The following is a 54,493-nucleotide window of genomic DNA, read 5'->3' as shown; positions in this document are numbered from 1 at the left end:
CATGTCGAGGAACTGGCCCCGATGGGCTTCGGCCATGCCGACCTGATCCTTGCCGTTCCCGCCTGCTGGAGCGATTGCGACGATCTGGACGATCTGGCCACCATCGCCCGCGACTTCCGGGCCGAGCATGGCTTCCGCCTGCGGATTGCCACCAAATATCACCGGCTGGTGCGGGCATGGCTGTCGGATCACGAGGTCGCCGATTACCAGTTGGTCGACAGTCAGGGCGCGACCGAAGGCACGGTGGCGAACCTGACCGCCGAGGCGATTGCCGACATCACCTCCTCGGGTGAGACGCTGCGCGCCAACCACCTCAAGATCATCGGGGCGGATCCGATCCTGAAGTCTCAGGCGACGCTGCTGCGTTCGATCGCTGCCGGGGATGAGGCGGCTGTGCGGGATTTCGCCACCCGACTGGGTCTGTAGAAACCGTCAGGGGGCGGGGGCGTTGGTCTTGGCACGTCCAAGGAGGAAACCATGCGCCTGCCCATCCTGCTGATCGCCCTTTCCGCCACTCCCGCGCTGGCCGCATCCGATGCGGCATGGGATGAATTCCGCGCCGAGGTCGAAAAAACCTGCACGGCTCTTGCGCCGACGGAAGGCGAAACCGCGATCGAGGTGAATCCCTTTGGCTCGGAAAACTATGGCGCGGCGCTGCTGATCACGACGCTGCCCGATGGCGGCGCGGATCGCTATGTCTGCATCTATGACAAGAAGGCCAAGGCGGCCGAACTGACCGCCCCCTTCACCCCTCCGCAGGACGTGCAGATGCCCGCTGCCGATGCATCGGGCAATGTCGCGCCGGTCGAGACCACCACGACCACGGCGCATCCGGTCAAGCCATAGGCTTGGGCCGGTTGCGCGGTTGCTGGGGTATTTGAGAAACGAAGAAAGCCGGGCTCAGCTATCCAACCCGACGAGGGCGCGCGCGAAATCGCGGGCGTCAAAAGCGTCGAGATCGTCGATCTGTTCGCCAACCCCGATGGCGTGGATGGGCAGGCCGAAGCGGTCTGCCAATGCCACTAGCACGCCACCCCGCGCCGTGCCGTCCAGCTTGGTCATGACAAGCCCTGAGACATCGGCCAGCTTCTGGAAGGTCTCGACCTGGCTCAGCGCGTTCTGGCCGGTGGTGGCGTCCAGCACCAGCAGGGTGTTGTGCGGGGCCGAAGGGTCCTTCTTGCGGATGACGCGGACGATCTTGGCCAGTTCCTCCATCAGGTCCTGACGGTTCTGCAGACGCCCGGCGGTGTCGATCATCAGCAGATCCGCGCCTTCGGCTTCCGCGCGGGTCATGGCGTCAAAGGCAAGGCTGGCCGGGTCCGAGCCCTCGGGGGCGGTCATCACCGGCACGCCTGCGCGCTTGCCCCAGATCTGCAGCTGCTCGACGGCGGCGGCGCGGAAGGTGTCGCCAGCGGCGATGACGACATTCTTGCCCGACGCCTTGAACTGGCTGGCAAGCTTGCCGATGGTCGTGGTCTTGCCCGAGCCGTTCACACCGACGACCAGCACCACCTGCGGGCGCTTGGGATAGATCGGCAGGGGCTTTGCCACCGGTGTCATGATGCGGGCGATCTCATCGGCCAGCAGTTCCTTGAGCTCGGTGGCCGAGACCCGGCGGCCCAGTCGCCCCTCGGCGATATTGGCGGTGACGCGCAAGGCGGTCTCGACGCCCATATCGGACTGGATCAGCATCTCCTCGAGCTCTTCGAGCATCGCGTCGTCCAGCTCGCGCCGGGGTTCGGCGTCACTGGTTCCGCGCCCGAACAGCCGACCCAGAACGCCGGGGCGTGGTACCGCCTGTTCCTGAGGAGCGGGGGGCGCGGGACGCTCAGGCTCGGGTGCGTGTTCAGGCGCTGGGGCAGGCATGGGGGCAGGGGCAGGGCTGACGGCCACGGCCGCTTCGGGCGCGTCATCCTTTTCGACCGCACCTTCCGCGACGATATCGTCCAGTCCCGCGCCGATCTTCGACGAGGACCGCGTCAGCCGGTCGCGCAGCTTCGAGAAAAACGACATGCACCCATCCTTCATTCTTTGGCGCAGAACCTAGGCTTTATTGGCCAAAAGGAAAAGGGCGCCCCAGCGGACGCCCCCTTGTTTCTTGGCGGATTCCCTTGCGGGACGCTGCGATCAGGCCTTGCCCAGATAGATGTCGACCAACTGTTGCAGCATGGCCAGCGCATCCTCGCGCGAGCGCTGGAAGCTGTTGCGGCCGATGATCGAGCCGTTGCCGCCGCCGTCGCGGATCGCGCGGGCGTCGTCGTAGACCGCATCAGCGCCTTTTGCAGCGCCGCCCGAGAAGACGACGATGCGGCGGCCGTTGAAGCTGGCCTGCATGCAATGCTCGACGCGCTTCGCCTGAGTCGCGATGTCGATTTCCTTGGCCTCGTAGACCTTCTTGGCCTCGGGCAGCATCAGGTGATCGGTCGACAGCTTGATCTTGATGATATGCGCGCCGATCAGGGCGGCGATCTGGGCGGCATAGGCTGCCACGTCGATCGCGGTTTCGCCGTCCTTGGTGATCGCCTCGCCGCGCGGATAGGACCAGATGACGGTCGCGACGCCCTTGGCGGCCGCTTCCTTGCGCATCTCGACGATCTCTTCGAACATGTCGAGCGCCATGTCCGAACCCGGATAGATGGTGAAGCCGATGGCGGCGCAGCCCAGACGCAGTGCGTCATCGACCGAAGCCGTGATCGCCTGGTTCTTGCCAGCGGTGTCCGACATCAGCGAGTTGGCCGAGTTCACTTTCAGGATGGTCGGGATCTGGCCTGCGAACGTATCCGCGCCAGCCTCGATCATGCCCAGCGGTGCGGCATAGGCGTTCAGACCGGCGTCGATCGCCAGCTGGTAGTGGTAATGGGGGTCGTAGCCCAGCGGGTTCGGAGCGAAGCTGCGCGCCGGGCCATGCTCGAAGCCTTGGTCGACGGGCAGGATGATCATCTTGCCGGTGCCCGCAAGCTTGCCGGTCATCAGCATGCGCGCCAATTGCGCTTTCACGCCGGGGGTCTCGCCTTCGTAATTGGCGAGGATCTTGCGGACAGTATCGGTCATCTGCATCTGAAACTCCAATCCAGTTTGGCCGTGACTTAACAAAACCACGGCCAAGGGCAATTCGGGTTGCGCTAACAGCAACGCTGACTTTTCAGTGCATAGCGCGCGAAGCTGTCGTTCCGGTGAAAATATGTCGCATCATGGGGCTGGCGCACAAAGTTTCCGCGTCGCCGTGGCCTTACTGGAACCGCATCGGGCACCAAGCGTTTCGATGACACGGCATCAAGATGGGGGAAAGACCCATGGCCAACGAAGACCCGGACAGCATTCCCGAACAGGTACGTCAGAACCGGCCCTTCTTTCTTGTCTTTGCGCTGGCTTTTGTGATCGCGGCAGGCACGTTCATGTATGTGCTGTCCCGTGATACCGAGTCGCGCGACATCGAACGGAACCTGCCGACCGCGCCCGCTCCGGCCCCGGCTGCTGCTCCGCCCGCAGGCACGGCCCCGGCCGCGAATTAGGGCGGAATGAAAAAGGGGGCCAGCGGCCCCCAAGATCACGGCGCGATCAGCGCTTTTGCAACGCGGCGACGCCGGGCAGTTCCTTGCCCTCCATCCACTCAAGGAAGGCACCGCCCGCCATCGAGATGAAGGTGAAATCGCCCGAGACGCCCGCCTTGTTCAGCGCGGCGACCGTATCGCCACCGCCCGCGACCGAGATCAGCTTGCCCGCACGGGTCAGTTCGGCTGCCTCTTGGGCTGCGGCATTGGTGGCGGCGTCGAAGGGTTGGATTTCGAACGCGCCCAGCGGGCCGTTCCAGATCAGCGTGCGCGAGCTTTCGAACACGGTGCGGATCTTTGCGACCGTTTCCGGACCGGCATCAAGGATCATCGCATCGGCAGGGCAGGCATCGGCGGGAACGGTCTGATTCTCGGCACCGGCCTTGAATTCGCGTGCCACGACGACATCGACCGGCAGGTGGATGGTGCAGCCTGCGCCGCTGGCCTTGGACATGATCTCGCGGGCGGTGTCGGCCATGTCGCGTTCGGCCAGCGATTTGCCGACCTCGATGCCTTGGGCGACCAGGAAGGTATTGGCCATGCCGCCGCCGATCACCAGATGATCGACCTTGGAGATCAGGTTCCCCAGCAGGTCCAGCTTGGTCGAGACCTTGGCCCCGCCGACGACCGCGACGACCGGGCGCTGCGGTGCGCCAAGGGCGGCGTCCAGCGCCTTGAGCTCGGCCTCCATCAGGCGGCCAGCAGCGGCGGGCAGCAATTGCGCGATGCCTTCGGTCGAGGCGTGTGCGCGGTGCGCGGCCGAGAAGGCGTCGTTCACATAGGCCTGACCCAGCGCGGCCAGCGAGGCGGCGAAGGTCGCGTCATTGGTTTCCTCGCCCGGATAGAAGCGGGTGTTTTCCAGCAGCAGCACATCGCCCGGCTGCAGGTCGGCTACGGCGCGCTTGGCGGTGCCGCCGATGGCCTCGTCCGAGAATTTCACCGGCTGGCCAAGGGCCGCTTCCAGCGCGGGCAGCACGATTTGCAGGCTCATGGATTCGACACGCTTGCCCTTGGGACGGTCGAAATGCGCCAGCAGGACCGGAATGCCGCCTTTGGACTGGATGTCCTTGATCGTCGGCACGATCTTCTCGATCCGGGTGGCGTCGGTCACCAGTCCGTTTTCGACGGGGACGTTCACGTCCACGCGGGTCAGGACCACCTTACCGTTAAGGTCGAGGTCGTCGATCGTGTTGAAATCCGCCATGCTTGTCCCTTTCCTGAGCTGTTCACGCAGCCGTGCGCGGTTTTCACGCAAGTTGATATTTTCGTCAACCTGCACCGGCGGTGAACCGCCCGGCAATGGCGGCGTTGTGTGGGCGGCACGAAATGCTTATGCCTTTGCGCCAAGCCATCAGAAGGAGAGTCCCATGGCCGAGATCAAGGATCCCGAAAACACGGTCATCATCGAGCTGAAAGACGGCCCGGTCGTGATCGAGCTTCTGGCCGATGTTGCGCCCAAGCATGTCGAGCGGATGAAGGAACTGGCCCGCGCCGGGAAATACGACAACGTCGCCTTCCACCGCGTGATCGAGGGCTTCATGGCCCAGACCGGCGACGTGGAACATGCCAACATGGAATCGGGCTACAATCCGGGCCGCGCCGGCACGGGTGGTTCGGATCTGCCGGACCTGCCGGCGGAATTCTCGCGCCTGCCGCATGACCGTGGCACGCTGGGTGCTGCACGCTCGATGAACCCGAACTCGGCCAACAGCCAGTTCTTCATCAATTTCAACGACAACCATTTCCTGAATGGCCAATACACCGTTTATGGCCGCGTGATCTCGGGCATGGAAAATGTCGACAAGATCGTCCGTGGCGAGCCGCCGGCGAATCCCGACCGTATGATCTCGGTCAAGGTCGCTGCCGATGCTGAATAAGGCCCTGATCCCCGCACTGCTGCTGGGTGCAGGTGCCGTTCACGCCGAGGGTCTGCCGGGCGTGACCGACGGTCCGGGTCCGAATCTGGTGATCGAGGTCGCGGATTCCTCGGGTGCCGCCAAGGGCAAGATTGTGCTGGACCTGTATACCGACAAGGCCCCCAAGCATGTCGAACGTCTGGTGACGCTGGCCAAGGCCGGGTCCTATGACGGCGTGGTCTTTCACCGCGTGATCGACGGCTTCATGACCCAGACCGGAGACGTGGAATTCGGCAAGCATGGTGCGGATACCGCGCGTGCGGGCATGGGCGGCTCGTCCATGCCGGACCTGCCTGCCGAGTTCAACGATGTCAGCTTCCAGCGCGGCACGGTCGGCATGGCCCGCTCGCAGGACCCGAACAGCGCCAACAGCCAGTTCTTCATCGATCTGGCTCCGGCCGAGTTCCTTGACGGGCAATACACGGTCGTCGGCCAACTGGTCGAAGGCTGGGAAGTGCTGAACGCCATCAAGAAGGGCGACCCCGCCGCCAATGGCTCGGTCGTTGAGCCCGACTTCATGGTCAAGGTGACCGTGCAGGAGTGATCCTGCCTCACCGACCTGACATGGAGGCCCCGCTTTGGCGGGGCTTCTTTCAAACGGAGCCGCCCCGATGACGACCCTTTACATCGACGCCGATGCCTGCCCGGTCAAAGCCGAGGCCGAACGCGTCGCCACCCGCCTGCGCCTGCCGATGGTGCTGGTCTGCAATGGCGGTTTGCGCCCGTCGCCCAATCCGTTCGTGTCGCTGGTGATCGTCCCCGAAGGGCCGGGTGTGGCCGATCAATGGATCGCCTCGCAATGCGGGCCGGGGGATGTGGTGGTGACCTCGGACATTCCGCTGGCGGATCGCTGCCTCAAGGCTGGGGCGCAGGTCGTGCAGTCGAATGGCGAGGTGCTGACGCTGGCCAATATCGGCGGGCGGTTGGCCACGCGCGATCTGATGCAGGATATCCGCGCCGCCGATCCGTTCCATCAGGGCAAGGGCGGCGGCTTCACCAAGGCCGATCGCGCGATGTTCCTGCAATCCTTGGACCGGGTGATGGCAGCGGCACGGCGCGTGTCGCCTCAGGCGGGCGAGTAACGCAGAACGCCCGCGATTCCCGATGGCCCGTCGGCGGGGTGATGCACCCCGTCACTTACGATCACCTCGGGGAAATCGAACGGGCTGACGCCGTTGATGCAGGCGACATTCACGCCGTATTGGCTGGGGTCCGAGCGGCGCTGGTGATGGGTATAGATGCCGCAGGTCTTGCAGAACCAATGCTTGGCCGTGCCGGTATTGAACTGATACAGCGTCAGGTTTTCCTGGCCCGACAGAAACTCCAGATCGCCCAGCCGGGCCGAGACCGCCACCGCGCCGCGCATCCGACAAAAGGAACAGTCGCAGCGGCGGATGGTGTTGAACCCATCGGCCAGCCGCACCCGGAAGCGGACTGTTCCGCAATGGCAGGCGGCATCGTGAAGATTCGGGTCGTCGGTCATTCTGCTCTCCCATGAAAAAGGCCGGGGTTTCTCCCGGCCTTTCGTTTATCCGATCTGCACCATGCGGTGCTTTTTCTTGCCGACCGAGACCTTCAATCCGTCCCCGATCAGCGCCGCATCGACGGCCAATTGGGGGTCGCTGACGGATTCGTTGTTCAGCTTCAGCCCGCCCTCGGCGATCAGCCGCTTGGCCTCTTTGCCCGAGGGGGCGATGCCGGTCTGGACCAGCAATTGCACCACCGACAGGCCCGAGGCCAAGGCATCCGTGCTGACCAAGGCCACTTCCAGATCGCCGCCGGCGCCGCCTTGTTCAAAGACTTCGCGCGCGGTTGCCTCGGCCGATGCTGCGGCTTCGGCCCCGTGCAGAAGGGTCGTGACCTCATTGGCCAGGATGATCTTGGCCGCGTTGATTTCCGATCCCTGCAACGCGCCCAGACGGTTGCACTCATCGACCGGCAGGTCGGTATACAGCTTCAGGAAGCGGCCGACATCTGCATCGGTCGAGTTGCGCCAGAACTGCCAGAACTCATAGGGCGACAGCATCGCGCCATTCAGCCAGACCGCTCCGCCGGCCGACTTGCCCATCTTGCGCCCGTCCGAGGTCGTCAGCAGCGGCGAGGTCAGGCCAAAGATTTCCCCGTCCAGCACGCGCCGGGTCAGGTCGATCCCGTTGATGATATTGCCCCACTGATCCGAGCCGCCCATCTGCAAGCGGCAGTCGTAACGCCGGTACAGTTCAAGGAAGTCATAGGCCTGCAGGATCATGTAGTTGAATTCAAGGAAGGACAGCGACTGCTCGCGATCCAGCCGCGACTTCACGGATTCGAACGACAACATCCGGTTGACCGAGAAATGCCGCCCGATGTCGCGCAGGAAATCGAGGTAGTTCAGGTTATCCAGCCATTCCGCGTTGTTCAGCATCTTGGCCTTGCCATCCCCGTAATCGAGGTAACGGGCAAAGACCTGACCCATCCCGTCGATATTCGACTGGATGGCCTCGGGGGTCAGCAGCGGGCGTTCCTCGCTGCGGAAGGACGGATCGCCGACCTTGGTGGTGCCGCCGCCCATCAGGGTGATGGGTCGGTTGCCGGTCTTCTGGAACCAGCGCAGCATCATGATGTTCAGCAGGTGCCCGACATGCAGGCTGGCCGCCGTCGCGTCATAACCGATATATGCCGTGACCGGACCTTCGATGAGGGCGTCGTCCAGCGCCTGCAGATCGGTGCAGTCCGCCAGATAGCCGCGCTCCATCATGACATGGAGGAATTCGGACTTGGCATAATAGGTCATGAGCTTTTCCTTTCGAATGGCGCGGATATACCGTCGCCAAGGGCAAAGGGAAAGTGATGGATATGCTGCAAGCGCTGGGGATGATGTCGGGGACCTCGCTGGACGGGGTGGATGCGGCGATGATCGAAACCGATGGTCGCCGGATTGGCGGCTTCGGGCGCAGCGCCTATCGCGCCTATTCGGGCAATGAATCGACGATGCTGCATTCCGCCCTTGGGCAATGGCCGGGTGGGCCGGATGTGGCCGAGGCGGCGGACCTGTCCGTCGCTGCCCATGCCGCATTGGCGCATGATTTCCCCGAGGCGCAACTGATCGGCTATCACGGCCAGACCCTGGCCCATGACCCGCAGGGGCGCGGCACGCATCAGGCCGGCGACGGCGCGGCCTTGGCGCGCAGGCTTGACCGCCCCGTGGTCTGGGATTTCCGCAGTGAGGATGTACGGCAGGGCGGCGAGGGCGCGCCGCTTGCGCCCTTCTTTCACTGGGCCTGCGCCGAATGGGCGATGGGGCAGGGGCTGCTGCCGCGCGCGCCGGTCGCTTTCCTGAACCTTGGCGGGGTCGGCAACCTGACATGGGTCGATCCCTCGGCCTCCGCGCCTGAAACGGATGGGGCCTGTATTGCCTTTGACACCGGCCCGGCCAATGCGCCGGTGAATGACCTGATGCGGGCTCGGCGTGGTCTGCTGCGCGATGAGGGCGGCGCGCTGGCCGCGACCGGGACCCCCGACGAAGAGGTGATCTCCCGTTTCCTGACCCATCCGCATTTCGCCCGGCCCCTGCCGAAATCGCTGGACCGCGACGCCTTTCCCGACTTGCTGGCCGGGGTCGCGGGGCTGACGGATGCCGACGCGGCCGCGACGCTGACCCATGCTGCTGCTGCGGCGGTCGCTGCTGGGGTGGCGCTGCTGCCGCAAGCGCCGGAACTGGTGCTGGTCTGCGGCGGGGGGCGGCATAATGGTGCGATGATGGCGGCGCTGGCCGCGCGGCTGCCCTGCCGGGTCGCGCCGGTCGAGGAAGCCGGGCTGGATGGCGACATGCTTGAGGCGCAGGCCTTTGGCTGGCTTGCGGTGCGGGTGCTGCGGGGCTTGCCGACATCGGGGCCGGGCACGACCGGGGTGCCGGGGCCGGTCTGCGGTGGGCGCATCAGCCATCCCCGGCTGGGAGGGTGATCAACCCCAACCGCGCGATCCCTGCCCGCAGCTTACCTATTCGTGATCGAAAAAGCTTCCGCAGGAACGGAACGAAGCGAGATTTCGTGACGTTTCAGAGCCATAGGATGGCCCCGCCGTCACCCCAAGAAAACGACAACCGGAAAGGACATCGTCCATGAAACCCTTTGTCATCGCTGCCGCTGCTTTGGCCTTTGCCGTACCGGCCTATGCTCAGACTGCCGCACCCGTGGCCCCCGTCGAGCAGGCCGCCGAGGCTGCCCAGACGGCCGAGACCGCCGCCGAGCAGGCCAAGGACGCAGCCGATGCGGCAGCAACCGAGGCCGGGGCCGCAGCCGAACAGGCGGTGGATGAGGCGGCCTCGGCTGCCGATGCTGCGGCGGATGCCGCGGCAACTGCCGCCGACGAAGCGGCGAATGCCGCGCAGGTAACGGGCGATGCCGCAGCCGAGACTGCCGCCGACGCCGCCAAGGAAGCCGAGGCAGCTGCCTCGGACGCGGCGGATTCGGCGGTCGAGGCGGTGGCCGCCGCTCCGGTGACGCCGCCCGATGTGAACCCGCCCGCGATTTCCGAGGCCGATCCGGGCCTGCTGGGCTCGTGGCTGACCAGCCGCCGCATCTGGACCACCAACCAGCCCTCGTCGACCGATTGGAGCCAGCCCGCGACGCTGGAGCAGCGCCCCGCCGAATGGCAGGACATCGCCAAGGTCAATGATATCGTGCTGAACGATTCCGGGCAGGTGCTGGGCTATATTGCCGATATCGGCGGTTTCCTTGGCATCGGCGCGAAAAAGGTGCTGCTGGGCGTCGACGCGATCCACATGATCTCGGTCGGCAATGACACCTTCTTTGCCACCAACTACACCAAGGAAGAACTGCAGGCCCTGCCTGACTTCGACGAGAAGACCGTCCGCAAGTAACGACGCCTTTGCAAGTGGCATGCGCCAACCGGTTGTGGGGCGTCCTTTGGGGCGCCCCTTTTTGCTTTCCACAGAAGTTTTTCGCGTCGATGTGTTTTTTGCCGAAAACGGCCTTGACGCCACCCGGCTCTCTGCGTAAACCGCCGGCACTCCAGAGACGAACTGGGGAAGCAGAGAGCGGTTGTAGCTCAGTTGGTTAGAGTACCGGCCTGTCACGCCGGGGGTCGCGGGTTCGAGCCCCGTCAACCGCGCCACTCTGCTTCAGGTTTTCGTCAAAAATGATGCGCGGTTGTAGCTCAGTTGGTTAGAGTACCGGCCTGTCACGCCGGGGGTCGCGGGTTCGAGCCCCGTCAACCGCGCCATCATTTCCCTTTAAAATGCAGAAACGCTATGCCCCTTTCGGGGTCGTTTCGCGTTTTCGGCGGATCTTGGCATGGGTATTTGTGAAACGGTGAAGGCTCTCTTGCGACCCGTTGGCAACCTTTCGCACCGGTGCTAGGGGTTTTCAAAGGGGCGCAATCCCCTATGCTGACCGACAGGATCTAGGGAGAAGCCCATGGTGCGGGGAATCGATTACGGCGGGATGATGCATCGGGCCATGCAACGGCTGATTGCGGATGTCCTGAGGGCCGTGGCTGAGGAAGGGCTGCCGGGAGAGCATCATTTCTTCATCACCTTCGACACCCGCGATCCTGATGTCGAAATCGCCGACTGGCTGCGCGAGCGTTATCCCGACGAGATGACCATCGTCATCCAGCATTGGTTCGACAATCTGGAAGTGACGCCGGTCGGGTTCAACATCACGCTGAATTTCGGCAACTCGCCCGAGCCGCTGTATATCCCCTTCGACGCGGTGCGGACCTTTGTCGATCCGTCGGTCGAATTCGGCCTGCGCTTCGAAAGCCAGCCCGATGACGACGAGGATGAAGACGAGGCCGAGGAAGAGATCCTTGACGAGGCCGAGGATGACGATGGCGGCGACGATGCACCCAAGGGCGGTGCCGAGGTCGTCAGCCTCGACAAGTGGCGCAAGTAGCCCGTCACATTCCTGAAACCCGGACGAATTACAGGCGGGCTCTAGCATGATAGCTGGAGGCCGCCTTGTCCGATCTGTCGCTGTTTCTGGGTCAGTTCCTGCGTCGTCCCCGCGAAATTCGCGCGATTGCTCCGACGGGGCGGGCGGTGGCGCGGGAAATGGCGCGGCTGGTCGATCCCCGGATGGAGGCCGTGGCCGAGATCGGCGCGGGCACCGGCACCATCACCAAGGCGATCCTGGCACGCGGTCTGCCGCCAGAACGGCTTGAACTCTATGAGCTGAACGCCGCCTTTTGCAGTCGTTTGCACCAGCGTTTTCCGGGCGTGCAGGTCCACAACCTGCCCGCACAGGAAATGGTGAATGCGGGGCAGCGGGGACTGGACGCGGTGATTTCGGGCGTGCCGACCATGCCGATGCCGGACGACCTGCAAGCGGCCATTCTGGGCGCTGCGCTGGCAATGATGAAGCCGGGCGCGCCTTTCGTGCAAATCACCTATGGTCCGGTCGTGCCGCTGTCAGAGGCGGTCAGGGCGCACTTTGGACTAAGACACGAAAAAAGCCGCCGGATCTGGGCGAATCTGCCGCCGGCGCGGGTCTATGTCTTTCGCCAGAAACTGTGATCGCTAACGGCATACATTCGTATACCATTTGCGAATCCGCGGCGTGGGGGATAGAACGCCCGCAAAACCGCGAGGGAATATGACATGACCAATACCCGCACCGAGACCGACAGCTTCGGCCCGCTCGAGGTTCCTGCCGACAAGTACTGGGGCGCGCAGACCCAGCGCTCGATCATCAACTTCCCGATCGGCTGGGAAAAGCAGCCCGTCGCGATCATCCGCGCGCTTGGCATCATCAAGCAGGCCGCTGCCGAAGTGAACATGGCCACCGGCAATCTGGATGCGGATCTGGGCCGCGCGATGGTTCAGGCGGCCTCGGAAGTCGCGGCTGGCAAGTTTGACGACAACTTCCCGCTGGTGGTCTGGCAGACCGGCTCGGGCACGCAGTCGAACATGAACGCGAACGAAGTGGTCTCGAACCGCGCCATCGAGATCATGGGCGGCGTGATGGGTTCGAAAAAGCCCGTACACCCGAATGACCATGTGAACATGGGTCAGTCCTCGAACGACACTTTCCCCACCGCCATGCACGTGGCCATCGGGATGCAGGCGCGTGACGTGCTGATCCCGGGTCTGGAAAAGCTGCATGCCGCGCTGGTCGCGAAGTCCGAGGAATTCAAGGACATCATCAAGATCGGCCGCACCCATACGCAGGATGCGACGCCGCTGACCCTGGGTCAGGAATTCGGCGGCTATGCCCATCAGGTCGCCAAGGGCATCGAGCGCGTCAAGCTGGCGCTGGGTGACATCTATGAACTGGCGCAGGGCGGCACGGCTGTCGGCACCGGTCTGAACACCAAGAAGGGCTGGGACACGGCGATTGCGGCGGAAATCGCCAAGATCTCGGGCCTGCCTTTCGTCACCGCGCCGAACAAGTTCGAGGCGCTGGCCGCGCATGACGCGATGGTCTTCTTCTCGGGCGCGCTGAAAACGGTCGCGGGTTCGCTGTTCAAGATCGCCAATGACATGCGTCTGCTGGGTTCGGGCCCGCGCTCGGGTCTGGGCGAACTGATCCTGCCGGAAAACGAGCCGGGCTCGTCGATCATGCCGGGCAAGGTCAACCCGACCCAGGCCGAAGCGCTGACCATGGTCTGCGCCCATGTCATGGGCAATGACGCGGCCATTGGTTTCGCCGGTTCGCAAGGCCATTTCGAGCTGAACGTCTATAACCCGATGATGTCCTATAATGTGCTGCAATCCATGCAGCTGCTGGGCGATGCGGCGGGTTCGTTCACCGACAACATGGTCGTCGGCACGCAGGCGAACATTCCGCGCATCGACAAGCTGATGAAGGAATCGCTGATGCTGGTGACGGCACTGGCTCCGACCATCGGCTATGACAATGCGACCAAAGTGGCCAAGACCGCGCATAAGAACGGCACTACGCTGCGCGAAGAGGCGATTGCGCTTGGGTTTGTCGATGGCGAGACCTTCGACCGCGTCGTGCGGCCGGAACTGATGGTTGGCCCGGAGGATTGAGTTGACCGGAAACGGATCAGCCAAGATCATCAACCTGCGGGCGGCGCGCAAAAGCGCCGCCCGTGATACCGCCCGCAAGCAGGGCGATGCGAATGCCGCGAAATTCGGCCGCAGCAAGGCCGAGAAGCTGACCGACGCCGATGCCAAGGCCCGCGCCGCCCGGCATCTGGACCAGCACCGGCGCGAGGATGGCGACGATGCCTGACCTGCCTGCGATGTCCCCGCCCGTGAAACGATCGGTCACCATCGGCGGACATCGCACCTCGGTCAGTCTTGAGGATGCCTTCTGGCGCGAATTGCGCGACATCGCCAAATCGCAGGACGAAACGGCGGCCGCGCTGATCGCCGCCATCGACAGCAAGCGCCCGCCCGAGGTCGGACTTGCGACCGCATTGCGGCTGTATGTCCTGTCCGAAGTGCTCAAGCGGCAGTCGCGCGGGGCGTAGTGCTTGCGGCGCGGGCGCTGTCTGACTAAAAGCGCCTGCAATAATCCACAGCAATATTGGGTAGTACCATGGCAGGCCATTCCAAGTGGGCCAACATCCAGCACCGGAAGGGCAAGCAGGACAAGCTGCGCTCCAAGCTGTTTTCGAAACTGGCCAAAGAAATCACCGTCGCCGCGAAGATGGGCGATCCCGATCCCGACAAGAACCCGCGCCTGCGTCTTGCGGTGAAGGAAGCCAAGTCGAACTCGGTCCCCAAGGACGTGATCGACCGCGCGATCAAGAAATCGCAGGGCGGCGACGCCGAGAACTATGACGAGATCCGCTATGAGGGCTACGGCCCGAACGGCATCGCGATCATCGTCGAGGCGATGACCGACAACCGCAACCGCACCGCGTCGAACGTGCGCAGCTATTTCACCAAGCATGGCGGCGATCTGGGCCAGACTGGCTCGGTGAACTTCATGTTCGACCGCAAGGGCGAGATCATGTACGCGGCCAGCGCCGGTGACGCGGACACCGTGATGATGGCTGCGCTGGAAGCCGGCGCCGAGGATGTCGAAAGCGACGAGGACGGCCACTGGATCTATACCTCGGATACTGATCTGGCCGAGGTCTCGACCGCGCTGGAAGCCAGCCTTGGCGAGTCCGAGCATGCCAAGCTGATCTGGAAACCGCAGGCCCCGACCGAGATCGATCTGGAGACCGCGCAGAAGCTGATGAAGCTGCTGGACGCGCTGGAGGAAGATGACGACGTGCAGAACGTCACCGGGAACTTCGACATTCCCGAAGACGTAGCCGCGCAGCTGTAAGGCCACCCTCGCCTTTGGCGGGGCAGTTGGAAAACAAGGAAACGGGCCGTGATGCATCGCGGCCCGTTTCTTTTTCCGGGCTGGGGCAGGGTGGCTTGCGCCTGCATCGGCAAGCGGTCATGGCTTGCGTCATGAGAGAGATGTCCGAGACAACGCGCCGAGATCTGATCGGCATTTTCTGGATGCTGGCCGCAGGTCTGAGCTTTGTCGCCGTGAATGGCACGGTGCGCTGGCTGGGGCAGGCGTTGCCCGCTGCCGAAGGCGCCTTCATCCGTTTCGCCTTTGGGCTGGTCTTTCTGATTCCGCTGCTGCTGCCCGCCTTGCGCCGCGGGTTTACGCCGCGCATCTGGTCGATGTTCGCGCTGCGTGGCGGGTTGCACACGCTGGCGGTGATCCTGTGGTTCTATGCCATGGCCCGCATCACCGTGGCCGAGGTGACGGCGATCGGGTTCCTCAACCCGATCGTGGTGACCATCGGTGCGGCGCTGCTGATGGGTGAACGGATCTCGTGGCGGCGGGCGCTGGCGATCGCGGTTGCACTTTGCGGGGCGCTGATCGTGCTGCGTCCCGGTCTGCGGGTGCTGGAGCCGGGGCATATCGCGCAGTTGGGCGCCTCGGTGACGTTCGGCGCATCTTATCTGGTGGCCAAGCGCCTGTCCGAGCAGGTCCCGGCCGCGGTGGTCGTGGCAATGATGTCGCTGACCGTCTGTCTCGGGCTTGCGCCCTTTGCGGCGATGAACTGGGTCCAGCCAAGCCTGCTGCAATGCGCCGTGCTGGCCTGCACCGCCTTTTTCGCGACTGCCGGGCATTACGCGATGACGCGGGCCTTTGCCGCGGCACCGCTGACCGTGACCCAGCCCGTCGTCTTTCTGCAGCTGATCTGGGCCAGTCTGCTGGGCGCGCTGGTCTTTGCCGAGCCGGTGGACCTGTGGGTGCTGATCGGCGGCGCGGTGATGATCGGGGCGATCTGCTACATCACCTTGCGCGAGGCGCGGATGCGGCGGGTCGTGACCCCGCCGCCCGATGCGTTGAAGGAAGTCTAGTAGCGGAGCCTGTCGCCACGGGTGCTGCGGCGTCCCGGCTCAAGGCCGATGTCGCGCAGCAGATGCGGCGTGAGGCCGGTGACCGGCGGAGGGCGGTTTTTGCCGCGCCGCAGGGCCGCGCGCATCAGCGCAATTCCGACGCGGACCAGTCCGTGATCGTCGATAAGGTCATCAAGAGGCGCGCGCAGGTCGCGCACGGGGCGTTCTAGAGTCAGTTGCATCTTGTCAGGCCGCCTGCTGACGCAGGTGGCTCCTCTGGTTGGGTTGGATTTGGACATGACGAAGCACGGCGCAAAATTGCGCTGAACGGTCGTCAGTTATGATCGGGAATGCCCTTGGGGCTTTCGGATCGCGTTCCCCAGGCTTTATCGCAGGTTGCGATGCATGCCTTGGTAATCCCAGGAAAGGGCGGCCGGAACGGCGAAAATATTGGTCATGCCAATGCCCTTTCAGTTGGGGTTACGGAACAGGATGATTTTTAGGCATGAATTCTGATTCGGAGCAAGCGGCGAAAATTGCCGCTTGCGAGCCGTCATGGCGAATCGGCAACAGTCAGCCGGAAGTGCGCGCGCGGCCCCCGCTGGCAAGGCGTTGCAGGATGCCCTGCCGGGTCACCGCGCCGCCACCGTCCAGGGCCAATGCATCGGCCCCGGATTCGGTCATGATCCGCATCGCCTCGCGGATCGGGGTGTCGCGAGAGATGGGGCTGCCCGCAGGATCGCCGGCCTCGGCCATGTCGCCCGCGGTCAGGACGGCCAGCGGGTTCATATGGGCCACGAAATCCGCGACATATTCATTGACCGGATTGGCGATGATCTGACGGGCGGTGCCGATCTGGACGATGCGGCCACCCTCCATCAGGGCGATGCGATTGCCCAGACGAAAGGCCTCGTCCAGATCGTGGCTGACAAAGATGATGGTGCGCCGGTCCTGCCGCTGCAGTTCCAGCAACTCGTCCTGAAGGCGGTTGCGGATCAGCGGATCAAGGGCCGAGAAGGGCTCGTCCATCAGCAGGATCGGCGCTTCGGTCGCAAAGGCGCGGGCAAGGCCCACGCGCTGCTGCATGCCGCCCGACAGATCCCCCACCTTGCGTTCGGCCCAGTCGGTCAATCCGACGGTGGCAAGCTGGTTGGCGACGCGGCGCTGGCGCTCAGCGGCGGGGATGCCCGCCAGTTCCAGCCCCAGCCCGACATTCTCGCGCACGCTGCGCCAGGGCAGCAGCCCGAATTGCTGAAAGACCATGGCGACCTGACTGCGGCGCAACCGTCGCAGGGCCGAGGGGCGGGCGGTGGTGACCGAGGCCATGTGGTCGCCGTCCCAGACGCGAACCTCGCCCCGGCAGACCGGGTTCAGCCCGTTGACCGCGCGCAGCAAGGTGGATTTGCCCGAGCCGGACAGGCCCATAAGGACCAGAATCTCGCCCTCGCGCACGGTCAGCGAGCAGTCATGGACGCCCAGAACCTGCCCGGTCTCGGCCTTGATCGGGCCGCGATCCAGCCCCTGATCCATCAGCGGCAGCGCCGCGGTGGGAGTATCGCCAAAGACGATGCAGACCTTGTCGAATTCGACTGCGTTGCGTTCAGTCATCGCGCCGTCCCACCCGAAGCATGCGGTCGAGCATGATGGCCACGACCACGATGATGAAGCCGCTTTCGAAACCGAGCGCGGTGTTGACGCTGTTCAGCGCGCGTACCACCGGCACGCCCAGCCCCGAGGCACCGACCAGCGCTGCGATCACCACCATCGACAGCGACAGCATGATGGTCTGGTTCAGCCCGGCCATGATCTGCGGCGCGGCCGAAGGCAGTTCGACCTTCCACAGCAACTGCCGCGGGGTCGCGCCGAATGCGGTCGCGGCCTCGACCAGCGGGCGAGGGGTCGAGCTGATCCCCAGATGGGTCAGCCGAATCGGTGCGGGCAGGACAAAGATCACCGTCGCGATCAGCCCCGGCACCATGCCGATGCCAAAGAAGACGATGGCCGGGATCAGGTAGACGAAGGTCGGCAGCGTCTGCATCAGGTCAAGGACCGGTCGCATCCACGCGTAAAGCCGGGGCCGGTGGGCGGCGGCGATGCCCAAAGGGACGCCGATCGCCATGCAGACGACACAGGCGGCCAGCACCAGCGTCAGGGATTGCATGGTCTCTTCCCAGTAGCCCTGATTCAGGATGAACAGGAACCCCGCAGCGATCAGCAGGCAGGTCTTCCAGTTGCGTTGCAAGGCCCAGGTCAGCGCGACCATGAGTGCCGTGAAGATCAGCGGATGCGGAAACTCAAGGGCTGCAAGGATGGCGTTGATCAGCCATTCCATACCGTTCGAGATGGCGTTGAAGATGAAGGCCGCATGGGCGTTCAGCCAGTCGAAGATGGCCTTGGCGGTCTTGCCGACCGGGATCTTGGTCCCGGTCAAAAGCTGGGTCAGTTGGTCCATGCGTCTATCTCTCTCCTGCGTCGGGGTGCCGACCGGGACGGGGCGGGCAAAGGATCGCGCCTTTGCCCGCGTCCGGATTTACTGCGCCAGCGCTGCGTCCAGCGCGGCCGCGGCATCGCCGCCATCAGCGGTGGTGACGCCCGCCAGCCACGGTTTTGCCGCTTCGGGATTGGCCTTCAGCCAGGCCAGCGCCGCCTTGGCCGGTTCCTCGCCATCGTTCAGGATCTTGCCCATGACCTCATTTTCCATGGGCAGGGTGAATTCAAGATTCTGCAGGAATTTCCCAAGGTTGGGGCATTCGCCGACAAAACCGGCGCGGGTGTTGGTATCGACGCGCGCGCCGCCGAAATCGGGGCCAAAGATATCGTCGCCGCCAGCCAGATAGGTCAGCTTGAACTGCGTGTTCATCGGGTGGGGTTCCCAGCCAAGGAAGACGACCGGCTTGCCTGCGCCATCGGCGCGCGCGACCTGCGCCAGCATCCCCTGTTCCGAGCTTTCGACGACTTCGAAGGTGCCAAGGCCGAACTTGTCGCCCGCGACCATTTCCAGCAGCAGGCGGTTGCCGTCATTGCCCGGCTCGATGCCGTAGATCTTGCCGTCCAGCGCGTCCTTCTGCGCGGCGATTTTCGCGAAGTCGTCGATGCCCAGCTTGGCCCCGGCCTCGTTCGTGGCCAGCGTGTATTTCGCGCCGACAAGGTTGGTGCGGACCGTGTCGACCGTGCCCGAGTCGCGATAGGGTTTGATGTCGGCTTCCTGCGTCGGCATCCAGTTGCCCAGATAGAGATCGACATCACCCTTGGCCATCGCGGTATAGGTGACGGGGACGGACAGGACCTTGATCTCGGTCTTGTAGCCAAGCGCCTGCAGGACAGTGGTGGTCAGCGCGGTGGTCGCGGTGATGTCGGTCCAGCCCACATCCGAGAAGACAACCTCGCGGCAATCCGCCGGTTCGGCGGCCGCGGCCATGCTGGTTGCGGTCAAGGTGAAGGCCAGTCCGGCGACCAGCGCGGTGGCGATGCGACGTTGTGTCATGCTTCTCTCTCCCATGTTTCCATGTAGGTTGGTTTTTTATTGATTGACGAGTCAATCAAAACGCGGCTATCTCCGCTTGCATTCTTGCGCTGCAGACATTGCGGGTGAAGCGAAATGCCCAAGCTTGGTGCAGAGCCTATCCGAAAGGCGGCGTTAATCAACGCCACCATCTCGACGGTGGGGCGTGCCGGATCTTTGGATGTGACGGTCGCGCAAATCGCGCGCGAAGCCGGGATGTCAACTGCCCTCGCTCATCATTACTTCGGCTCGAAGGAGCGGATGTTCCTTGCCGCCATGCGCCATATCCTGAGCCAGTATCGAGAGACAACCTCTATCGCGCTGAAATCGGCGCGAAATCCCCGCGAGCGGCTGCGCGCAATCGTCGGCGCAAGCTTTGATCGCATCCATTTTGAGCATGAGACCATCGCCGCGTGGCTCAGCTTCTATGCGCTGGCTTTGGTCGATGCCGAAGCCGCGCGCCTGCTGCGCGTCTATCACCGTCGTCTGCAATCGAACCTTCTGGTGGCGCTGCGCCCACTGGTGGGTGATGCCGCCGACAGCACCGCCCGGACGATGGGCGCATTGATCGACGGGGTCTATCTGCGTGCGGCTTTGGCCGATGAATATGACGGCCCCGCCGCCGAACGCCTGACATTGGATTATCTGGAGAAAGTCCTGCCATGAGCCATTCCGCCCAGCCCGCCGCCAGCCTGTATATCAACGGAGCGCCGGTCGAGGGGCAGGGGGCGGAACTGGCCGTGCATTACCCCTATACCGGCGAAGTCATCGCCCGGCTGCATGAGGCCAGCGTGGCGCAGGTGGCCGAGGCCACGGCCTGTGCCGCCGCGGCCCAGCCCGCATGGGCGGCGCTACGTCCGATCGAGCGGGGTCGGGTGCTGATGCGTGCCGCCGCGATCATCCGCAAGCGGGCCGAGGAACTGGCCCGGCTGGAAGTGCTGGATACCGGCAAGCCCATTCAGGAAACGCGGGTGGCCGATTGGCCCTCGGGGGCGGATGCGCTGGAATATTTCGGCGGGCTGGCCGCCACCGTGACCGGGCAGATGATCCCCTTGGGCGGCGATTTCGTCTATACGATCCGCGAGGCGCTGGGGGTTTGTGCAGGCATCGGCGCGTGGAACTATCCCAGCCAGATCGCCTGCTGGAAAGCCGCGCCCGCCTTGGTCATGGGCAATGCGATGGTGTTCAAGCCCAGTGAGGAAACGCCGTTGGGCGCGTTGAAACTGGCCGAAATCCTGACCGAGGCTGGGCTGCCCGCAGGTATCTTCAACGTCGTGCAGGGGCGCGGCGCGGTCGGCGCGGCGCTGGTCAGCGATCCGCGCGTGGCCAAGGTCAGTCTGACCGGATCGGTCGCCACCGGGCAAAAGGTCTATGCAGCGGCGGCAGCGGGCATGCGCCATGTCACCATGGAACTGGGCGGCAAGTCGCCGCTTATCGTCTTTGACGATGCCAGTCTTGAGGATGCCGTGGGTGCGGCGATGCTGGCGAATTTCTACTCTTCGGGGCAGATCTGTTCGAACGGGACACGGGTTTTCGTGCAACGGGGCATCCTGCCCGCATTTCTTGCGCGGCTGTCCGAAAGGGCGGCGCAGATCACGATCGGCGATCCGCTGGACGACGCCACCCAGCACGGGCCAATCGTCAGTCCGGCGCAGCTGCAAAAGATCCGCGATGCCATCGGCAAGGGGTTGGATGAGGGTGCGCGACTGGTTTGCGGCGGTCCGGGCGAGGGGGTCTTTGTGCCCCCGACCGTGCTTGCGGACGCGAGCGATGAGATGTGGATCGCACGAGAGGAAATCTTTGGCCCGGTGATGACGGTGCTGGCCTTTGACGAGGAGCCCGAGGTGGTCGCGCGGGCCAATGCCTCGGCCTATGGGTTGGCAGCGGGTGTGTTCACCCGTGATCTTGCGCGCGGGCATCGGGTCGCGGCGGCGTTGCAGGCCGGGACGACATGGATCAATGCCTATAACCTGACCCCGGTCGAGGCGCCTTTTGGCGGGGTGAAGCTGTCGGGAATCGGGCGCGAGAACTCGGCCGCCGCGATTGAGCATTATTCGCAGCTGAAATCCGTCTATGTGGGGATGGGGGGCGTCGATGCGCCCTATTGATCGACGTTCCGCCCGTGGCGCGGTCGCGATGGGTATTTGTGAAACGAAGAAGACCGTGGCGTTGCGAGAGGCATGCCGATGACCCCGGATTACGTCATCGTGGGGGCGGGATCGGCGGGCTGCGCGCTGGCCTACCGTCTGGTCATGGCCGGAAAGCGGGTCGATCTGATCGAATATGGCGGCTCGGATATCGGGCCATTCATCCAGATGCCCGCCGCCCTGAGCTATCCGATGAACATGCGCCGCTATGATTGGGGGTTTTCATCCCAGCCCGAACCGCATCTGGGCGGGCGGCGGCTGGTCACCCCTCGCGGCAAGGTCGTGGGCGGGTCGAGTTCGATCAACGGCATGGTTTTCGTGCGCGGCCATGCCAAGGATTTCGATTTCTGGGCGGAATCGGGGGCCAATGGTTGGGCCTATGCCGATGTGCTGCCTTACTTCAAGCGGATGGAGAATTCGCACAGCGCCGTCAGCGATTATCGCGGGACCGAGGGGCCGCTGCATGTGACACGCGGCTCGCGTCGCAACCCCCTGTTCAACGCCTTCATCCGGGCCGGTCGCGAGGCCGGCTATGGCGTGACCGAGGACTATAATGGTGCGCGTCAGGAAGGTTTTGGCGCGATGGAGGCCACCATCTGGGAGGGCCGCCGCTGGTCCGCCGCCAATGCCTATCTGCGTCCCGCGCAGGAAACCGGACGCTTGCGGCTGCGGCGCGGGCTGGCGCGGCGGGTGGTGTTCGAGGACGGGCGGGCGGTCGGCGTCGAGGTCGCGAATACGCGCGGGATCAATGTGTTCCGCGCCAAGGAAGAGGTGATCCTTTCGGCGAGTTCGATCAATACGCCCAAGCTTTTGATGCTGTCGGGGATCGGGCCGGAAGCGCATCTGGCCCAGCACGGGATCGAGATTCGGGCCGACCGGCCCGGTGTCGGCGCGAACCTGCAGGATCATCTGGAAATCTACATGCAATACAGCGCGACCCAGCCGGTGACGCTCTACAAGCATTGGAACCTGTGGGGGAAGGGCTCGATCGGGGCACAGTGGATGGCGACGGGGACGGGGCTGGGGGCCTCGAACCAGTTTGAAAGCTGCGGCTTCATCCGCTCGGCCGCAGGGGTCGAATATCCCGACATCCAGTATCATTTCCTGCCTTTGGCCGTGCGCTATGACGGCAAGGCGGCAGCCGAGGGGCATGGTTTTCAGGTCCATGTCGGGCCGATGCGGTCGAAATCGCGCGGCACGGTGCGGCTGGCGTCATCCGATCCCAAGGCCGCGCCCGAGATTCGCTTCAACTACATGTCCCATCCCGATGACTGGGCCGAATTCCGCGCCTGCGTCCGCCTGACCCGAGAAATATTCGAGCAGCCCGCCATGGCCGGATACAAGGGCCATGAGATCCAGCCGGGCGATGGTGTCGCCAGCGATGAGCAGATCGATGCCTTTATCCGCGAGCATGCCGAATCGGCCTTTCATCCCTGCGGCACGGCGCGGATGGGGCGGGCGGATGATCCGATGGCGGTGGTCGATCCTGAATTGCGGGTGATCGGGGTCGATGGGCTGCGCGTCGTCGACAGTTCAGTCTTTCCGCGCATCACCAATGGCAACCTGAACGCGCCCACGATCATGCTGGGCGAAAAGGCCGCCGATCACATCCTTGGGCGCATGCTGGCCCCCCTGAACCTTGGCCCCGAAAAGGCGGCGGGTTGGCAGGAAAGCCAGCGTTCGCAGTGAGTTGCGATGGTTACTTGTCCTCACCCTTGAGCAGGTCCGCAAGGCCCGCGAAGGGCTTGCGGGTCTCACCATCGGGTTCGGCTTCGGGGGCGTCCAGCGCTGCGCCCGCGGCTCGGGGATACAGCGGCAAGGCCAGCGAAAGGCTCTCGATCATCATGGCTTCGACATCGATGAACGAACCCAGCGGTTCGGTTTCGTCATCGCGCATCTCGACCTCGTCGCCTTCGGGCGTCGTGGCATGGGGCGAGAAGACGCGATGCACATCCTCGTTCAGCGAGGTCTTGACCGCAGCGAGGGTAACCACGCAGGGTTGCACGACCTTGGCGGACAGGCGGCCGGTCACTTCCCATGCGTCGCTGGCGACGGGACGGATCTCGCCCTTGAAGCGCAGGGCGGGCAGGGCGCTGATGCCAAGCTCGGCCGCGATGGCGGCACGGGCGTCGGCATCGGGGGCAAGCTCGAAGGTGGTGGGTTGCCGAGGGTTCAACTGGGCCACCCGGTAGCGGTTTTGAGAGCGGGCGGTTTGCGTCATGGGGGCCTTTCCGGCGCTTTCGCAGCCGTTACTTGGATATTCTTGAGCGCGGGGCATGAGTTTGCTAAGTCAGTCGCGCGGCGTCAACAGGCGCGTAAGGGACAGGTGCAAGATGAAATTTTCCCGGAGACAGATCATGGCTTTCGCGCTGACTGTTCCCGTTATGCTTGCCGCCTGCACCGCCACCTATCGCAATCACGGCTATGTGCCAGCAGAAGACGAGCTGATGCAAGTCGTTGTCGGCAAGACCAACCAGTCCGAGCTTGACGGGTTGATCGGTCGTCCCAGCTCGCAAGGGCTGCTGACGGGGTCGGCATGGTATTACGTCGGTTCGCGCTGGGAGTATTTCGGGGCCCGCGAGCCGCGCGAAATCAACCGCGAGGTCGTCGCGATCAGCTTCGCCGAAGGCGGGACGGTCACCAATGTCGAGCGTTTCGGGCTTGATCGCGGGCAGGTCGTGGTGCTGTCGCGCCGCGTGACCGACTCAGGCATCAGCAGCATCGGGGTTATCCGGCAGCTGATGGGCAATGTGGGCCGCGTGCAGGCCGGCGACATCATTCAGGACTGATAGGCAGTCCGCAGACAAAGCGAAGGGCGCCACAAGGGCGCCCTTCCTCCCTCAGACGGCGTCAGGAACGAAGCGAAGAGCGACGCCGTTGATGCAATAACGCAGACCGGTCGGCGGCGGGCCGTCCGGGAAAACATGGCCCAGATGCGCGTCACAGCGATGACAGCGCACCTCGGTGCGGGTCATGCCGTGGCTGGCGTCGCGATGTTCGTCGATCGCGCCTCCGGGCCGGGAAAAGCTGGGCCAGCCACAATAGCTTTCGAACTTGGCATCGCCGTCGAACAGCCTGGCCCCGCAGCAGACACATTCGTAATGGCCCGGACCCTTGGGAAAGCCCGGATGCGAGAAGGGGCGTTCCGTCCCTGCCTGCCGGGTGACGCGATAGGTTTCGTCGTCCAGTTCGTCACGCCATTCCGCATCGGATTTGATCACGCGATCCGTCATCTTTGCCCTTCATAATGTTGCGCCCGTGTTACAAGATAGGTGCAGGGAGGACAGGAACAAGACGGGCACGCGCCTGTGGGCCGCGCCGTCTTCCGGGTATTGGGCAGGAGCGCCATGATGACATTGCGCAAAGGCCGTTACGACGTCCGAACCGCCGAAACCGCCGAGCAGATCCGCGAGGCGCAGCATTTGCGCTGGCTGTGCTTCATTGGCGCGCGAGACGGGTCTGATCCGTCGCCTGACGCGCTGGATGCCGATGATTACGACAGCCGCTGCACGCATGTGCTGATTCGCGACATCGCTTCGGGGCAACTGGTCGCCTGCTTCCGCATGCTGACCCTGTCGGGCGGCGCGCAGATCGGGGACAGCTATTCGGCGCGCTACTACAACCTGTCCCGGCTGCGCGATTTCGACGGCAAGATGGTCGAGATCGGCCGCTTCTGCATCCACCCCGGCCTGCGCGATCCCGATATTCTGCGCCTCGCCTGGGGGGCGCTGGCACGGCATGTCGATTCCGAAGGCATCGAGATGCTGTTTGGCTGCTCCAGCTTCATGGGCACCGATACGCAGGGCTACGAGGATGCCTTTGCCATGCTGCGGGAACGTCATCTGGCCCCGAAACGCTGGCTGCCCCGGGTCAAGGCTCCGAATGTTTTCCGCTTTGCCCGGGCGCTGCGTTTGCGCAAGCCCGATCCAAGGCTGGCCATGGCCGCGATGCCGCCCTTGTTGCGGTCCTATCTGGCGATGGGTGGTTGGGTCAGCGATCATGCGGTGGTCGACAGCCAGCTGAACACCCTGCACGTGTTCACCGGGCTTGAGATCCGGGCGATTCCTCCGGCACGGGCGAAGCTGTTGCGGGCGGCGGGCGCCTAGTCGCCGCGTTTGCAAAGCCCCCCCTTTGCAAAGAAGGGCCAAACCGCCTATGAGCCGGGGCCATGAGCGACAGATTCCAGTTTTCCGTCTCGGCCACCGATGGCCGTGCCCGCACCGGCGTGATCCAGACTCCGCGCGGTGAGATCCGCACCCCCGCCTTCATGCCCGTCGGCACTGCCGCCACGGTCAAGGCGATGATGCCCGAATCAGTGCGCGCGACCGGCGCGGACATTCTGCTGGGCAACACCTATCACCTGATGCTGCGGCCCGGTGCCGAGCGCGTCGCGCGGCTGGGCGGACTTCACAAGTTCATGAACTGGGAACGGCCGATCCTGACCGATTCGGGCGGATTCCAGGTGATGTCGCTATCCAGCCTGCGCAAGCTGACCGAGGATGGCGTGACCTTTGCCAGCCATATCGACGGCAGCAAACACTTCCTGTCGCCGGAAACCAGCATGGAGATCCAGCGGCAGCTTGGCTCGGACATCGTCATGGCCTTTGACGAATGCCCGGCACTGCCTGCGACCGATGCCGAGGTGGCGAAATCCATGCGCATGTCGATGCGCTGGGCGCAGCGCTCGCGCGATGCTTTCGGGGACCGTCCGGGCCATGCGCTGTTCGGCATCATGCAGGGCGGCGTCACCCCCGAACTGCGCGAGGAATCGGCCGAGGCGCTGAAATCCATCGGCTTCGAGGGCTATGCGATCGGCGGTCTGGCGGTCGGCGAGGGGCAGGAGGCAATGTTCGGCGTTCTGGACTATGCCCCCGGATTCCTGCCGGAAAACAAGCCGCGCTACCTGATGGGCGTGGGCAAGCCCGACGATATCGTCGGTGCGGTCGTGCGCGGCGTCGACATGATGGATTGCGTGCTGCCGTCGCGTTCCGGTCGGACCGGACAGGCTTGGACCCGCCGTGGTCAGGTCAACATCAAGAACGCGCGTCATGCCGACGATCCGCGCCCGCTGGACGAACATTGCACCTGCCCGGCCTGCACGGGCTACAGCCGTGCCTATCTGCACCACGTCATGCGCGCCGGAGAGATGATCTCGGGGATGCTGCTGACCTGGCACAACCTGCATTACTTCCAGGAGCTGATGGCAGGTCTGCGCGCGGCCATCGCGGCGGGCACGCTGTCCGATTTCGTTGCCCAATTCGAGGCGCAGCGGGCACAGGGTGACATAGAACCGTTGTGAACTGTCACGTCGTGCCTTGATTTTCCACCAAGTCTGGGGGAAGGGCGATGGGTAGTTAAGGCGGATGCCCCGCCCATGTCCCGAAAGTCATCAATGTCCGCCAGCCCAAAACCTGCCCGCCACGAAGACATCCGCACGATCACGACCACGGCCGAACTGGCCGAGTTCTGCGAACTGGCCAAGGCACAGCCCTATGTGACGCTCGATACGGAATTCCTGCGCGAGCGTACTTATTACTCAAAGCTTTGCCTGATTCAGGCGGCCTTGCCCCCGTCCTCCGCCAAGGGCGAAGGCGGGCTGGCCGTCCTGATCGACCCGCTGGTCGAGGGGCTGTCGCTGGAACCGCTTTACGACCTGTTCCGCCACAAGGCGACGGTCAAGGTGTTCCACGCCGCGCGTCAGGATCTGGAAATCTTCTTCCATGATGCGGGCGTGCTGCCCGATCCGCTGTTCGACACCCAGATCGCCGCCATGGTCTGTGGCTTTGGCGAACAGGTCGGCTATGAGACGCTGGTCAAGAAGATCGCGCGGCAGCCGCTGGACAAGTCCTCGCGCTTCACCGACTGGTCGATCCGCCCGCTGTCGGATGCACAGGCGCAATATGCGCTGGCCGATGTGACGCATCTGCGCGCGATCTATGAATTCCTCGCCGATCAGCTGAACAAGACCGGGCGTGCGCCGTGGCTGGGCGAAGAGGTCGCAGTGTTGCTGGACCCCGAAACCTACATCACCCGCCCCGAAGAGGCATGGCAGCGCATCCGTACCCGCTCGGGTTCACCGCGTTTTCTGGCCGTGGTGCGCGAACTGGCCCGCTTCCGCGAGGCTTTCGCGCAGGAACGCGACATTCCGCGTGCCCGCGTTCTCAAGGACGATGCGCTGATCGAGCTGGCCTCGACCAAGCCGCTGACCGAGGCTGATCTGGGCAAATCCCGCCTGCTGCTGCGCGAAGCGCGTCGGGGCGAGATCGCCAATGGTATCCTTGCCGCCGTGAAGGCCGGGATCGAATCGAAGGACCTGCCCAAGCCCGCCCCCGATGAGCCCGGCCGCCCCGGCAATGCCGCGCTGTCGGAACTGCTGCGGGTGCTGCTCAAGGCCAAGTCCGATGAGGCCGGCGTCGCGCCGCGCCTGATCGCCTCGGCTGCCGAGCTTGACGCGATTGCATCGGGCGCGCGCGACCTGCCGGCACTGCATGGCTGGCGGGCCGAGGTCTTTGGCGACGACGCCCTGCGCCTTGCCGGGGGCGAAATTGCGCTGTCGGCGCATAACGGCGCGGTCAAGGTGGTGACCGTCGCAGGCTGATGGGGACGGGCTAGTTCCCGTCACCCTCGTCGCGGGCGATTGGCGTGACCAACGCCCGCACCAGATACAGCACAACCAGCGCCATGGCCGTGGCAATCATGGCCAGGCGCAGATCACCCGTCCCGCAGCACAGCCCGATCGCTCCGCACAGCCACATTGAGGCTCCGGTGGTGATGCCGCGCACATTGCCGCCACTGATGACGATGGAACCCGCCGCCAGAAAGGCCACGCCCGCCGTCACCGCCTCGATCAGGCGCAAGGGGTCGGTGCGCTGCTGGTCTTCGTTGATATTCGAGAAATCGACCAGTTCCATCGCGATCAGCGTGAAGCAGGCCGCTGCAAGGGCGATCAGCATATGGGTGCGCAGACCGGCGGCGCGGGCGCGGACCTCGCGTTCCCAGCCGATCACGCCGCCAAGGATGACCGCCATGCCCAGCCGCAAGACCACCACCCCAAAGGGCAGTGTCATTGGACGCGAGAATTCCCCGGCCAGCTGATCGAGCATCCTGTCACTTCCGTGCGGCTTTTTCCTCGATCCCCGAACGCCCCTCGCGGCGGTCCAGTTCATTTTCGACATCGGCCAGCGTCAGGTCGCGCGCGGCCAGCATCACCAGCAGGTGGTAAAGCGCATCGGCGGCCTCGCTGACCAGTTTCTCGCGGTCACCCTTGACGGCCTCGATGATCGCCTCGACCGCCTCTTCGCCGAATTTCTCGGCGCATTTCTCGGGGCCTTTGGACAGCAGCTTGGCGGTCCAGCTGGTCTCGGGATCGGCGCCCTTGCGGGCGGCGATGGTCTCGGCCAAGCGGTGCAGCGCGCTCATGTCAGCCGCACCGGGATGCCCGCCGCGGCCATATGTTCCTTGGCCTCGCGCACGGTGAAGGTCCCGAAATGGAAGATCGAGGCCGCCAGAACCGCCGAGGCATGCCCTTCCAGAACGCCTTCCGCCAGATGCTCCAACGCACCGACCCCGCCCGAGGCGATGACGGGGATGTTCACCGCGTCCGATACGGCGCGGGTCAGCGGGATGTTAAAGCCCGATTTGGTGCCGTCGCGGTCCATGCTGGTCAGCAGGATTTCCCCTGCGCCCTTGGCGGCGACAGTGCGGGCGAATACGACCGCATCGATGCCGGTGGGCTTCCGGCCGCCATGGGTGAAGATTTCCCATTTGCCGGGGGCGACGGTCTTGGCGTCGATGGCGCAGACGATGCATTGGCTGCCGAAACGGTCGGCGGCCTCGGCGATCACGTCCGGGTTCGCCACGGCGGCCGAATTGAAGCTGACCTTGTCGGCACCCGCCAGCAGCAGGGCGCGCACGTCGTGATGGCTGCGCACGCCGCCGCCCACGGTCAGGGGCACGAAGCAGGCCTCGGCAGTGCGGGTGACCAGATCGAACATGGTGCCGCGATTTTCATGCGTGGCATGGATGTCCAGAAAACAGATCTCGTCCGCGCCTGCCGCGTCATAGGCGCGCGCGGCCTCGACCGGATCGCCAGCATCCACCAGATCGACGAAATTCACGCCCTTGACGACGCGGCCATCGGCCACGTCAAGGCAAGGGATCACCCGCGTCTTGAGCATCTCGCCCCCTTATGCCAGCGCGCGCAGCGCCTCGCCCAGATTGATCGCGCCATCGTAAAGCGCGCGGCCCGAGATCGCACCCGCAATCACGCGCGTGTCGCGCAGCGCCAGCAGATCCTGCATCGAGCTGACTCCGCCCGAGGCGATGACGGGAATGTTGACCGCCCGCGCCAAGGCCTCGGTCGCGGCGGTGTTCGGACCCTCCATCGCGCCGTCGCGGTCGATATCGGTGTAGATGATGGCGGCGACGCCCGCATCCTCGAACTGGCGGGCCAGATCGGTGGCCATGACGTCGGTTTCCTCGGCCCAGCCGCGGGTGGCGACCCGGCCGCCGCGCGCGTCGATGCCGACGGCGATCTTGCCGGGGAAGGCCAGCGCGGCTTCGCGCACCAGCGACGGGTTCTCAACGGCTACCGTGCCAAGGATTACGCGGGCAAGGCCACGCTCCAGCCAGCTTTCGATGGTGGCCATGTCGCGGATGCCGCCGCCCAGCTGGACGGGGATGCTGACGGTGGACAGGATCGCGCCCACGGCCTCGGCATTGACCGGGTGACCGGCAAAGGCGCCGTTCAGGTCGACCAGATGCAGCCATTCGGCGCCAGCATCCTCAAAGGCTTTGGCCTGTGCCGCGGGATCGGTTCCGAAAACGGTCGCGGCTTCCATGTCGCCGCGCAGCAGACGAACGCAGTTGCCGTCCTTGAGGTCGATGGCGGGATAAAGGATCATCGCGTCTCTCCTGATGGTTGGCGTCCCTTTGCCACAGAGAGGCGACAATCGGAAGGGGCAGGGCACCCCGATTGCCCTACGCCACGTCATGCTTGCCTGCGCGCGAGGGCGGAAAGCAATCTCAGCCGCAGGGGACTCGCTCCCCGCATGGGAGGAAAACATGAAGAAACAAATGGCGCTTGCCGCGCTACTGGCGCTTGCTGCCCCGGTCGCGCAGGCCGATGGCATCAGCGGGATCTATCGGACCCAGCCAAATGACAACGGGCAGACCGGCTTCGTCCAGTTCTATGATTGTGGCGGCAAGACCTGCGGCAAGCTGGTCCGGTCCTTTGACAAGGCGGGCAAGGAAATCACCTCACCGAATACCGGCCGCAATATCGTCGCGAACATGAACGATGACGGCAATGGCAAGTTCTCGGGCGGAACGATCTGGGACCCCGGCTCGAACAAGACCTACAAGTCCAAGATGCAGCTGAATGGCGCGGTCCTGAATGTATCGGGCTGCGTCGCGGTCTTCTGCAAGACGCAGAAATGGACGCCGGTGAAGTAACGCCTCGGCGCATTCTTCGTTTCGGAAATACCCCGGGGGGAAGCCCCTGTCGCCCCATCGAGGGGCGGCAGGGGCTTGGGGACAGAGCCCCCACTTTCGCGACGCTCGATCCTCAGGGGTTCCAGCGCAGGAAGTTCGTGATGATGCGCAGCCCGACGGCCTGTGACTTCTCGGGGTGGAACTGGGTGCCGACGATATTGTCGCGCCCGACCACTGCCGTCACCGGCCCGCCGTAATCGACGCTGGCCAGTAGGTGCGCCGGCTCGCGGACCTGAAACTGCCAGCCATGGACGAAATAGGCGTGATCGCCGGTCGCGATCCCCTCCAGAACCGGATGGGGCTGCAGCACGGTCAGATCATTCCAGCCCATATGCGGCACTTTCAATCCGGGCGCGTGGATGGCGTCGATCTCGCCGCCGATCCAGCCCAGACCGTCGGTCTCGCGATATTCATGGCCGGTATCGGCCAGCATCTGCATGCCGACGCAGATTCCCATGAAGGGCACGCCACGCGACAGCACTGCCTCGCGCAGTGCCTCGACCATGCCGGGAACGGCGTCCAGCGCCACGCGGCAGGCAGGGAAGGCACCATCGCCCGGCAGGACGATCCGGTCCGCAGCACGCACGGCCTCGGGGTCGGCGGTGACAAAGACCTCGGCCCCGGTCTCGCGACCCATCAGGGCGAAGGCTTTTTCCGCCGAATGCAGGTTTCCGCTGTCGTAATCGACCAGAGCGACGCGCATCACAAAGCCCCCTTGGTCGAGGGCAGCACGCCCGCCATGCGCGGGTCGGGCTCGACCGCCTCACGCAGCGCGCGGGCCACGGCCTTGAAGGCGGCCTCGGCGATGTGATGCGAGTTCAGGCCGTGCAGGCGGTCCACATGCAGGGTGATGCCGCCATGCGTCGACAGCGCCTGAAAGAATTCGCGCACAAGTTCCGTGTCGAAGGTCCCGATTTTCTGGGTCGGGAAGTCGACGTTCCAGATCAGGAAGGGCCGCGCCGACAAGTCCAGCGCCGCGCGGATCAGGCTGTCGTCCATGGCAAGGTGAAAGCTGCCATAGCGGCGGATGCCCTTCTTGTCGCCAAGCGCCTTGGCCAGCGCCTGCCCGATGGCGATGCCGCAATCCTCGACCGTGTGGTGGTCGTCGATATGCAGGTCGCCCTTGGCGCGCACCGTCAGGTCGATCAGCGAATGGCGCGACAGCTGATCCAGCATATGGTCGAAAAAGCCCACGCCGGTCTGGTTGTCGTATTTGCCCGTACCGTCCAGGTTCAGCTCGACCTCGATCTGCGTCTCGGCGGTGTCGCGGGTGATGGTTGCGCGGCGCATCGTTCTCTCCGTTCGGGACCCCAAGCCTTATAGGCAAGCATCCTTTGACTGAAAAGTGAGAGCAGGACTAGGATGCAAAGATAAGCGCGCGAAAAACCGATCCTTTCACCGCCGTCCTGAAGTCCAGACTTCCTGCCGCACCAAGGAGAGCGCATGACCGATACCGCAAAGGGCGCGAGCGAGAGCGCCACCGATGCCGCTGCCGACGGTGTCGATGCGCTGCCCGCCCCCGAAGGTCCAACAGCGATCATCGAGACGGATTACGAAATCGGTCAGGACAATATCGCGCGTGAAGGTGTGCTGCCCTTTGACGTGCATCATGTCGTCTTCAGCGTCTCGGCGGTGACCATCGTCATCTTCACGCTGGGCACGCTGGCGCTGCAATGGTTCACGGCGCAGGCCGCGATCGATGGCGTGGCCCAGCCCAGCGGTTCCGAGTTGTTCTTCATCAGCCTCAGAGGCTGGCTGACCGGCAATCTGGACTGGTTCTTCATGCTGGCGGGCAATGTCTTTGTGCTGCTGTGCCTTGGCCTGATCCTGTCGCCCCTGGGCAGCATCCGGCTGGGTGGGCCGCATGCCACGCCCGATTTCACCCGCAACGGCTGGTTTGCGATGCTGTTCGCGGCGGGCATGGGGATCGGGTTGATGTTCTACGGCGTGTCCGAGCCGCTTAGCCATTACAGCGACGCCTTTGCCGGGCAGGTGCTGGAGAACGGCGTCCGGGTCGACAGCGCACCGCTGAACGGGGCCGAGGGGAATGCGCTGGAATCGCGCCGGCTGGCGATGGCCGCAACCATCTTTCACTGGGGGCTGCACCCTTGGGCGATCTATGCCGTGGTGGCGCTGGCCTTGGCGCTGTTCAGTTTCAACAAGGGGCTGCCCTTGACCATGCGCTCGGTCTTTTACCCGATCTTTGGCGAAAGGATCTGGGGCTGGCCCGGCCATGTCATCGACATCCTTGCGGTCTTTGCCACGGTCTTTGGTCTTGCCACCTCGCTGGGCTTCGGGGCCGAGCAGGCGACGGCGGGGATGCATTTCCTGTTCGGGATCGGCGACGGCATGGTGACCAAGATCGTCCTGATCATCGCCATTGTCGCGGTGGCGACGATCAGCGTCGTGTCCGGCGTGGACAAGGGCGTGCAGATGCTGTCGCGCGCCAATATGCTGCTGGCGCTGGTGCTGCTGCTTTTCGTCATCCTGACCGGGCCGACGATCCAGATCGTCAGCGGCTTTTTCGCCAATCTCGCGGCCTATACCCGCGATCTGGTGCCGCTGTCGAACCCGTTCGGGCGCACCGACGATCAGTTCCGGCAGGGCTGGACAGCGTTCTACTGGGCGTGGTGGATCAGCTGGTCCCCCTTTGTCGGCATGTTCATCGCGCGGGTGTCGCGCGGGCGAACGGTGCGGGAGTTTCTGCTGGCGGTGCTGATCGTGCCCTCGATCATCTCGGTCCTGTGGATGACGGCGTTGGGCGGGACCGCGATCTCGCAATACCAGCACGGCATCGACCGCGTCGCCAATGCCGCGCTGGAGCTGCAACTGTTCGAGATGCTCAGCCATCTGCCGCTGCACGGCATCAGCAGCTTTGTCGGCATCGTGCTGGTGGTGGTGTTCTTCATCACCTCGGCGGATTCCGGCTCTCTGGTGATCGACACGATCTGTTCGGGTGGCAAGGTCCACTCACCGACCCCACAGCGCATCTTCTGGTGCGGCTTCGAGGGGCTGGTCGCGGTGGCGCTGCTGCTGGGGGGCGGGCTGACCGCTTTGCAGGCGATGGCGGTGTCCACCGGGCTGCCGTTTACCATCGTGCTTCTGGGCGCGGTCTGGGCGGTAATCCGCGGATTGATGGACGAAAGACGCGAGATCGCCAATGTCTGAGCCTATCAGGCAAGCATAAAAACGCAGACGGGCAGGCCACTACCTCTGCCCGTCCTTGTCATGAAGCCAAAGCGATGCGAAAAAGTCACAAACCCGTGCCCTTGACCAGCGACCCGAAAAGGAATTCCGGCCGATGAAAGACGACCTGAATGCCAGCGAAAAGCGGCTGATCGCGGCTCTGGACCGCATCGACAATTTCATCGACCGGACGGCCCTGCTGCGATCCGCGGTACCCGATACGGGCGGTGGTGAGGCTGCTGCCGAATTGCAGGAAAGCCGCGCCCATAATCAGCGCCTTTCCGATGAACTGGCTGCACTTCGCGCCAGCCACAGTTCGGCCGTGGCGGGGTTCGAATCCCGCCTCAAGGTGATGAACGAACGTCTGGCCGAGGCCGAGGAGCGCGCCGTCGAACTGGCCGCCGCGAATGAGGCGCTGGCCAGCGCCAACCGCGCCCTTGTCGAAGCTGACGGGCCCTTGGCAGAGGACGCGATCCGCCGCGCCCAGAAGGCCGAGATCGAATCGCTGCGCGCCGCCCGTCAGGCCGAACGCGGCAAGCTGGGCGAGATCATCGACACGCTTGACCGCATGTTGGGGGTGGGGCCGGCTGCCGGTCACGCCGATCCCGAACCCGCGCGGCCCTCTGATGCGGCAACGGATGCCGACATGGCCGATGCCGATGCCGCCGAAATGAGCGACGCCACAGATGAGCAGAGGGGCTGAAGCCATGGCCGAGGTTGAATTCTCGATCGGACACAAATCCTACACTCTGGCCTGCCAGGAGGGCGAAGAGCGGTTGCTGAAACGCGCCGCGAACCTTCTGGACACCGAGGCACAGGCCATTCTGGGGCAGGCGGGCCGGATGCCGGAACAGCGCCTGCTGCTGCTGGCCGGGCTGATGCTGGCTGACCGCACCTCGGCGCTTGAGGACAAGCTGGTTTCGGCCGAACGCGAGCTGGGGCGGCTCAAGGCCAATCCGCCGCGCCACGAGGTTCCGGTGGTCCCCGCCAGCCTGTCGGAAGCGATGGCCGAACTGGCCGCACGGGCCGAAGCCCTGGCCCAGAAGGCCGAGGAACAACTGGCCGAGTGACCTTCGGCCCATAGAATAATCTTCGCCGCGTCCCTTCCGGGGGCGCGGCTTTTTCGTGCCGAAGGGGAAAATGATTCTCTTTTAAATCCGGGGCGAGTCCCGGATTCGGACTGCGAAATGCGGCGCAATCCCGCCGGGCGTCGCGAAATCACCGTCGCAAGTTGTTGAAAATTAATAACTTTAAAAACGATTGGTTTATTCGTCTTTTCTCTTGAAATAAACGAGTAACCCTGTCGTAATTACGGCGATGAGGGCCTGCGCCTCGACGGGAGAAGGAAGACCGCCATGATCCGCACCATTCGCGTGAACGACACCCAGCTGGCCCATGGCCGCGTTGTCCGCCGCCACCTTGATGGCCGCGTGACGATTCAGGACGGAACCAAAAGCATGACCGGCTATCCGCTGCGTCCCAGCCTTCTGGACCGCTGCTTCGGGTTCGGATCGCGTCGTGTTCTGGCCGCGCTGATGACGGTCGGTGCGCTGTCGCTGGCCGGTGGTGGTCAGGCTCAGGCCGAAAACACCCTGCTGAACGTCAGCTATGACCCGACGCGCGAACTTTACCGCGACGTGAACGCCGCCTTCGCCGCCAAATGGGAAGCCGATGGCTACAAGGCTCCGACCATCGAAACCTCGCATGGCGGTTCCGGTGCACAGGCCCGCGCGGTGATCGACGGGCTCAAGGCCCAGGTGGTGACGCTGGCCTTGGCCTCGGATATCGACAAGATCGCCGAGAAAGGGTTGCTGCCCGCCGATTGGCAGGCCCGCCTGCCGCATAACTCCTCGCCCTACACCTCGACGATCGTGTTCCTGGTGCGCGAGGGGAACCCCAAGGGCATCAAGGATTGGGACGATCTGGTGAAGGATGACGTTCAGGTCATCACCCCCAACCCCAAGACCTCGGGTGGGGCGCGCTGGAACTATCTGGCCGCATGGGCCTGGGCCGAGAAGAACGGCAAGGACCCGAAGCAATTCGTGGCCGACATCTACAAGCACGTCCCCGTGCTGGATAGCGGCGCGCGCGGCTCGACCACGACCTTCACCCAGCGTGAGATCGGCGACGTGCTGCTGGCTTGGGAAAACGAGGCCTATCTGGCCCTGAACGAGTTGGGTGACGATCAGTTCGACATCGTGGTGCCCTCGGTTTCGATCCTGGCCGAGCCGCCGGTTGCGATCGTCGACAAGAACATCGCCGATGAGGAACAGAAGAAACTGGCCGAAGGCTATCTGAACTTCCTCTACTCGCCCGAAGGGCAGGCGCTGGCCTTCAAGCACTACTACCGCGCATGGGATGAAAGCGCCGCGAACCCCGAGGACGTGAAGCGTTTCCCGAAACTGGACCTCGTGACCATCGCCGATTTCGGTGGCTGGAAGAAAGCACAGCCCGAGCATTTCGGTGACGGCGGCATCTTCGACCAGATCTATACCGGGATGTGACCGATGGCGCTTGCGATGCTCCGCGCGCAGAAATCCCCCATGCCAGGCTTCGGGCTTGGCATGGGGATTACCCTGACCATGCTGTCGCTGATCGTGATCCTGCCGGTCGCGGCGCTGCTGGCCAAGGGGATCAGTTACGGACCCGAGGGCGTCTGGAACACGGTCAACACGCCGCGGGTCTGGGCGGCGCTTTACCTGTCCTTCCGGCTGGCCTTCCTTGCCGCGCTTTTCAATCTGGTCTTCGGCACGCTGCTGGCCTGGGTGCTGGCGCGCTACGACTTTCCGGGTCGGCGCATCGTCGATGCGGTGGTTGATCTGCCCTTCGCCCTGCCGACCGCCGTCGCCGGGATCGCGCTGACCGCGCTTTACGCCCCGAACGGCGCTTTCGGCAGCATCGCCAAGTCGATGGGCCAGAAGATCGCCTATACCGAATGGGGCATCCTGATCGCGTTGATCTTCGTGGGCCTGCCCTTTGTCACCCGCACCGTGCAGCCCGTCATCGCCGAGATCGAAAGCGAGGTCGAGGAAGCATCGGCCACGCTGGGGGCAGGGCGCTTCTATACCATGCACAGGGTGATCCTGCCGATGCTGCTGCCTGCCGCGCTGACCGGTTTCGCGCTGTCGCTCGCGCGAGCGGTGGGGGAATACGGCTCGGTCATCTTCATCGCCGGCAACCTGCCGATGAAGACCGAGATCGCGCCCCTGCTGATCGTCATCAAGCTTGAGGAATTCGACTACGGCGGCGCGGCGGCCATTGGCATTGCCATGCTGCTGATCTCGTTCTCGATGCTTCTCGTCATCAATCTCATCCAGATCTGGAGCCGGCGGAGGATCGGACATGTTTGACAGTACCCTGAACGAGCCCTTCCTGGCCCCGACCGAGCGCGCCACCCATAAATGGCGCCCCGTGACCGAAGAATCCCCGCTGGTCCGCGCGCTGCTGATCGCCGTCGCGCTGGGCGGCTTGGCATTTCTGGTGCTGGCACCGCTGGCCGTGGTCTTTGCCGAGGCCTTTGCCAAGGGCGCGCTTGAGGCGGTGAAATCGCTGGCCAAGCCCGAGGCGCTGTCGGCGATCAAGCTGACGCTGCTGGTCGCGGCCATCGCGGTCCCGGTCAATGCCATCTTCGGTATCGCCGCCGCCTGGGTCATCACCAAGTTCGATTTCCGCGGCAAGGCCTTCCTGATCACGCTGATCGACCTGCCGTTTTCCGTCTCTCCGGTCGTCGCCGGTCTGGCCTTGGTGCTGCTTTTCGGCACGAACAGCCTGCTGGGCGGTTGGCTGGTTGCCAGCGGCTTCCCGATCATCTTTGCGCTGCCGGGGATCGTGCTGGCCTCGGTCTTCGTCACCTTCCCCTTCGTCGCCCGTGAACTGATCCCGGTGATGATCGAGCAGGGCCGCTCCGAGGAAGAGGCCGCGCTGACGCTGGGCGCGTCCGGTTGGCGGGTGTTCCTGACCGTGACCCTGCCCAATATCAAATGGGCGCTGCTTTACGGCGTGCTTCTGTGCAACGCCCGCGCCATGGGCGAATTCGGTGCGGTCGCCGTCGTCTCGGGTAAGATCCGGGGCCAGACCGCGACCATGCCGATCACCATCGAGATGCTCTATAACGAGTATCTTTCGGTCGCGGCCTTCAGCATGGCGGGGGTCCTTGCGGCCCTGGCGCTGCTGACGCTGCTGCTCAAGAGCGTGCTGGAATGGCGTCACGCCGACCAGCTTGCTGCAACCCGCCGTCACTGATTGCCCGAGGTTCCCATGCATATCGAGATCGACGAAATCGCCAAGAGCTTCGGCGCGACGACCGCGCTGCATCCGGTCAGCCTGGCCATTCCCTCGGGGGCGCTCGTGGCGCTGCTGGGGCCGTCCGGCTCGGGCAAGACGACGCTGCTGCGCATTCTGGGCGGGCTGGAATTCCCGTCCTCGGGGCGAGTGCTGTATGATGGGCAGGACGCCACCGGCATGTCGGTGCAGGAACGCCGTGCGGGCTTCGTCTTCCAAAGCTACGCGCTGTTCCGCCACATGACCGTGTTCGAGAACATCGCCTATGGCCTGCGCGCGCGGCCCCGCCGCTCGCGTCCGCCGGAAGCCGAGATTGAACGCCGCGTGACCAAGTTGCTGGAACTGATCCAGCTGCCGCAGATTGCTAAGCGCTTCCCCAGCCAGCTGTCCGGCGGTCAGCGTCAACGCGTGGCCCTGGCCCGTGCCTTGGCGATCGAGCCGCGCATGCTGCTGCTGGATGAGCCCTTCGGCGCGCTCGACGCCCGCGTCCGCAAGGAACTGCGCCACGGCCTGCGCGAGATCCACGACACCACCGGCCTGACCACGATCTTTGTCACCCATGACCAGGACGAGGCGATGGAACTGGCCGATCTGGTCGTCGTCATGTCCATGGGCAAGATCGAACAGGTCGGCCGTCCGCAGGACATCCGCGCCCGTCCCGCCACGCCCTTTGTGCGTGAGTTCATCGAGGCCTGACGGTCCGGATATCCCCCTGCCAAGGCCCTGCCACGAATGGCGGGGCTTTTCGTTTGCGCGATATTCATGCTGAAAAATTTATAAATATTATGCTATTTGGATAGGTTGAACTGAGCTGCCGTCCCGGTCTTCATTGACCGCGCGGGGGCATGATCCGGGCGCGTTCCCTTGCGCGGAACGGCGTTGCCGCCCTCGCGTCCCATTTGACAGGATGTTATTTAGAAATGGCAAGAGTTCAGACCTTTCTTCCCTTTGATCAGAAGGAGGTGGACCTCAACGAACTTTATTGGGGCGATTCCGCTTTCTATAATAACCAAGATCTGGAGATTCTCGGGCGGACCTACGAGGACCTCCAGATGGTCGAGTATGACGTGGCCGGGCTTTACTTCCTCAACGTGGTTGCCGGGCATGGCTTGCGCGCCAATGGCAGGGGCGAGATCGTTTCGGGTACGGTCACGGGCTTTTTCCAGGCCGCTTCGATCAATGGCGAGGACTATTACGACCATCTCTACGTCACCGGAATCTCGGTCTCGGGGGCCGAGTTCTACCGGGCGACAAGCACTTCGGGCACGCAGGACGACCACGAGTTGTTTGGCCGGGCATTGGCGGGCAATGACCGTTTCGATCTTGGCGGCTATCAGGATCGTGCACAGGGTTATGCTGGCAATGACCTGATGTTCGGCAATGGGGGCAATGATACGCTTGAAGGTGGACAGGGGGACGACAAACTGCTCGGCGGGGCGGGCGTCGACGGGTTGCTTGGCGGTGCTGGTCAGGATCAGCTGACCGGGGGCGCCGGCAATGACAGGTTGATGGGCGGAACAGGCACGGACCGGCTGACCGGCGGGGTGGGGGCCGATGCCTTTATCTTTGCGACGATCTCGGATCTTGGCCTGCGCCCTGGCACGACCGACACGATCACCGATTTCACCCGTGGGCAGGACAGGATCGACCTTTCGCGCATCGACGCCGCGTCCGGCTGGGCGGGGGATCAGGCATTCCAGTTCAACGGCCGTGCCGGAATCGGCATCTCGGGCCATGGCGAGGTGTCGTTCCGGACCTACGACCGGGCCGGCACAGCCGACGATATGACGGTAATAAGCATCGATGTAGATGGCGACCCCGCGGCCGAGGCGGTGATCCGCCTGAACGGTGTGCACAATCTGACCGCCAACGACTTCATCTTGTGAATCGTGCCGCACACGGTTGGTCGGTCCTTTGCCTGTTCTGGGCGCGGCGCATTTCTGACGGGCGGGATTGATCGCACCCGTCAACCTTTCTGCTTGCAGTTCCCGGCAGCTCGATTCTAGGCTCTCGGTTCTGTGTCGCGGGGTTCGCGCCAAGGCGCAGCCGATAACTTCCGTCCACGACAGGAAGGCGATTTTTGGCACGGGGTCGGTTCTGACCCTTGCGCCTTGGCTTGCCATGGCTATAACCCCGGTCGATTTATCAGCCGCCAGCCCGAGGATGCCGACATGCCGAAAAGAACCGATATCAAATCCATCCTGATCATCGGCGCCGGACCCATCGTCATCGGTCAGGCCTGCGAGTTCGACTATTCCGGGGCTCAGGCCTGTAAGGCTTTGCGCGAGGAAGGCTACCGGGTCATCCTGGTGAACTCGAACCCGGCGACGATCATGACCGACCCGGAAATGGCCGATGCCACCTATATCGAGCCGATCACCCCCGAGATGGTCGAAAAGATCATTGCCAAGGAACGCCCCGACGCGCTGCTGCCCACGATGGGCGGACAGACCGGCCTGAACACCGCGCTGGCTCTGGCCGATGCGGGCGTCCTGAACCGCTACGGCGTCGAGCTGATCGGCGCGCAGCGCGCCGCCATCGAGATGGCCGAGGACCGCAAACTGTTCCGCGAAGCCATGGACCGCATCGGGCTGGAAAATCCGCGCGCGACCATCGTTGCCGCACCGAAGCTGTCGAACGGCAAATATGACATCAACGCGGGCATCGCGCAGGCGCTTGCCGATCTGGAAGAGATCGGCCTGCCGGCGATCATTCGTCCCGCCTTCACGCTGGGCGGCACCGGCGGCGGCGTCGCCTATAACCGCGACGATTACGAACGCATCGTGCGCTCGGGACTGGAAGCCTCGCCCGTCGCGCAGATTCTGGTCGATGAATCGCTGCTGGGCTGGAAAGAATACGAATTCGAGGTCGTCCGCGACCGCGCCGACAACGCCATCATCGTCTGCTCGATCGAGAACGTCGATCCGATGGGCGTCCATACCGGCGACTCGATCACCGTCGCCCCCGCACTGACCCTGACCGACCGCGAGTATCAGCGCATGAGGAACGGCTCGATCGCGGTGTTGCGCGAGATCGGCGTCGAAACCGGCGGCTCGAACGTGCAATGGGCGGTGAACCCGAAAGACGGCCGCATGGTCGTGATCGAGATGAACCCGCGCGTGTCGCGTTCCTCGGCGCTGGCATCCAAGGCGACCGGCTTCCCGATCGCCAAGATCGCCGCGAAGCTGGCCGTCGGCTACACTCTGGACGAGCTGGACAACGACATCACCAAGGTGACGCCGGCGTCGTTCGAGCCCTCGATCGACTATGTCGTGACCAAGATCCCGCGCTTTGCGTTTGAGAAATTCCCGGGCTCGAAGCCGGAACTGACCACGGCGATGAAGTCGGTGGGCGAGGTCATGGCCATCGGTCGCACCTTCCACGAGTCGCTGCAAAAAGCTCTGACCTCGATGGAGAACGGGCTGACCGGTCTGGATGAGATCGAGATCCCCGGCGCACCCGAGAAATCGGCCGTCATCAAGGCGATCAGTGCCCAGACCCCGGACCGCTTGCGCCTGATCGCGCAAGCCATGCGCGAAGGGCTGTCGGACGACGAGATCCAGCACGCCACCGCCTTTGACCCGTGGTTCCTGGCCCGCCTGCGCGAGATCGTCGATGCCGAGAACGCCGTGCGCGAAAACGGCCTGCCCAAGGATCTGGACGCGCTGCGCAAGCTCAAGATGATGGGCTTTACCGATGCGCGTCTGGCGAACCTTTCGGCTCAGTCGGAAGCCGCCGTCCGCAAGTCGCGCCGTGCGCTGGACCTGCACCCGGTCTTCAAGCGCATCGACACCTGCGCCGCCGAGTTCGAGGCCCAGACGCCCTACATGTATTCGACCTATGAAGCCCCGGCGATGGGCGATGTCGAAAACGAGGCCCGCCCCAGCGACCGCAAGAAGGTCGTGATCCTTGGTGGCGGCCCGAACCGCATCGGCCAAGGCATCGAGTTCGATTATTGCTGCTGCCATGCCTGCTTTGCACTGACCAAGGCTGGCTATGAAACCATCATGATCAACTGCAACCCGGAAACGGTGTCGACCGATTACGACACCTCGGACCGGTTGTATTTCGAGCCGCTGACGCTGGAGCATGTGCTGGAAATCCTGCGCATCGAGCAGGAAAACGGCACGCTGCACGGCGTCATTGTGCAGTTCGGCGGCCAGACCCCGCTGAAACTGGCCAACGCGCTGGAAGAGGAAGGCATCCCGATCCTCGGCACCACGCCGGACGCGATCGACTTGGCCGAAGACCGCGAGCGTTTCCAGAAACTGCTGAACGATCTGGGCCTGAAGCAGCCGATCAACGGCATCGCCTCGACCGACGCGCAAGCCATCGAGATCGCCGGTCGCATCGGCTTCCCGCTGGTCATCCGCCCCTCCTACGTGCTGGGCGGCCGCGCGATGGAAATCGTGCGCGACATGGACCAGCTGAACCGCTACATCCGCGAGGCCGTTAAGGTCTCGGGCGACAGCCCCGTCCTGCTCGACAGCTACCTGTCCGGCGCGATCGAGGTTGACGTGGACGCGCTTTCGGACGGCAAGACCGTCCATGTCGCGGGCATCATGGAGCATATCGAGGAAGCTGGCGTCCATTCGGGCGACTCGGCCTGCTCGCTGCCGCCGCACACGCTGGATGCTGCCACCATCGCCGAGATCAAGGTCCAGACCGTGGCCATGGCCAAGGCGCTGAACGTCGTCGGCCTGATGAACGTGCAGTTCGCGATCAAGGACGGCGTGATCTACGTCCTCGAGGTCAACCCGCGCGCCTCGCGCACCGTGCCCTTCGTCGCCAAGGCCACCGACAGCGCCATTGCGTCCATCGCCGCGCGCCTGATGGCTGGCGAGCCGATGTCGAACTTCCCGGCCCGCGCCGCCTACCCGGAAGGCGTCGGCCCGGAAACCGCGCTGCCCTTCGCCGACCCGCTGACGCTGGCCGACCCGAACACGCCCTGGTTCTCGGTCAAAGAGGCCGTGCTGCCCTTCGCCCGCTTCCCCGGCGTCGACACCCTGCTTGGCCCGGAGATGCGCTCAACCGGCGAGGTCATGGGCTGGGACCGCACCTTCGCCCGCGCCTTCCTGAAGGCGCAGATGGGCGCGGGCACGCAGCTGCCCGATAGCGGTCTGGTCTTCGTCTCGGTCAAGGACGCTGACAAGTCCGAGGCCTTGGCCGAGGCCGCCCGTGATCTGACCACGATGGGCTTCACCCTGATCGCCACCCGCGGCACCGCCGAGTTCCTGCGTGGGGCAGGGGTCGAAACTGTTCTGGTCAATAAGGTCTATGAGGGCCGCCCGAACGTCGTCGACCGCCTGAAAGACGGTGAGATCGTCATGGTCCTGAACACCACCGAGGGCACCCAGGCCATCGCCGACAGCCGCGAGATCCGGGCCGTCGCCCTGAACGACAAGATCCCCTACTACACCACCGCTGCAGGCAGCATCGCCGCCGTGGCCGCGATCAAGTCGCGCGGTGAAGGGGAAGTTGGGGTGCGCTCGCTGCAGGCCTGACGGCCTCGCCGCTATTCATGTGATGTAACACCGAAGGGCCTCTCATCTGAGAGGCCCTTTGTCGTTTCCGGTTCAGACCGATCGTCTATGTTGGTTGCAGTCAACCTGACCGGCAAATGTCGGTCGCTGCACCTGTAAGATGTTGCGCCGCTGATGGTCTCCGAACATGCTTCTGCACCAAAGCGGACTGACGGTGGCGCAGCACCGCAACCGTGGCGAAACCGGATCAGCGGTCGTAGCTAAGGTCCTAACTCATCAAACATTCTTGGATTAAATCTGTGACGTGCTAGCCTTTTTTGTCTTTCCGTAAAACAGGTGAGCATAATGAGTCTTAGATCATTACTGACACTGGCCGTGTCGGCCGCAGTGGCATTCGCCATTCCGGCCTATGCGCAGGACGCGAAGAAGCCCAATATTCTCGTGATTTGGGGTGACGATGTCGGAATGTGGAACCTCTCGGCCTATCACCGGGGGATGATGGGCGGCACGACCCCGAATATCGACCGCATCGCCAATGAGGGGATGCTGTTCATGGACCATTACGCCCAACCCTCCTGCACGGCAGGGCGGGCGTCCTTTATCACCGGCCAGTATCCGATCCGCGTCGGCCTTGCCACGGTCGGCCTTCCCGGCGCCGAGCAGGGCATGAACGCCGCTGACCCGACTTTGGCGGAACTGTTGAAACCGCTGGGCTATGCCACCGGCCAATTCGGCAAGAACCACCTTGGCGACCGCGACGAGCATCTGCCCACCGCGCATGGCTTCGATGAGTTTTTCGGCATCCTCTATCACCTGAATGCGGGCGAATATTACGAGGAATACGACTATCCCAAAGACCCGGCAGCGCTTGGTCTGGCCGAGGAACGCGGGATCATCCATTCCTGGGCTCAGGCCGATGGCACCCAGAAAATCGAAGACAAAGGCCCTTTCGGTGCCGAACGCCAGAAGACGCTTGATTCCGATTTCCTAGCGGAATCCAAGCGCTTCATCACGGATGCGGTCAAGGCCGACAAGCCGTTCTTCGTCTGGCACAATACGATCCGGACGCACCTGCACACCCATCTGTCCGAGAAGTATTTGGGCAAAAGCGGTTACGGCCCCTATGCCGATGGCGTCATGGAGATGGACGACACCGTCGGCGAGTTGCTCAAGCTGCTCGACGACCTGGGCGTCGCGGACAATACCATGGTGATGTTCTCGACCGATAACGGCGCATATTCCGTGGCATGGCCGGATGGTGGCAACCACCCGTTCCGCGGCGAAAAGGGCGTCGGCGGCTATGAGGGCGGCTTCCGGGTACCGATGATGGTCAAATGGCCGGGCGTCATTCCTGCAGGTCGCACGACTGGCGAATTCATGACCATGGAGGACTGGATTCCCACGATCATGTCGCAGCTGGGCCAACCCGACGTGAAAGAAAAGCTGCTCACCAGCTATACGGCCGGCAACAAGACCTTCGAGAAGATCCATCTCGACGGCTATGATCAGACACCGCTGATCACCGCCACCGGCCCGAGTAACCGCAAGGAATTCCCTTACTTCACCGAAACCACGCTTCAGGGCGTTCGCTATGGCGATTACAAGCTGCTGTTCAAGTCTCAGGACGGCTGGTTCGGCGGAACACGGCAGGACTTCGTCATCCCGCTGCTGATCAACCTCAAGCTGGACCCGTTCGAGCGTTTCACCCAGTCGCGCGGTTATGAGACCTGGCTTGAGGATCGCTCGTGGATGTTCAACCCGCTGATGCAGGTGGTCGCGGGGCTGGTCAAATCGCTGCAGGAATATCCGCCGCGCATGGCCAGCTTCGAATTCGACATCGACGAAACGATGAAAGCGATTTCTGCTGGCGGAAAGTGACGCTTGAAGGAAGAACCCCCGGCCTAAGCGGGCTGGGGGATTTTTATTGCCAACTGCTGTGTGGCCCAAACGTCAGAGGGCCGTGCCGATCACATCAGTGCAGGGACGGCACAGATGGGCTGCGCATTCGCTGCGATACCCGAGAATGTCGGCAATGGGCTCGAAGCGGCAGGCACGCGATGCTGACATTGATGCACCGAAAGTCATGCGGCAGTTCTGGCTGACGTGGTCACAGGAGACCAGCCACTCGCGTATGTGCTTTGAGCATCTCGGTTCTGCAGTCTGGAAGCATGCGTCCACATCGTTCCGCCACATTTCAATGCCGGGGTATCTCAGCTACGGTTCGATCAGCATTGAGCAGGGGGAAAACATGATTGACCAGCTGGCCCGCAACAGCGCTGCTTCCGATGGCGGACACCCCGAAGGCGGGTTTGCGGCGCTCGTGCCCGAGCTTTCCGTCACCGACCTCGACCGGAGCCTTGCCTTCTGGTGTGACCTCCTGGGATTTCAGGTCGCCTATTCGAGGAAAGAGGCTGGCTTTGCCTATCTCCAGCGTGGTGCGATTCAGATCATGTTGTGCCGCGCAAACGGCGAATGGGAGACTGCGGAGCTGCAAGTCCCATTCGGTCGCGGGATCAATTTTCAGATGCAGGTCGATAGTCTCGACCCTCTCGTCGAAAGCCTGACCCGCGCCGGGTGGAAGCTTTACCGCCCGGTCGAGGAAAAGCGCTACCGTGCCGGAGAAAACTGGTCGATCTGCAGAGAATTCCTCGTCCAGGATCCAGATGGCTATCTGCTGAGATTCGCAGCAGACGAATGAACGATCCCATCGGAGTGCGGCGCTTTGGGAGTGATCAACTGAAGGTCGAATGCCCGCAATGGGCCATGAGCCGTCGCTCGCAACCTCCTGCTTCCCCCTCCGCCCATCCAACTCCACTCGCCGCACCGCCGAGGCCGCGCGTTACGCGCCCAGAACCTCGTCCTTCAGTCGCCGCAGGTCGCCCCAGCGCGGGCGGGGGTAGTCCAAATATTCCTCGACCCGGCGCTTCATGTAATCCATCGTCTCGGCGCGCTGGATCATCCCGGCCAGCCGGGCATGCATTCAGATCGACAGCACCCTGTTCAGCCGAGGCTGCCAGTCCTCACTGATCGAGCGAATGAACCGCACGATCTCCTCGTCCAGCTGGAACGTCACGCAGGTATTTTTCGACTGACCCTTGTCGCGGACGATCTCATGCCATTCCTCGGGGATGCGCAGATCGGCCATCAGCCGCTGATGCAGGTCCCATTCCGGCATGCGCATGGCATCCGCCATGTAGTGGTAATTCACCCGGCGCTGTTCATCCGCCTTGCTGGCCATTGCCCGCTCCGCGCCCAAAACTCGGCAACAATTGCGCAGCACGGGGGAATGCGACGCGCGCTGCCTGGTATGTAGGACACGCTGCGCGGGCGGTTCGGGGGAGGGGAAAGGGCGCGGGTGTCTCCGGCCCGCGCCCTCCCTCACCTCTCCTCCGCACCCCACCACAAGCACGAAGAAGTGGGTGTTCCTGGATGTCCGTCCCGGCTGATTCCGGGCAAATCGCCATTGCGGTTGCAGAACGTGCTGCGCCTGCATCATCGCACAAATCGGGGCCTAGCGCTGCCGAATATTATCAAATGCATGATGTAAAATGGAATAATTTCGACCTGCCTGATTCGTCATGTCAAATTTCTCCATACCAGTATCAGGATTAGCCGTTGCCTGACGCGGCCTGCCCGTTTATCGCAGCGCAAAAAGGGGCAGAACCATGAGCTTCAACACTTTCGGCCGCGTCTTCACCTTCACCACCTGGGGCGAAAGCCACGGGCCAGCGCTTGGCGCGACGGTCGACGGCTGCCCCCCCGGCGTCCCATTGGATGAGGCATTCATCCAGCAATTCCTGGACCGCCGCCGCCCCGGCACTTCGAAATTCACCACTCAGCGGCAGGAGCCGGATCAGGTCCGCATCCTGTCCGGCGTCTTTGAAGGCAAGACCACCGGCACGCCGATCCAGCTGATGATCGAGAATACCGACCAGCGCAGTAAGGATTATGGTGAGATCGCCCAAGCCTTCCGCCCCGGTCACGCCGATATCGCCTATCACCTGAAATACGGCATCCGCGACTATCGCGGTGGCGGGCGTTCCAGTGCGCGGGAAACCGCGGCGCGGGTCGCCGCGGGCGGCGTGGCGCAGGCGGTGCTGGGCGAGCTGGCTCCCGGTCTGAAGATCACCGGCTACATGATCCAGATGGGTAACCTGCATCTGGACCGTGCGAATTTTGACGCCGAGGAAATCGGCAACAACCCCTTCTTCCTGCCCGACGCATCGGCCGTTCCGGCATGGGAGGATTATCTCAATGCCATCCGCAAGGACCAGAACAGCGTCGGCGCGGCGATCGAGGTGCTGATCCAGAATTGCCCTGCGGGTCTGGGCGCGCCGGTCTATGCCAAGCTCGATACCGATCTGGCTGCTGCGATGATGTCGATCAACGCGGTGAAGGGCGTCGAGATCGGCGAGGGCATGGCCGCCGCTGCCCTGACCGGGACCGAGAACGCCGACGAAATCCGCATGGGCAATGACGGGCCGCGTTTCCTGTCGAACCATGCCGGCGGGATTCTGGGGGGCATCTCGACCGGGCAGGACATTGTCGTCCGCTTTTCGGTCAAGCCAACCAGCTCGATCCTGACGCCGCGCCAGACCATCAACCAGAAGGGCGAGGAAATCGAGCTGATCACCAAGGGCCGCCACGACCCTTGCGTCGGCATCCGCGCCGTTCCCATTGCCGAGGCCATGGCCGCCTGCGTGGTGCTGGACCATCTGCTGCTGGACCGCGCCCAGACCGGCGGCCAGCGGGGGCGGATCGGCTAGGGGTTTTTCCACAGCTTTCTTGCCGTCGGGACGTTTTCGGCGGTATTGTCACATGGCTGTCATAGTTCCTTTGCATAAGCGTCGCACCACGACACTAGGGATCGCGCAGGCCGATCCCGGCCACAGGAAATGTTCAGGAGTGATCCTATGAAATCCGCGAAACTCGCCGTGTCGGCCCTTGCCATGATCGCCGCTTCGGCGACAGTCGCCACTGCGCGCGACCAGATCCAGGTCGCCGGTTCCTCGACCGTGCTGCCCTATGCCACGATCGTTGCCGAAGCCTTTGGAGAGAACACCGACTTCCCGACCCCGGTCGTGGAATCGGGCGGTTCCTCGGCCGGCCTGAAGAAATTCTGCGAAGGCGTCGGTGAAAACACCATCGACATCGCCAACTCGTCGCGTCCGATCAAATCCTCGGAAGTCGAGGCCTGCAAGGCCGCCGGCGTCAGCGACATCATGGAAGTCCGCATCGGCTATGACGGGATCGTCTTTGCCAGCGACATCGCCGGGAATGATTTCCAGTTCACCGCCTCGGACTGGTTCAACGCGCTGTCGGCTCAGGTCGTCAAGGACGGCCAGCTTGTCGCCAACCCCTACACCAAATGGAGCGAGATCCGCGCCGACCTGCCGGATCAGGACATCCTGGCCTTCGTTCCGGGCACCAAGCACGGTACCCGCGAAGTTTTCGAAGAAAAAGTGATCCACGCCGGCTGCAAGGAATCGGGCGCCGAGGAAGCTTTCAAGACCGCGCTGGCTGACGAGAAAGCCGCCGCCAAGGCCTGCGCCACGCTGCGCACCGACGGCAAATCGGTCGATATCGACGGCGACTACACCGAGACCCTGGCCCGCATCCAGTCGGCCAAGAACGGCATCGGCGTCTTTGGCCTGTCCTTCTACGAAAACAACACCGACAAGCTGAAGGTCGGCACGTTCGGTGGCGTCGTCCCCTCGACCGAGACCATCGCCAAGGGCGAATACCCGGTTTCGCGCCCGCTGTTCTTCTATGTGAAGAAAGCCCACCTGACCGAAATCCAGGGCCTGAAAGAGTTCGTCGAATTCTTCGTCTCGGATGAACTGGCTGGCCCGGAAGGCCCGCTGGCCGCCTATGGCCTGGTTTCGGACCCGGAACTGGCCGCGACCCAGGGCGCCGTCGCCAATGAGACGACCCTGACCAACTGACCCCTTCGGCGCGGGGGCCGACCCCGCGCCGCTTCCCTTCCTTCCCTCCCCAATCCGAGGCTCACATGCCTGCATCCTGGACCTTGCTGATCGTCCTGGCCCTGGCAGCCGCTGGATTTCTCATCGGCCGCTCGCGTGTTCTCGCGGCGGTCGGTGGCGATTCCCGCAAGCTGCATTCGCGCACCGGCTATTATGGCTGGAACATCGCGCTGTTTACCGCTGTACCTGCCCTGTTCCTGATCGCGATCTGGCTTTTTGCGCAACCGGATGTGAACCGCATGGTTCTGGCCGGGGTCTCGTTGGTTCTGGCGGGGGCAGGGCTCTTCCTGTCGCTTGGCCGCACCGCGCCTGACTTCCGCGCCCGCAACGCCGTCGAGGCGTTCGTTCGCGGTCTGCTGATCCTGTGCTCCAGCATCGCAATCCTGACCACGGCGGGCATTGTCCTGTCGATGCTGTTCGAGACCGGGCATTTCTTTACCCAATACCCCTGGAAAGAATTCTTCTTTGGTACGACCTGGTCGCCCCGCTTCGGCGGTGGTTCGCAACTGGGGATGCTGCCGCTGCTTTGGGGCACGCTGTATATCTCGATGATCGCGCTGGCGGTCTCGATCCCGATCGGGCTGTTCGCCGCGATCTACATGTCGGAATATGCCTCGCCGCGGATGCGCAGCGTGGCCAAACCCCTGATCGAGGTTCTGGCCGGCATCCCGACCATCGTCTATGGCCTGTTCGCCCTGATCACCGTCGGCCCCTTGCTGCGCGACTATTTCGCCCAGCCGCTGGGCCTTGGCACCTCGGGCTCATCCGTGATGACCGCGGGTCTGGTCATGGGCATCATGCTGATCCCCTTTGTCAGCTCGCTGTCCGATGACATCATCAACGCCGTTCCGCAGTCCTTGCGCGACGGCGCGCTTGGCCTTGGCTCGACCAAGTCCGAAACCGTGCGCAAGGTCGTCCTGCCCGCAGCCCTGCCGGGCATTGTCGGTGCGATCCTGCTGGCCGCCAGCCGCGCCATTGGCGAGACGATGATCGTGGTGCTTGGCGCGGGTGCAGCCGCCAAGATGGGCCTGAACCCGTTCGAGGCGATGACCACCATCACCGTCAAGATCGTCAGCCAGCTGACCGGCGACACCGATTTCTCGGCACCCGAAACGCTGGTCGCCTTTGCGCTTGGCCTGACGCTGTTCGTCCTGACGCTGGGCCTGAACGTGCTCGCCCTTTACGTCGTGCGCAAATACCGGGAGCAATACGAATGACCGACGCAACCAACCCGGCCGCCCCGGTCGAGCGCCCCTCGCTGCTGGTCCCCGACGCGCGCACCGCCAAGCGCAATGCCGCCGAGGCCCGTTTCCGCGCCTATGGCCTGAGCGCCATCATCATCTCGCTTCTGGCGCTGGTCGTCCTGCTGTTCACCATCTTCGCCGGTGGGGCAGGCGCCTTCCGCCAGACCTTCCTGCATGTGCCGGTGACGCTGGACGCGGCGCAGCTGGACAAGAAGGGCAATGGTGACATCGAGGACATCAAGAAGGTGATGACCCTGACCTATGGCAAGCTTCTGGACCAGTCGGTGCAGGATCTGATCGCCAAGCAGGGTATCACCATCGAGGGCCTGACCGACAAAGACGTGGCGAACCTCGTCTCGAAGGAAGCATCGGCGCAGCTGCGCAACATGGTGCTGGCCGATCCTTCGGTCATCGGCCAGACCGTCGATGCCCGTGTTCTGGTGAATGGCCGCGTCGATGGCTACTTCAAAGGCCGCGTGACCATGGAATCGGCGGCGCGCGACAGCAATACCTCGCCCGCGCAGCTGCAACTGGCCGAGACGCTGAAGGACAAGGGTCTGCTGGCCAAGGAATGGAACTGGGCCTTCCTGACCAATCCTGACGCCTCTGACCAACGCCCCGAGGCGGCTGGCGTGGGCGTGGCCATCCTTGGCTCGCTTTACATGATGCTGGTCGTGCTGTTCCTGGCCGTACCGATCGGCGTGGCGGCGGCGATCTATCTTGAGGAATTCGCGCCCAAGAACCGGCTGACCGACATTATCGAGGTGAATATCTCGAACCTTGCGGCCGTGCCGTCGATCGTCTTCGGTATCCTTGGCCTTGCCGCCTTCATCAACTTCGCCCATCTGCCGCAATCCGCGCCGATCGTCGGCGGTCTGGTGCTGGTGCTGATGACGCTGCCGCGCATCATCATCCCGGCGCGTGCGGCGCTCAAGGCCGTGCCGCCCTCGATCCGCGATGCGGCGCTGGGGGTGGGTGCGTCCAAGATGCAGTCGGTGTTCCACCATGTTCTGCCGCTGGCGACGCCCGGCATCCTGACCGGGGTCATCCTTGGTCTGGCGCAGGCCTTGGGCGAAACCGCGCCGCTGCTGCTGATCGGCATGGTGGCCTTCGTCAAGAATTTCCCCTCGGCCCCGCCTGCGGGCCTGTTCGATCCCGCCTCGGCCTTGCCGGTTCAGGTCTATAACTGGACCCAGCGCGCCGATCCCGCCTTCATGGAACGTGCCTCGGGGGCGATCATCGTCCTTCTTGTGTTCCTACTGTGCATGAACCTTTTTGCCGTCTTCCTGCGCCGCAAGTTCGAGCGCCGGTGGTAAATCCAGAAAGGAATTACCAATATGAACGATATGAGAATCCTGGAGCGCGCCGTGAGCCAGACGGACATCAAGATTTCCGCCCGCAAGGTGCAGGTTTATTACGGCGAGAAACACGCCCTCAAGGATGTCGATGTCGACATTCAGGACAAGACCGTGACCGCCTTCATCGGACCCTCGGGCTGCGGGAAGTCGACTTTCCTGCGCTGCCTGAACCGCATGAACGACACGATCGACAGCTGCCGGGTCGAGGGCCGCATCGCCCTTGACGGCGAAGACATCTACGACAAGCGCGTGGACCCGGTGCAGCTGCGCGCCCGCGTCGGCATGGTGTTCCAAAAGCCGAACCCCTTCCCGAAGTCGATCTATGACAACGTGGCTTACGGCCCGCGCATCCACGGTCTGGCCCGCAACCGCACCGAACTTGACGAGATCGTCGAGAAGTCGCTGCGCGGCGCCGCCCTGTGGAATGAGGTCAAGGACCGTCTGGCCGAACCCGGCACCGGCCTTTCCGGCGGCCAGCAGCAGCGTCTGTGCATCGCCCGCGCCGTCGCCACTCAGCCCGAAGTGCTGCTGATGGACGAGCCCTGCTCGGCGCTGGACCCCATCGCCACCAGCCAGGTCGAGGATCTGATCGACCAGCTGCGTTCGGAATTCTCGGTGGTGATCGTCACCCACTCGATGCAGCAGGCCGCGCGCGTCAGCCAGAAGACCGCCTTCTTCCATCTGGGGAATCTGGTGGAGTTCGGCAATACGGATGACATTTTCACCCGTCCGCACGACCCGCGCACGGAAAGCTACATTTCCGGCCGCATCGGCTGATCCGGTCCCGAAAGGAATTTCCATGACCACCGAACGTCATATCATGTCCGCTTTCGACCGCGATCTGGAAACCGTCCAGGCGCTGGTCGTCAAGATGGGCGGGATGGTCGAAAGCGCCATCCACGATGCCGCCATCGCGCTGGAAACCCGCGACGAGGAACTGGCCGAGGATGTCCGCCGCCGCGACAAGGCCGTGGATGAACTTGAGCACCAGATCAACGAGGAAGCCGCCCGCCTGATCGCGCTGCGTGCCCCTCGCGCGACCGACCTGCGCATGGCGCTGACCGTCATCAAGATCTCGGCCATTCTGGAACGCGTCGGCGATTACGCCAAGAACATCGCCAAGCGCAGCCATGTGTTGGTCCATATGCCCGCCGTCGAAAGCTCGGGCATGGCGCTGCGGCGGATGTCGCAGACCGTCGAGGGCATGATGAAGGATGCGCTGGACGCCTATATCCAGCGCGACGCCGCCTTGGCCGCCGATGTGCGCAAGCGCGATCTGGAAGTCGACCAGATGTACAACGCGCTGTTCCGCGAATTCCTGACCTACATGATGGAAGACCCGCGCAACATCACCGCCTGCATGCATCTGCATTTCATCGCCAAGAACATCGAGCGCATGGGCGACCACGCCACTGGCATCGCCGAGCAGGTGATCTATCTGGCGACCGGCGAACTGCCCGAGGATGCCCGCCCGAAAAGCGACAGCGTCACCCGCGCGACCCTGAACGAAGGCGAGGACTGACATCATGGCGCAGACCCAACCCTGCGTGCTGGTCGTCGAGGACGAGGGCGCGCAGCGTGAAGTTCTGAAATACAACCTCGAAGCCGAAGGGTTCTCGGTCGTCATGGCCGAAAACGGTGATGAGGCCATGCTGCTGGTCGCCGAGGAACAGCCCGATCTGATCGTGCTGGACTGGATGCTGCCCAATGTCAGCGGCATCGAGGTCTGCCGCCGCGTCAAGGCCGACCCCGCCACCCGCCAGATCCCGATCATCATGCTGTCCGCCCGCTCCGAGGAAGTGGACCGCGTACGGGGCTTGGAGACCGGGGCCGACGACTATGTCGTGAAGCCTTATTCCGTGGTCGAGCTGATGGCGCGTCTGCGCACCCAGCTGCGCCGCACCCGTCCCGCGACGATGGGCGAACGGTTGTCGTTTGCCGATATCATCCTTGATGCGGGCGAACATCGGGTCTTTCGCGGTGGGCAGACCCTGCATCTGGGGCCGACCGAGTTCCGTCTGCTGTCCACCCTGATGGAAAAGCCGGGCCGCGTCTGGACGCGTGAGCAGCTTCTGG

The 54,493-nt window shown here is 63.8% G+C and carries 60 protein-coding genes and 2 tRNA genes (2 of these 62 only partly in view); 43 read left to right on the top strand and 19 right to left on the bottom strand.

The window, feature by feature from the left end:
• Positions 1-426, top strand: the 3' portion of a protein-coding gene (hisG, locus tag IB235_RS08600; protein WP_155039691.1) for an ATP phosphoribosyltransferase. It extends 252 nt beyond the left edge of the window; 426 of the gene's 678 nt are visible here — the last part of the coding sequence; its start codon lies off the left edge, out of view; the stop codon is at positions 424-426.
• Positions 427-477: 51 nt separating this feature from the next.
• Positions 478-846, top strand: a complete 369-nt coding sequence (locus tag IB235_RS08595; protein WP_192336375.1) for a hypothetical protein — start codon at positions 478-480, stop codon at positions 844-846.
• A 54-nt stretch (positions 847-900) separates the two neighbouring features.
• On the opposite strand, the gene ftsY is transcribed toward IB235_RS08595, so the two are convergent.
• The gene (gene ftsY, locus IB235_RS08590) at positions 901-2,013 is read right to left on the bottom strand and encodes a signal recognition particle-docking protein FtsY (protein WP_192336374.1); all 1,113 of its coding nucleotides are present in this window, start codon (positions 2,011-2,013) and stop codon (positions 901-903) included.
• A gap of 114 nt (positions 2,014-2,127) precedes the next feature.
• Positions 2,128-3,057 (bottom strand): class I fructose-bisphosphate aldolase, encoded by a 930-nt coding sequence (locus IB235_RS08585; protein WP_155039688.1) that lies wholly within the window; start codon positions 3,055-3,057, stop codon positions 2,128-2,130.
• A gap of 236 nt (positions 3,058-3,293) precedes the next feature.
• On the opposite strand from IB235_RS08585, the gene IB235_RS08580 reads away from it, so the two are divergent.
• Positions 3,294-3,512 carry a hypothetical protein gene (locus IB235_RS08580; RefSeq protein ID WP_155039687.1) on the top strand — a complete coding sequence of 73 codons (219 nt, stop codon included), beginning with the start codon at positions 3,294-3,296 and terminating at the stop codon, positions 3,510-3,512.
• 46 nt (positions 3,513-3,558) lie between these two features.
• Here IB235_RS08580 and pgk read toward each other — a convergent pair whose 3' ends face one another.
• Positions 3,559-4,755: a phosphoglycerate kinase gene (gene pgk, locus IB235_RS08575; protein WP_192336373.1), complete on the bottom strand. Its 1,197-nt coding sequence runs from the start codon at positions 4,753-4,755 to the stop codon at positions 3,559-3,561.
• Positions 4,756-4,918: 163 nt separating this feature from the next.
• Here pgk and IB235_RS08570 point away from each other — a divergent pair, with 163 nt between their 5' ends.
• The 3 genes from IB235_RS08570 (at position 4,919) to IB235_RS08560 (ending at position 6,549) form a co-directional block, all read left to right on the top strand.
• Positions 4,919-5,428, top strand: a complete 510-nt coding sequence (locus IB235_RS08570; protein ID WP_155039685.1) for a peptidylprolyl isomerase — start codon at positions 4,919-4,921, stop codon at positions 5,426-5,428.
• The gene (locus tag IB235_RS08565) at positions 5,418-6,011 is read left to right on the top strand and encodes a peptidylprolyl isomerase (protein WP_155039684.1); all 594 of its coding nucleotides are present in this window, start codon (positions 5,418-5,420) and stop codon (positions 6,009-6,011) included. The genes IB235_RS08570 and IB235_RS08565 overlap by 11 nt, the downstream gene beginning before the upstream one ends.
• A 67-nt stretch (positions 6,012-6,078) precedes the next feature.
• A complete protein-coding gene (locus IB235_RS08560) occupies positions 6,079-6,549 on the top strand; it encodes a YaiI/YqxD family protein (RefSeq protein WP_192336372.1) in 471 nt (156 codons plus the stop codon).
• On the opposite strand, the gene IB235_RS08555 is transcribed toward IB235_RS08560, so the two are convergent.
• The gene (locus IB235_RS08555; RefSeq protein WP_192336371.1) at positions 6,534-6,950 is read right to left on the bottom strand and encodes a GFA family protein; all 417 of its coding nucleotides are present in this window, start codon (positions 6,948-6,950) and stop codon (positions 6,534-6,536) included. The genes IB235_RS08560 and IB235_RS08555 overlap by 16 nt on opposite strands.
• Before the next feature lie 45 nt (positions 6,951-6,995).
• Positions 6,996-8,240 (bottom strand): tyrosine--tRNA ligase, encoded by a 1,245-nt coding sequence (tyrS, locus tag IB235_RS08550; RefSeq protein ID WP_192336370.1) that lies wholly within the window; start codon positions 8,238-8,240, stop codon positions 6,996-6,998.
• Between the two features lie 56 nt (positions 8,241-8,296).
• Here tyrS and IB235_RS08545 point away from each other — a divergent pair, with 56 nt between their 5' ends.
• The 11 genes from IB235_RS08545 (at position 8,297) to IB235_RS08495 (ending at position 15,761) form a co-directional block, all read left to right on the top strand.
• On the top strand, positions 8,297-9,409 hold the full coding sequence (locus IB235_RS08545) for an anhydro-N-acetylmuramic acid kinase (protein ID WP_370576855.1): 1,113 nt from the start codon (positions 8,297-8,299) through the stop codon (positions 9,407-9,409).
• Between the two features lie 157 nt (positions 9,410-9,566).
• Positions 9,567-10,328, top strand: coding sequence for a PRC-barrel domain-containing protein (locus IB235_RS08540; protein ID WP_155039680.1), 762 nt, complete (start codon positions 9,567-9,569; stop codon positions 10,326-10,328).
• Positions 10,329-10,505: 177 nt separating this feature from the next.
• Positions 10,506-10,582: transfer RNA gene (locus IB235_RS08535), tRNA-Asp, on the top strand.
• Positions 10,583-10,613: 31 nt separating this feature from the next.
• Positions 10,614-10,690, top strand: a tRNA-Asp gene (locus tag IB235_RS08530).
• 194 nt (positions 10,691-10,884) lie between these two features.
• On the top strand, positions 10,885-11,364 hold the full coding sequence (locus IB235_RS08525) for an SspB family protein (protein WP_192336369.1): 480 nt from the start codon (positions 10,885-10,887) through the stop codon (positions 11,362-11,364).
• A gap of 65 nt (positions 11,365-11,429) precedes the next feature.
• The gene (locus tag IB235_RS08520) at positions 11,430-11,984 is read left to right on the top strand and encodes a class I SAM-dependent methyltransferase (protein ID WP_192336368.1); all 555 of its coding nucleotides are present in this window, start codon (positions 11,430-11,432) and stop codon (positions 11,982-11,984) included.
• Positions 11,985-12,068: 84 nt separating this feature from the next.
• Positions 12,069-13,463 carry a class II fumarate hydratase gene (gene fumC, locus IB235_RS08515; RefSeq protein ID WP_155039677.1) on the top strand — a complete coding sequence of 465 codons (1,395 nt, stop codon included), beginning with the start codon at positions 12,069-12,071 and terminating at the stop codon, positions 13,461-13,463.
• A 1-nt stretch (position 13,464) separates the two neighbouring features.
• On the top strand, positions 13,465-13,668 hold the full coding sequence (locus IB235_RS08510) for a DUF4169 family protein (protein ID WP_155039676.1): 204 nt from the start codon (positions 13,465-13,467) through the stop codon (positions 13,666-13,668).
• Complete coding sequence (locus tag IB235_RS08505) at positions 13,661-13,909, top strand: ribbon-helix-helix domain-containing protein (protein ID WP_192336367.1); 249 nt, start codon at positions 13,661-13,663, stop codon at positions 13,907-13,909. The genes IB235_RS08510 and IB235_RS08505 overlap by 8 nt, the downstream gene beginning before the upstream one ends.
• A 68-nt stretch (positions 13,910-13,977) precedes the next feature.
• Positions 13,978-14,718, top strand: coding sequence for a YebC/PmpR family DNA-binding transcriptional regulator (locus IB235_RS08500; RefSeq protein WP_155039674.1), 741 nt, complete (start codon positions 13,978-13,980; stop codon positions 14,716-14,718).
• A gap of 140 nt (positions 14,719-14,858) precedes the next feature.
• Positions 14,859-15,761 (top strand): DMT family transporter, encoded by a 903-nt coding sequence (locus tag IB235_RS08495; RefSeq protein ID WP_370576854.1) that lies wholly within the window; start codon positions 14,859-14,861, stop codon positions 15,759-15,761.
• Here IB235_RS08495 and IB235_RS08490 read toward each other — a convergent pair.
• The 4 genes from IB235_RS08490 to choX all read right to left on the bottom strand — a co-directional run bounded on the left by IB235_RS08490 (position 15,758) and on the right by choX (position 19,224).
• Positions 15,758-15,982: a hypothetical protein gene (locus IB235_RS08490; RefSeq protein WP_192336366.1), complete on the bottom strand. Its 225-nt coding sequence runs from the start codon at positions 15,980-15,982 to the stop codon at positions 15,758-15,760. The genes IB235_RS08495 and IB235_RS08490 overlap by 4 nt on opposite strands.
• Positions 15,983-16,313: 331 nt before the next feature.
• Positions 16,314-17,348, bottom strand: coding sequence for a choline ABC transporter ATP-binding protein (choV, locus tag IB235_RS08485; RefSeq protein WP_192336365.1), 1,035 nt, complete (start codon positions 17,346-17,348; stop codon positions 16,314-16,316).
• Positions 17,341-18,192 carry a choline ABC transporter permease subunit gene (gene choW, locus IB235_RS08480; RefSeq protein ID WP_192336364.1) on the bottom strand — a complete coding sequence of 284 codons (852 nt, stop codon included), beginning with the start codon at positions 18,190-18,192 and terminating at the stop codon, positions 17,341-17,343. The genes choV and choW overlap by 8 nt, the downstream gene beginning before the upstream one ends.
• Before the next feature lie 78 nt (positions 18,193-18,270).
• Positions 18,271-19,224, bottom strand: a complete 954-nt coding sequence (gene choX / locus IB235_RS08475; RefSeq protein WP_192336363.1) for a choline ABC transporter substrate-binding protein — start codon at positions 19,222-19,224, stop codon at positions 18,271-18,273.
• A 114-nt stretch (positions 19,225-19,338) separates the two neighbouring features.
• Between choX and betI the strand changes: the two genes are divergently transcribed.
• The 3 genes from betI (at position 19,339) to betA (ending at position 23,078) form a co-directional block, all read left to right on the top strand.
• Positions 19,339-19,908, top strand: coding sequence for a transcriptional regulator BetI (gene betI, locus IB235_RS08470; RefSeq protein ID WP_155039669.1), 570 nt, complete (start codon positions 19,339-19,341; stop codon positions 19,906-19,908).
• Complete coding sequence (betB, locus tag IB235_RS08465; protein ID WP_192336362.1) at positions 19,905-21,350, top strand: betaine-aldehyde dehydrogenase; 1,446 nt, start codon at positions 19,905-19,907, stop codon at positions 21,348-21,350. Before betI ends, betB begins: the two co-directional genes overlap by 4 nt.
• A 78-nt stretch (positions 21,351-21,428) precedes the next feature.
• Positions 21,429-23,078 carry a choline dehydrogenase gene (gene betA / locus IB235_RS08460; protein ID WP_192336361.1) on the top strand — a complete coding sequence of 550 codons (1,650 nt, stop codon included), beginning with the start codon at positions 21,429-21,431 and terminating at the stop codon, positions 23,076-23,078.
• Positions 23,079-23,088: 10 nt separating this feature from the next.
• On the opposite strand, the gene IB235_RS08455 is transcribed toward betA, so the two are convergent.
• A complete protein-coding gene (locus IB235_RS08455; protein ID WP_155039666.1) occupies positions 23,089-23,610 on the bottom strand; it encodes a DUF177 domain-containing protein in 522 nt (173 codons plus the stop codon).
• A gap of 136 nt (positions 23,611-23,746) precedes the next feature.
• Here IB235_RS08455 and IB235_RS08450 point away from each other — a divergent pair, with 136 nt between their 5' ends.
• Entirely contained in the window at positions 23,747-24,178 is a 432-nt protein-coding gene (locus tag IB235_RS08450; protein WP_225612118.1) for an outer membrane protein assembly factor BamE, read from the top strand.
• 51 nt (positions 24,179-24,229) lie between these two features.
• On the opposite strand, the gene msrB is transcribed toward IB235_RS08450, so the two are convergent.
• Complete coding sequence (msrB, locus tag IB235_RS08445) at positions 24,230-24,622, bottom strand: peptide-methionine (R)-S-oxide reductase MsrB (RefSeq protein WP_155039664.1); 393 nt, start codon at positions 24,620-24,622, stop codon at positions 24,230-24,232.
• A gap of 114 nt (positions 24,623-24,736) precedes the next feature.
• Between msrB and IB235_RS08440 the strand changes: the two genes are divergently transcribed.
• From IB235_RS08440 to rnd, 3 genes are all read left to right on the top strand, one after another.
• Positions 24,737-25,495 carry a GNAT family N-acetyltransferase gene (locus tag IB235_RS08440; RefSeq protein ID WP_155039663.1) on the top strand — a complete coding sequence of 253 codons (759 nt, stop codon included), beginning with the start codon at positions 24,737-24,739 and terminating at the stop codon, positions 25,493-25,495.
• A gap of 62 nt (positions 25,496-25,557) precedes the next feature.
• The gene (gene tgt / locus IB235_RS08435; protein ID WP_155039662.1) at positions 25,558-26,688 is read left to right on the top strand and encodes a tRNA guanosine(34) transglycosylase Tgt; all 1,131 of its coding nucleotides are present in this window, start codon (positions 25,558-25,560) and stop codon (positions 26,686-26,688) included.
• 129 nt (positions 26,689-26,817) lie between these two features.
• Positions 26,818-27,987: a ribonuclease D gene (rnd, locus tag IB235_RS08430; protein WP_192336428.1), complete on the top strand. Its 1,170-nt coding sequence runs from the start codon at positions 26,818-26,820 to the stop codon at positions 27,985-27,987.
• A 10-nt stretch (positions 27,988-27,997) separates the two neighbouring features.
• Here the strand turns inward: rnd and IB235_RS08425 are convergent, their stop codons facing one another.
• The 4 genes from IB235_RS08425 to hisA are packed head-to-tail and all read right to left on the bottom strand — an operon-like array spanning position 27,998 to position 30,292.
• The gene (locus IB235_RS08425) at positions 27,998-28,492 is read right to left on the bottom strand and encodes an MgtC/SapB family protein (RefSeq protein ID WP_192336360.1); all 495 of its coding nucleotides are present in this window, start codon (positions 28,490-28,492) and stop codon (positions 27,998-28,000) included.
• A gap of 4 nt (positions 28,493-28,496) precedes the next feature.
• Positions 28,497-28,808 carry a phosphoribosyl-ATP diphosphatase gene (locus tag IB235_RS08420; protein ID WP_192336359.1) on the bottom strand — a complete coding sequence of 104 codons (312 nt, stop codon included), beginning with the start codon at positions 28,806-28,808 and terminating at the stop codon, positions 28,497-28,499.
• Positions 28,805-29,566: an imidazole glycerol phosphate synthase subunit HisF gene (gene hisF, locus IB235_RS08415; RefSeq protein WP_192336358.1), complete on the bottom strand. Its 762-nt coding sequence runs from the start codon at positions 29,564-29,566 to the stop codon at positions 28,805-28,807. Before hisF ends, IB235_RS08420 begins: the two co-directional genes overlap by 4 nt.
• A 9-nt stretch (positions 29,567-29,575) precedes the next feature.
• A complete protein-coding gene (hisA, locus tag IB235_RS08410) occupies positions 29,576-30,292 on the bottom strand; it encodes a 1-(5-phosphoribosyl)-5-[(5-phosphoribosylamino)methylideneamino]imidazole-4-carboxamide isomerase (RefSeq protein ID WP_155039657.1) in 717 nt (238 codons plus the stop codon).
• A gap of 160 nt (positions 30,293-30,452) precedes the next feature.
• Here hisA and IB235_RS08405 point away from each other — a divergent pair, with 160 nt between their 5' ends.
• A complete protein-coding gene (locus tag IB235_RS08405) occupies positions 30,453-30,842 on the top strand; it encodes a DUF2147 domain-containing protein (RefSeq protein ID WP_192336357.1) in 390 nt (129 codons plus the stop codon).
• Positions 30,843-30,954: 112 nt separating this feature from the next.
• Here the strand turns inward: IB235_RS08405 and hisH are convergent, their stop codons facing one another.
• Entirely contained in the window at positions 30,955-31,584 is a 630-nt protein-coding gene (hisH, locus tag IB235_RS08400; RefSeq protein WP_192336356.1) for an imidazole glycerol phosphate synthase subunit HisH, read from the bottom strand.
• Positions 31,584-32,171 carry an imidazoleglycerol-phosphate dehydratase HisB gene (gene hisB, locus IB235_RS08395; RefSeq protein ID WP_155039654.1) on the bottom strand — a complete coding sequence of 196 codons (588 nt, stop codon included), beginning with the start codon at positions 32,169-32,171 and terminating at the stop codon, positions 31,584-31,586. Before hisB ends, hisH begins: the two co-directional genes overlap by 1 nt.
• Positions 32,172-32,324: 153 nt before the next feature.
• Between hisB and IB235_RS08390 the strand changes: the two genes are divergently transcribed.
• The 11 genes from IB235_RS08390 (at position 32,325) to IB235_RS08340 (ending at position 46,529) form a co-directional block, all read left to right on the top strand.
• Positions 32,325-34,049 carry a BCCT family transporter gene (locus IB235_RS08390; protein ID WP_192336355.1) on the top strand — a complete coding sequence of 575 codons (1,725 nt, stop codon included), beginning with the start codon at positions 32,325-32,327 and terminating at the stop codon, positions 34,047-34,049.
• Between the two features lie 133 nt (positions 34,050-34,182).
• Entirely contained in the window at positions 34,183-34,770 is a 588-nt protein-coding gene (locus IB235_RS08385) for a hypothetical protein (protein WP_192336354.1), read from the top strand.
• Between the two features lie 4 nt (positions 34,771-34,774).
• Entirely contained in the window at positions 34,775-35,137 is a 363-nt protein-coding gene (locus IB235_RS08380; RefSeq protein WP_155039779.1) for a cell division protein ZapA, read from the top strand.
• Between the two features lie 465 nt (positions 35,138-35,602).
• Positions 35,603-36,571, top strand: coding sequence for a sulfate ABC transporter substrate-binding protein (locus tag IB235_RS08375; protein WP_192336427.1), 969 nt, complete (start codon positions 35,603-35,605; stop codon positions 36,569-36,571).
• A gap of 3 nt (positions 36,572-36,574) precedes the next feature.
• On the top strand, positions 36,575-37,417 hold the full coding sequence (gene cysT, locus IB235_RS08370) for a sulfate ABC transporter permease subunit CysT (protein ID WP_155039652.1): 843 nt from the start codon (positions 36,575-36,577) through the stop codon (positions 37,415-37,417).
• Positions 37,410-38,309 carry a sulfate ABC transporter permease subunit CysW gene (cysW, locus tag IB235_RS08365; RefSeq protein ID WP_192336353.1) on the top strand — a complete coding sequence of 300 codons (900 nt, stop codon included), beginning with the start codon at positions 37,410-37,412 and terminating at the stop codon, positions 38,307-38,309. Before cysT ends, cysW begins: the two co-directional genes overlap by 8 nt.
• 15 nt (positions 38,310-38,324) lie before the next feature.
• Complete coding sequence (locus IB235_RS08360; RefSeq protein WP_155039650.1) at positions 38,325-39,044, top strand: sulfate/molybdate ABC transporter ATP-binding protein; 720 nt, start codon at positions 38,325-38,327, stop codon at positions 39,042-39,044.
• 149 nt (positions 39,045-39,193) lie between these two features.
• On the top strand, positions 39,194-40,234 hold the full coding sequence (locus IB235_RS08355; protein WP_192336352.1) for a M10 family metallopeptidase C-terminal domain-containing protein: 1,041 nt from the start codon (positions 39,194-39,196) through the stop codon (positions 40,232-40,234).
• Positions 40,235-40,519: 285 nt separating this feature from the next.
• A complete protein-coding gene (carB, locus tag IB235_RS08350) occupies positions 40,520-43,852 on the top strand; it encodes a carbamoyl-phosphate synthase large subunit (protein ID WP_155039648.1) in 3,333 nt (1,110 codons plus the stop codon).
• Between the two features lie 324 nt (positions 43,853-44,176).
• Complete coding sequence (locus tag IB235_RS08345; RefSeq protein ID WP_192336351.1) at positions 44,177-45,709, top strand: arylsulfatase; 1,533 nt, start codon at positions 44,177-44,179, stop codon at positions 45,707-45,709.
• Between the two features lie 154 nt (positions 45,710-45,863).
• Positions 45,864-46,529, top strand: coding sequence for a VOC family protein (locus IB235_RS08340; RefSeq protein WP_225612117.1), 666 nt, complete (start codon positions 45,864-45,866; stop codon positions 46,527-46,529).
• 141 nt (positions 46,530-46,670) lie between these two features.
• Here IB235_RS08340 and IB235_RS08335 read toward each other — a convergent pair whose 3' ends face one another.
• Positions 46,671-46,811 (bottom strand): hypothetical protein, encoded by a 141-nt coding sequence (locus IB235_RS08335; RefSeq protein ID WP_192336350.1) that lies wholly within the window; start codon positions 46,809-46,811, stop codon positions 46,671-46,673.
• Complete coding sequence (locus IB235_RS08330; RefSeq protein ID WP_192336349.1) at positions 46,812-47,069, bottom strand: BrnA antitoxin family protein; 258 nt, start codon at positions 47,067-47,069, stop codon at positions 46,812-46,814.
• 427 nt (positions 47,070-47,496) lie between these two features.
• On the opposite strand from IB235_RS08330, the gene aroC reads away from it, so the two are divergent.
• The 7 genes from aroC to phoB form a co-directional block, all read left to right on the top strand.
• A complete protein-coding gene (gene aroC / locus IB235_RS08325) occupies positions 47,497-48,597 on the top strand; it encodes a chorismate synthase (protein ID WP_155039646.1) in 1,101 nt (366 codons plus the stop codon).
• A 147-nt stretch (positions 48,598-48,744) separates the two neighbouring features.
• Positions 48,745-49,776: a substrate-binding domain-containing protein gene (locus tag IB235_RS08320; protein WP_155039645.1), complete on the top strand. Its 1,032-nt coding sequence runs from the start codon at positions 48,745-48,747 to the stop codon at positions 49,774-49,776.
• Between the two features lie 65 nt (positions 49,777-49,841).
• Positions 49,842-51,032, top strand: a complete 1,191-nt coding sequence (gene pstC, locus IB235_RS08315; protein ID WP_155039644.1) for a phosphate ABC transporter permease subunit PstC — start codon at positions 49,842-49,844, stop codon at positions 51,030-51,032.
• A complete protein-coding gene (gene pstA, locus IB235_RS08310; protein WP_155039643.1) occupies positions 51,029-52,375 on the top strand; it encodes a phosphate ABC transporter permease PstA in 1,347 nt (448 codons plus the stop codon). Before pstC ends, pstA begins: the two co-directional genes overlap by 4 nt.
• A 21-nt stretch (positions 52,376-52,396) precedes the next feature.
• Positions 52,397-53,194: a phosphate ABC transporter ATP-binding protein PstB gene (gene pstB, locus IB235_RS08305; RefSeq protein WP_155039642.1), complete on the top strand. Its 798-nt coding sequence runs from the start codon at positions 52,397-52,399 to the stop codon at positions 53,192-53,194.
• 22 nt (positions 53,195-53,216) lie between these two features.
• On the top strand, positions 53,217-53,939 hold the full coding sequence (gene phoU, locus IB235_RS08300) for a phosphate signaling complex protein PhoU (protein ID WP_155039641.1): 723 nt from the start codon (positions 53,217-53,219) through the stop codon (positions 53,937-53,939).
• Between the two features lie 4 nt (positions 53,940-53,943).
• A protein-coding gene (gene phoB, locus IB235_RS08295; protein WP_155039640.1) for a phosphate regulon transcriptional regulator PhoB crosses the window boundary here: on the top strand, positions 53,944-54,493 show its 5' portion. 140 nt of this gene lie beyond the right edge of the window; the window shows 550 of its 690 coding nt (coding positions 1-550); the start codon lies at positions 53,944-53,946; the stop codon falls past the right edge of the window.

The sequence above is a fragment of the Paracoccus sp. PAR01 genome, assembly GCF_014851995.1.
Classification (GTDB): Bacteria; Pseudomonadota; Alphaproteobacteria; order Rhodobacterales; family Rhodobacteraceae; genus Paracoccus; species Paracoccus litorisediminis.
This window is presented reverse-complemented; position numbering and strand designations above follow the sequence as displayed.

Excerpts from the sequence above, each read along its gene's own strand:
- pstC (WP_155039644.1), top strand. The coding sequence starts at position 49,842 with ATGCCTGCATCCTGGACCTTGCTGATCGTCCTGGCCCTGGCAGCCGCT.
- IB235_RS08335 (WP_192336350.1), bottom strand. The coding sequence starts at position 46,811 with ATGCATGCCCGGCTGGCCGGGATGATCCAGCGCGCCGAGACGATGGAT.
- carB (WP_155039648.1), top strand. The coding sequence starts at position 40,520 with ATGCCGAAAAGAACCGATATCAAATCCATCCTGATCATCGGCGCCGGA.
- IB235_RS08425 (WP_192336360.1), bottom strand. The coding sequence starts at position 28,492 with ATGCTCGATCAGCTGGCCGGGGAATTCTCGCGTCCAATGACACTGCCC.
- IB235_RS08490 (WP_192336366.1), bottom strand. The coding sequence starts at position 15,982 with ATGCAACTGACTCTAGAACGCCCCGTGCGCGACCTGCGCGCGCCTCTT.
- fumC (WP_155039677.1), top strand. The coding sequence starts at position 12,069 with ATGACCAATACCCGCACCGAGACCGACAGCTTCGGCCCGCTCGAGGTT.
- IB235_RS08505 (WP_192336367.1), top strand. The coding sequence starts at position 13,661 with ATGCCTGACCTGCCTGCGATGTCCCCGCCCGTGAAACGATCGGTCACC.
- phoU (WP_155039641.1), top strand. The coding sequence starts at position 53,217 with ATGACCACCGAACGTCATATCATGTCCGCTTTCGACCGCGATCTGGAA.
- IB235_RS08585 (WP_155039688.1), bottom strand. The coding sequence starts at position 3,057 with ATGCAGATGACCGATACTGTCCGCAAGATCCTCGCCAATTACGAAGGC.
- IB235_RS08440 (WP_155039663.1), top strand. The coding sequence starts at position 24,737 with ATGATGACATTGCGCAAAGGCCGTTACGACGTCCGAACCGCCGAAACC.
- choX (WP_192336363.1), bottom strand. The coding sequence starts at position 19,224 with ATGACACAACGTCGCATCGCCACCGCGCTGGTCGCCGGACTGGCCTTC.
- pgk (WP_192336373.1), bottom strand. The coding sequence starts at position 4,755 with ATGGCGGATTTCAACACGATCGACGACCTCGACCTTAACGGTAAGGTG.
- IB235_RS08560 (WP_192336372.1), top strand. The coding sequence starts at position 6,079 with ATGACGACCCTTTACATCGACGCCGATGCCTGCCCGGTCAAAGCCGAG.
- tgt (WP_155039662.1), top strand. The coding sequence starts at position 25,558 with ATGAGCGACAGATTCCAGTTTTCCGTCTCGGCCACCGATGGCCGTGCC.
- IB235_RS08495 (WP_370576854.1), top strand. The coding sequence starts at position 14,859 with ATGTCCGAGACAACGCGCCGAGATCTGATCGGCATTTTCTGGATGCTG.
- IB235_RS08450 (WP_225612118.1), top strand. The coding sequence starts at position 23,747 with ATGGCTTTCGCGCTGACTGTTCCCGTTATGCTTGCCGCCTGCACCGCC.
- IB235_RS08565 (WP_155039684.1), top strand. The coding sequence starts at position 5,418 with ATGCTGAATAAGGCCCTGATCCCCGCACTGCTGCTGGGTGCAGGTGCC.
- IB235_RS08545 (WP_370576855.1), top strand. The coding sequence starts at position 8,297 with ATGGATATGCTGCAAGCGCTGGGGATGATGTCGGGGACCTCGCTGGAC.
- msrB (WP_155039664.1), bottom strand. The coding sequence starts at position 24,622 with ATGACGGATCGCGTGATCAAATCCGATGCGGAATGGCGTGACGAACTG.
- aroC (WP_155039646.1), top strand. The coding sequence starts at position 47,497 with ATGAGCTTCAACACTTTCGGCCGCGTCTTCACCTTCACCACCTGGGGC.
- IB235_RS08420 (WP_192336359.1), bottom strand. The coding sequence starts at position 28,808 with ATGAGCGCGCTGCACCGCTTGGCCGAGACCATCGCCGCCCGCAAGGGC.
- tyrS (WP_192336370.1), bottom strand. The coding sequence starts at position 8,240 with ATGACCTATTATGCCAAGTCCGAATTCCTCCATGTCATGATGGAGCGC.
- betI (WP_155039669.1), top strand. The coding sequence starts at position 19,339 with ATGCCCAAGCTTGGTGCAGAGCCTATCCGAAAGGCGGCGTTAATCAAC.
- IB235_RS08360 (WP_155039650.1), top strand. The coding sequence starts at position 38,325 with ATGCATATCGAGATCGACGAAATCGCCAAGAGCTTCGGCGCGACGACC.
- hisF (WP_192336358.1), bottom strand. The coding sequence starts at position 29,566 with ATGCTCAAGACGCGGGTGATCCCTTGCCTTGACGTGGCCGATGGCCGC.
- IB235_RS08330 (WP_192336349.1), bottom strand. The coding sequence starts at position 47,069 with ATGGCCAGCAAGGCGGATGAACAGCGCCGGGTGAATTACCACTACATG.
- pstA (WP_155039643.1), top strand. The coding sequence starts at position 51,029 with ATGACCGACGCAACCAACCCGGCCGCCCCGGTCGAGCGCCCCTCGCTG.
- IB235_RS08355 (WP_192336352.1), top strand. The coding sequence starts at position 39,194 with ATGATCCGGGCGCGTTCCCTTGCGCGGAACGGCGTTGCCGCCCTCGCG.
- ftsY (WP_192336374.1), bottom strand. The coding sequence starts at position 2,013 with ATGTCGTTTTTCTCGAAGCTGCGCGACCGGCTGACGCGGTCCTCGTCG.
- IB235_RS08320 (WP_155039645.1), top strand. The coding sequence starts at position 48,745 with ATGAAATCCGCGAAACTCGCCGTGTCGGCCCTTGCCATGATCGCCGCT.
- choV (WP_192336365.1), bottom strand. The coding sequence starts at position 17,348 with ATGACTGAACGCAACGCAGTCGAATTCGACAAGGTCTGCATCGTCTTT.
- IB235_RS08380 (WP_155039779.1), top strand. The coding sequence starts at position 34,775 with ATGGCCGAGGTTGAATTCTCGATCGGACACAAATCCTACACTCTGGCC.
- IB235_RS08455 (WP_155039666.1), bottom strand. The coding sequence starts at position 23,610 with ATGACGCAAACCGCCCGCTCTCAAAACCGCTACCGGGTGGCCCAGTTG.
- IB235_RS08345 (WP_192336351.1), top strand. The coding sequence starts at position 44,177 with ATGAGTCTTAGATCATTACTGACACTGGCCGTGTCGGCCGCAGTGGCA.
- IB235_RS08375 (WP_192336427.1), top strand. The coding sequence starts at position 35,603 with ATGACGGTCGGTGCGCTGTCGCTGGCCGGTGGTGGTCAGGCTCAGGCC.
- IB235_RS08555 (WP_192336371.1), bottom strand. The coding sequence starts at position 6,950 with ATGACCGACGACCCGAATCTTCACGATGCCGCCTGCCATTGCGGAACA.
- IB235_RS08525 (WP_192336369.1), top strand. The coding sequence starts at position 10,885 with ATGGTGCGGGGAATCGATTACGGCGGGATGATGCATCGGGCCATGCAA.
- IB235_RS08540 (WP_155039680.1), top strand. The coding sequence starts at position 9,567 with ATGAAACCCTTTGTCATCGCTGCCGCTGCTTTGGCCTTTGCCGTACCG.
- IB235_RS08340 (WP_225612117.1), top strand. The coding sequence starts at position 45,864 with ATGGGCTCGAAGCGGCAGGCACGCGATGCTGACATTGATGCACCGAAA.
- betA (WP_192336361.1), top strand. The coding sequence starts at position 21,429 with ATGACCCCGGATTACGTCATCGTGGGGGCGGGATCGGCGGGCTGCGCG.
- IB235_RS08385 (WP_192336354.1), top strand. The coding sequence starts at position 34,183 with ATGAAAGACGACCTGAATGCCAGCGAAAAGCGGCTGATCGCGGCTCTG.
- IB235_RS08405 (WP_192336357.1), top strand. The coding sequence starts at position 30,453 with ATGAAGAAACAAATGGCGCTTGCCGCGCTACTGGCGCTTGCTGCCCCG.
- IB235_RS08595 (WP_192336375.1), top strand. The coding sequence starts at position 478 with ATGCGCCTGCCCATCCTGCTGATCGCCCTTTCCGCCACTCCCGCGCTG.
- IB235_RS08580 (WP_155039687.1), top strand. The coding sequence starts at position 3,294 with ATGGCCAACGAAGACCCGGACAGCATTCCCGAACAGGTACGTCAGAAC.
- choW (WP_192336364.1), bottom strand. The coding sequence starts at position 18,192 with ATGGACCAACTGACCCAGCTTTTGACCGGGACCAAGATCCCGGTCGGC.
- IB235_RS08570 (WP_155039685.1), top strand. The coding sequence starts at position 4,919 with ATGGCCGAGATCAAGGATCCCGAAAACACGGTCATCATCGAGCTGAAA.
- betB (WP_192336362.1), top strand. The coding sequence starts at position 19,905 with ATGAGCCATTCCGCCCAGCCCGCCGCCAGCCTGTATATCAACGGAGCG.
- IB235_RS08390 (WP_192336355.1), top strand. The coding sequence starts at position 32,325 with ATGACCGATACCGCAAAGGGCGCGAGCGAGAGCGCCACCGATGCCGCT.
- pstB (WP_155039642.1), top strand. The coding sequence starts at position 52,397 with ATGAACGATATGAGAATCCTGGAGCGCGCCGTGAGCCAGACGGACATC.
- hisB (WP_155039654.1), bottom strand. The coding sequence starts at position 32,171 with ATGCGCCGCGCAACCATCACCCGCGACACCGCCGAGACGCAGATCGAG.
- cysT (WP_155039652.1), top strand. The coding sequence starts at position 36,575 with ATGGCGCTTGCGATGCTCCGCGCGCAGAAATCCCCCATGCCAGGCTTC.
- hisA (WP_155039657.1), bottom strand. The coding sequence starts at position 30,292 with ATGATCCTTTATCCCGCCATCGACCTCAAGGACGGCAACTGCGTTCGT.
- cysW (WP_192336353.1), top strand. The coding sequence starts at position 37,410 with ATGTTTGACAGTACCCTGAACGAGCCCTTCCTGGCCCCGACCGAGCGC.
- hisH (WP_192336356.1), bottom strand. The coding sequence starts at position 31,584 with ATGCGCGTCGCTCTGGTCGATTACGACAGCGGAAACCTGCATTCGGCG.
- IB235_RS08500 (WP_155039674.1), top strand. The coding sequence starts at position 13,978 with ATGGCAGGCCATTCCAAGTGGGCCAACATCCAGCACCGGAAGGGCAAG.